Below are 51,158 nucleotides of genomic sequence, written 5' to 3'. Positions count from 1 at the left end.
GGAGCCTCCATCGGGACACCTCCCGGCACCACGGTTGTTGACGTCAATGACTGTTCGTCAACGGTTGCTCGTCAACGGCTTTCGCGGACACCTCGTTCGAAGTGGCGGCCGCGCCTGGGTCGGTGACACGTCGGGGCGCCACGGAACCCTCCGCGGGCTTGGACCTCGCCAGCCACAGGCCGGTGAACACGGCGGTGGCCAAGGTGATGGCGCCGGCCGCGACGAAGGCGCTGTTCAGGCCGCTCTCGAAGGAGGCGCCGCCGGATTGCCGGGTGCGGACGATGGCTCCGAGTACCGCCACACCGAGCACCGCGCCGATCTGCCGGGTGGTGCTGCTGATGCCCGAGGCGAGGCCGCCTTCCTGCAGGCTGACCGCTTGGATGGCGGCTCCCGTCAGTGGGGACATGGTCAGGGCGAAGCCGACGCCGACGACTGCCAGCCGCCACCACACGTTCCCGTAGCCGGTGTCGGCGTGCACGATGCCGAGCGCCATCAGCCCCAGGCCGGCGAGGGCGAGGCCGGCGGTGACCACGATGCGGAAGCCGTACCGGGCGGCGAGGCGGCCCGCGTACGGGCTGACGATCACCATGCCGAGGGATACCGGCAGGGTCTGCAGGCCGGCGCGCAGGATCGAGCTGCCCTGGACGTACACGAAGAACTGGGAGAAGAAGAACGACGAGCCCATGAGCGCGAACCCCACCACGACCATGGCGGTGTTGGACACGGTGAACAGCCGCTGCCGGAACAATCGCAGGGGCAGCATCGGAGCGAGACGACGCGCTTCGACGGCGACGAAGGCGGCGAGGAGGCTCACCGCGGCAAGGAGGCTGCCCAGGATCACCGGCGACGTCCAGCCGCGGGCACCACCCTCGATCAGTCCAAAGGTCAGCGCCCCCACTCCCAGGACGGACAGCACCGTCCCGGGGATGTCGATTGCGGGGGCGTTCGGATTGCGGGCCTCTTCAAGGCTGCGCAGACCGACCAGCAGCAGGACCAGACCGATGGGCAGATTGACCAGGAAGATGGCGGGCCAGCCGAAGGCCTCCGTCAGCACGCCGCCGGCCACGGGGCCTGCGGCCAGACCGATTCCGCTGAGTCCGGCCCACAGCCCGATCGCCTTGACCCGTTCTTGCGGCACGGGATAGGCGGCGACGAGCAGGGCCAGCGAGGCGGGGCTCAGGGCCGCGGCCCCGATGCCCTGCAGCACCCGGCCCGCGACCAGCCAGCCGACCGAGGGCGCGAGGCTGCACAGCACCGACGCGACGGTGAACACCGCCACACCGGTCAGGTACACCCGCTTGCGGCCGAACCGGTCGGCGAAGATGCCGCCGGACAGCAGCAGCATGGCGACCAGCAGTACGTACGCGTCGACGATCCATTGCAGGCCGGTCAAATCAGCGTGCAGTCGGTGCTGCATGTCGGGCAGCGCCGCTCCGACGATCGTGTTGTCGAGCAGGACCATGAACTGGCCGAGGCAGGTCACCGTGAGCAGAACGGCCCGGTTCGATCGACTGCCTACGACCGCATGCGATGCAGCGATGGGGATTCCTCTCAACGTTGGTTGCGCCCGGCCGGGTTGGCACGGGGGCGGTACACCTGAGCTCGCTAACGCAGTCCGTGACTGCGTTAGGGGACTATAAGGAGGCTTGCCTCACAAACGCAAGTGCGGACTGCGTTAAGGTGGGCGCATGAACGAGCGAGAGCGAGTACGGCGGCCCGGCGGGCGCAGCGCCCGCGTAGGCGCCGAGGTGCACCAGGCCGTCACCGACCTGATCAGCGAGCGCGGTTACGGCAACTTCACCGTCGGCGATGTCGCAGCGCGCGCGGGTGTGGCCGACAGCAGCATCTACCGCCGGTGGGGCAGCCTGGAATCCCTGCTCACCGACGTGGCGCTCGCCCGCCTCAACGCACGGTCACCGATGCCCGACACCGGGAGCCTGGCCGGCGACCTGCGCGCATACGCGGCCCAAGTGGCCCGCGAGATCACCGGACCTGACGGACCGGCGCTGGTACGCCTGGCCGTCGCCCTGTCGAGCAACGGCCAGCAGGGCCTGCAGGCGGGTGCCCACCTACGCGACGAACGCACGCGGCAACTGCAGTCCATGCTCGATCGCGCCCGCGACCGTGGCGAGGAGGCTCCTGACGCGTTCGGCGTCCTTGACCACATCCTGGCGCCGATGTACATCCGCGTCCTGTTCGGCATGGTCCCGCTCACCCCGGATTACGTCGACGGGCTGGTCGACCGACTGCTGTGACCTCGACCCTGCACCCTGCGATACCCACCGGGTCCATCCCGGGCGCCAGAAGCCAGTTGAGGTGGTGCCGTTGGGTGAGGCAGGGTCTGGGGTCATGGAGTACTTCTGTTACCACCGAGACCGGCTGGGCTCCCTCGCACTGCGCGAGGAGTTGCTGGAGGAGCACTGGTCCTACATGGACCGGTACACGAAAGAACTGATCGCTCGCGGCCCGACCTTCGCCGATGACGGTGAAACGCCCACCGGCAGCGTGCATATCGTCGATCTGCCCGATCCCGCCGCCGCCCGCGCGTTCGCCTTCGACGAGCCCAACTACCAGGCCGGTGCGTACCGGGACGTGCTGCTGCGCCGGTGGCGCAACATACTGGGCCGCACCATGTGGGACTTTCCCGGCGGCCTCAGCGGTGACGACCGGTACCTGGTGATCGGCCTGGGCGAGGGCCCGGCCGCCGACCTAGCCCTGCCGCCCGACCAGGACGAGCTGATCGCGTACGGGCCGCTGCTGTCCGACGACGGCGACACCTGGCTGGGCACGGCGGCGCTCCTCAGGGCCCCGGACCCGGACACGGCACGCGCCGTGCTGACTCCGGACCGCTATGCCCATATCGAAGTCCACGCCTATGAGTGCGGCGGGCGACGATGAACCACGCCGGCACCGGGCCCATGCCAACTCCAGGACAGGAGCAGTGACGGTGGCGCTGCGGGCGGTTCCCCTGGTGGGCGGGCCGGTGGAGTTACGAGGTGCGCTGGACCTGGAGACCACACCGGCCGGAGTGATGCCGCGCCGGTTGCCCGCGTGGACCAAGGAGCAGTACCAGGACCCGTCGGTCTACGGGGCGACCCTGATGCCGTCGGGGGTCCGGCTGGTGTTCCGCACCGACGCACGCACCCTGGAGCTTGAGGTACTCACCTCCACCGGCCAGCTCGACACCGACCCCCACCCCCGCCCCACCGGAATGCTGGAGTTGATGGTGGACGGTGCCCTGGCCGAGCGTCGACACGCGCCGGTGGGCAACGTCATGCGGATGGCGGGCCCCCGGGCCGCACAACGACTCATCCCGGGCAAGCCCGGAACCGTACGGTTTGCCGGGCTGCCGGCCGGCATGAAGGACATCGAGCTGTGGCTTCCCCAGCAAACCCCTACGGAGCTGGTGGCGCTGCGCGCTGACGGCGACGTACTGGCGCCGCGGGCGGACGGGCGGCAGCGCTGGGTGCACTATGGCAGCTCCATCAGCCACTGCATCGAAGCTGACGGCCCGACCGGGACCTGGCCGGTGGTGGCGGCCATGCTCGGCGGGGTGGAGGTGATCAACCTCAGCCAGGCGGGCAACGCACTGCTGGACCCCTATGTCGCCCGGACGATCCGCGACACGGACGCCGACCTGATCAGCCTCAAGGTGGGCATCAACATCGTGAGCCTGTCCGCCTTCCGGCTGCGGTCGTTCGGTCCGGCGGTCCACGGTTTTCTGGACACGATCCGGGACGGTCACCCGCACGCCCCGCTGCTGTTGATCTCTCCGGTGAGCTGTCCGGCCCTCGAGCAGATTCCCGGCCCCACCGTGATCGGTCCGGACGGAAGGATCGCTGCCCTGGGCGATGCGGCCGATGTGCCCGGTGGCGCCTTGTCGCTGTCCGTGGTCCGCGCCGAGTTGGCCCGGATCGTCGCGGCACGACAAGCCTCTGACCCTCATCTGCACTATCTCGACGGACAAGAGCTGCTCGGCCCGCACGAGACAGAGGACCTGCCCGACGGCCTGCACCCCACCGCCACCGCGTACCGCCGCATGGGCAAGCGCTTCGCCGCCCACGCCTTCGCGGCCGACGGCCCCTTCCGCCAACGTCAGTCACCTCAGCCGTAGTCGGCGCCCGAGGGAACTCCGATGCGACGACGAAGTGTTGACTAAATGCTCGTCTTCGTCCTCGTCTTCGTCGGCATCGTCGCAGCCGTGGCCCCCACCGACGATCACCTGTCACCTGTCATGCGAGCGGGCTCCCGGGTTGTTGCCCTGGAAACGCTGGCCCATGGCGATCTCATCGCCCACCATCGCCCAGACGGTCTCCTCGTCCTGGAAGGGCAGTGGGTCGATGCTGCTCGTCTCCGCGCGGATGCGGTCGACCTCGCCGTCCAGGCGCTCGTAGTCGGCTTCCTCCTCGTCCTGATCGTCGCTGAAGGTGAACTCCTCGAGCAGGCGCTGGAGCCGGAGGGTGACCTGGAGCAGGGAAGAGACATCCGTGTGGAGTTCGACCACGGTCTCCTCGTCGGCATCGAAGGCGTGCACCTTGCCGGAGAGGGGGTCGAGGGCGAGGTGGGCGTTGAGCAGCCAGCCGATGACGGGCCAGTCGCCCGCGCCCTGTGCAGCGCCCTCGAAATCCTCGAAGTCCTCGAGGGAGACAACATCCTGAACGAGGGGCAGCAAACCGTCGGCCTCTGCGGGCTGACGCAACAACAGCGTTCCGACAGGTGCGCCGACGGTCTGCAGGAGGCGGGCCCCCTCGGTGTCCACAGCGGAGTGCGGGAAGGCGGCGGCAGGCACGGTCGCGATCCGCTCCTCGCCGAACAGGTCGACGAGCTTGCTGCGGGTGACATCGAAAAGCATGTAGGCAACTCCGAACTAGGCGGCGGCGCAAGCGCCACGCGACCCTAGCGGAACTGCGCGGGCGCCGGACTCGCCTGGTCCGGGAGTCCGCGGGTTCGGAGGCGAAAGGTGCGGCGGTAAGTGTCCGGGGGCACCCCGAGGCTCCGGTTGAAATGGCGGCGCAGGGTCGTGGCCGTACCCATGCCGGTGGCGAGCGCGACGGTATCGATGCTGTCGTCGGTCTTCTCCAGCAGCTCCTGAGCATGGCGGATCCGCTGGGCCAGCAGCCACTGCAAGGGGGTGGTACCGGTCACCGCCCGGAAGTGACGGCCCAGATGGCGCGAGCTCATGTGCGCCTGACGGGCGAGGTCCTCCACGGTCAACGGCTGGTCGAGCCGTTCGATGATCCAGGGAAGCAGGGCGCCGAGAGGGTGGTCGTCCTGGGCGGGAACCGGCGTACTGACGAACTGGGCCTGGCCGCCGGATCGGTGGGGCGGCACGACCAGGCGACGGGCCACCGTGTTGGCGACCGCGGAACCATGGTCGAGGCGGACGAGGTGCAGGCACAGGTCCAGCGCGGCGGCCTTGCCGGCGGAGGTGAGGATGCTGGTGTTGTCCACGTAGAGGACGTCCGGATCGACCTCGACCTCGGGGTAGCGGGCGGCGAGTGCGTCGGTGTGCGCCCAGTGGGTGGTGGCGCGCCTGCCGTCCAGCAGGCCCGCTGCGGCCAGCACGAACGCGCCGGTGCACAGGGATGCGATACGGGCACCCGCGCGGTGGGCTGCACGCAACGCGTCGATGAGGGCCGCGGGCGGCTTCATGTCGATGTCGGCCCAGCCCGGGACGATCACAGTGTCGGCGCCCTCGAGCCGGTCCAGTCCCCCGTCGGGCTCCAGACGGAACGCGCCAAAGGACACGCTCTTCGGTCCGCAGACGGAAAGGTCGTACCAGGGGATGGCGACCGCGTCCGGGGCGGACCCGAACACCTCGTGAGCCACGGCCAGTTCGAAGTGCAGCATGCCGTGCGTGACGGCCAGGGCGACAGAGGGCATGTCCGAAAGTGTACGGGGCGTGTCGTTGCGGACACTGACGATTGCTGCTCCAACTGGCCATGATGATCACGACAGTTCGGCTCACGCAGCACTCAGGGAGACGTCATGACAGCACAGCAGCAGACCGTCACGGTGTACGGCGCGTACGGGCACACCGGCCGGTTCGTGGTGAGGCATCTGTGCGAGCGAGGATTCATACCGGTCCTGTCCGGGCGCGATCCCGGCAAGTTGCGGGCGCTGACGGAAGAACACCCGGCGCTCGACGTTCGTCCGGCGTCCGTCGACGACCCGGCCTCGCTGGACCGTGCGCTGGACGGCGCGGCCGCAGTCATCAACTGTGCCGGGCCCTTCGCCACGACGGCGGCTCCCCTGATCGAGGCGTCCTTGCGCGCCGGGATCCCCTACGTGGACGTGGCGGCCGAGATCGAGGCCAACGCCGACACCTTCGCGCTCTTCGGGGACCGGGCCCGCGACGCCGGCGCGGTGATCGTCCCCGCCATGGCCTTCTACGGCGGCCTCGGTGACCTGCTGGCCACTATGGCGATGGGCAAGTGGACCGAGGCCGACGAGGTTCATGTCGCCTACGGACTGAACAACTGGCACCCGACGGAAGGGACCCGTGCCGCGGGCCGGGTCTCCGCCGAACGGCGCGAGGGCCGCCGCGTCCGCTTCACGCAGGGCCGGCTGGACTACCACAACGACGAACTGCCCACCCTCAAGTGGTCCTTCCCCGACCCCCTGGGCCCGCGCACCGTGATCGGCGAGTTCACCATGGCCGACGTCGTCACCATCCCCAGCCACCTGGACGTTCCCGAGGTGCGCTCCTACATGAGCACCGAAGCGGCCGGCGGCCTGGCGGACCCCGACACACCGGCCCCTGCCCCGGTCGATGAACACGGGCGGTCCGCGCAGACCTTCCTCGTCGACGTCGTTGTTCGCTTCCGCGGCACGGAACGGCGCGCGACGGCCGCCGGCCGGGACATCTACGCGGTCACCGCACCGCTCGCGGTGGAAGCGGTCGACCGCATCCTCACCGGCCGCACCAAGGCGGTCGGTGTCGTCTCCGCCGGCGAAGTCTTCGACGCGCCGGATTTCCTGCACGCTCTGAGCTCGTACCTGACGGTGGACGTTCGGTCGTAGCGAGTACGGGACCGGGCCGACTCCGACGCCCACGGCGACGAGCCAGGCCGGACATCATGAAGTGCCTTCCTACGCTGCAAGCACCCTTCTCACACACGACCCACACACGTGTTGACCGGATTCCGGAGCCGCAGTTACGGTCCCCGCTGCGATCTTGCCAATTCGACTGAGTGGAGCGGTTTTCCGTGTCATCCATCGGCGTGTATGCGTCGTCCCTCCCTGGCGGCAGCGCGGGTTTTCCGGCGATAGCCGCCCCAAGTTGGCTGCGGGACAACGCCGACTTCTTCATCGGCATTCCGCTGCGTATCGTGCTCATCATTCTGGGGGCGGTGATCGTCCGGAAACTGGCCAAGAAAGCCATCACCCGCGTCGTGCAGCGCATTCTTCAGCCGCCCGAGCAGGCGAACGAACCTCGCCGCACCAGCCGCGGCCCGGCCGTGCTGCACCGTGACCGCAGCCGGGCCAACGAACGCCGCGAGCAGCGTGCTCGTACCATCGGCTCGGTGCTCAGCAGCATCGTCACGGTCGTGGTCGGCGTCATGGCCACGGCCATGCTCCTGGACCAGGTCGGCATCGCCCTTGGCCCGCTGCTGGCCAGTGCCGGCGTGGTGGGCCTGGCCATCGGTTTCGGTGCGCAGAGCCTGGTCGCGGACTACTTGTCCGGCATGCTGATCATGCTGGAGGACCAGTACGGCGTCGGCGATTCAGTGGACCTGGGCGAGGCGATCGGCGAGGTGGAACACGTCGGCCTGCGCCTCACCCAGGTCCGCGATCTCAACGGCGGTCTGTGGCACATCCGCAACGGCGAAATCCTGCGCGTACGCAACGACAGCCAGGAGTGGGCCCGCGCCGTCCTGGACGTCACGGTGGCGTACGAGTCCCCTCTCGACACCGTCTACAGCGCCCTGGAGCGGACCGGTCACGCCATGCGCCAAGAGCCGCAATTCTCCTCGGTCTTGCTGGAGGACCCCTCGGTCTGGGGAGTGCAGTCCCTGGAGCCGGACGGAGTGGTGGTCCGTGTGGCCGTCCGGACCCTCCCCCTCCAGCAGTGGACCGTGACGCGCGAGTTGCGCCGACGCGTCAAGGAAGCCCTGGACGAGGCGGGCATCGAGATCCCCCACCCCCAGCGCACCGTATGGATGCGTACGGACAATGACGTCACGGACGGCGTCGGCCGCAGGGCATCGGCAGCAAACTGACGCTCATCCGCTGAAACGTCGATGAGGGGTCCGTCGCGGGAACCTCGCTCCCCGCGCGCCTCAGCGGCAACCCGCCACCCTCATGCCGGTCCGGGTGCGTGCATCGCGTCTCGTCGGGCACCCGGTCGGTATGGGAATCAGTAACGTGGAAAGCGTCCTGGAGAAGTGGACCGCCCCGCTGTGGGACCGTGTGCTGCCCGGCCAACGGGAGCAGCCGGAAGTCCTGGCCGAACTTCGCCAGACATGCGACGACAACACGGTCATCGTCGATCGACAACGGGTCCTGGCACCCAACACCTACACACTTGAGCTGCCGCCGGCTTCTCACCGGCGACTGGCCACATACAAGGCGCAAGTGCAGCGCCAGCTCGGCGCTCAGGTATGCCGGCACGCGGCTGAACAGGGTTACACATTTCCCGGTCCCGTCTCGGTGCACATTCATGCCGCCGCAGAGGACACTGTCGACCAATTCCGTGTGTACAGCGGGGTTGATCCCAGCTGAGTCGATTCCAGCTGAGGCGACCGATTCCGTAGCGACGTAAGCAACGCAAGCGACGTAGCGGACCACGTGCGGGATCTTGAGACCACGAGCAGCCCATGGCAGGCTCGTGGCGCATGATCGATGAATTCGCGAAAGATGTCCTGCACGGGAGACTGCGGCGGGACCGCGAAGCGCTGCTGTGGAAACTCGACGGCTTGTCCGAATACGACGCCCGTCGACCTTTGACAGCGACCGGTACCAACCTCCTCGGCCTGGTCAAACACGTGGCCGGCGTCGAGACCAGGTACTTCGGCGAGGTCTTCGACCGCCCCTCCCCTGAAGCGCTGCCCCGGTGGCAGGACCACTCCAACGGCAGCGATCTGTGGGCGACCGAGGACGAGACCCGCGATCAGATCATCGAGTTCTACCGGCGCACGTGGGAACACTCGGACGCGACGATCAACGAGCTTCCCCTCGATGCCCCCGGCCACGTGCCGTGGTGGCCGGAGCCTTGTCCCAACACGAATCTGTTCGCCGTCATGGTCCATGTCCTCGGCGAATCCATCCGGCACGCCGGGCACGCCGATATCCTGCGCGAAAGCCTCGACGGCCGGACCGGGGTGCGCGCCGAGAACGAGACCCGGATCGACGAGGAAGCCCGTGCGGCCTACTGCGCGAAGATCGAGCAGGCCGCCAGATCGGCCGCACCGATCAAGGCTTGATGTCTCTGACCCGGGACCGAGAACGACATGGGCCCAAGAACGGGCCCAGCTGCCGCAGTGGGTACCGGGCTCGACGCAAATTTATTTCGGAGCCGGTGGTCCGCAGATGTCGAGAACGTGCCGGCGGCTCCGTCCCAGGGACATCAGCGGCCACCACCGGCCGCGCGAGGATGAAGGAGAAGCCAGCATGGCGATTCAGCGGATGGACAACGTCGGCATCGTCGTCGAGGACATGGACGCCGCCATCGCGTTCTTCGTGGAACTGGGTATGGAGCTGGAGGGCAGGGCCGAGGTCCAGGGCCCGGTGGCCGACCAGTGCACCGGACTCGACGGCGTCCACTGCGACATCGCGATGGTCCGGACCCCCGACGGCCACAGCCGCCTCGAACTGGCGAAGTACCGCACCCCCGCCGCCAGCAGCACCGGTCCGGGCAGGAAGCCGCACAACATCTTGGGCACGCACCGCGTCATGTTCGCCGTCGACGACCTCGAGGACACCGTTGCCCGCCTGCGCCCGCACGGCGCTGAACTCGTCGGGGAAATCGCCCGCTTCGAGGACAGCTATCTGCTCTGCTACGTCTACGGGCCGGAAGGCGTCATCGTCGGACTGGCGCAGCAACTGCGCTGAGCCGAAGGAACTGTCAGGGCTTCGCGGGGGCATGGCCACAAGGTTGGGGCGGTTGGGGCGTGGCTAGGGTAAGCGGGCCCGCCCACTGTCCCGTCTCACGGAGGCTCGCGCCCCCATGGATCCGCTGATCCGCCGTCACCTGACCGCGCTGCAGCTGTGTTTCGCGATACCCGGCCTGGCGCTCGCCACCTGGGTGACCCGGACCCCTGACGTCCGGGACCGGCTCGGCGCTTCGACCGCCGAGATGGGCCTGGTTCTCTTCGGCATGTCGATCGGCTCGATGCTCGGCATCTCGGCGGCCGGCGCCCTGGTGGCGCGGTTCTCGACCCGCCCCGTCATCGTCGCGTGCATGACCCTCGTCCTGGCCAGTGTGGGGGTGATGGCGCTGGGCGCGGCGGTGTCCTCAGCCCCGGTGGTGGCTCTTGGCCTGCTGCTCTTCGGCACCGGTATGGGGCTCTCGGAGGTTGCCAGCAACGTCGATGGCTCCGGCGTGGAGCAGGAACTCGGCCGGCCTGCGTTGCCGGCCATGCATGGTTGCTACAGCCTCGGCACCGTGGTGGGGGCGGCCCTTGGGGTGGCCGGCGCGTCGGTCGGCTTCCCGGTGCCGTGGCATCTGGCGGGGGTGCTGGTCTTGACGATCGTGCTGTTCACCTTCGCCCTGCCCAGATTGCGCCCCGGCATCGGTCGCCGCCCCCGCGCCGCCGACCAGGAATCTGCCGGGGCATCGGCCACCGCCGACGACCGCGCGCCCGGCACCCCCGGCACCTCCGGCACCAGCGAAGGGATGCGCGAACCGCGGCTGTATCTCGATCCGCGGCTGCTGCTGATCGGCGGCGTGGTGCTCGGCATGACACTGGCCGAGGGCGCCGCCACCGACTGGCTGCCGCTGCTGATGGTCGACGGTCACGCCATGCCCGCGGGACTCGGGTCGCTGGTGTACGCGGGCTTCGCCGCCGCCATGGCGGTCGGCCGCTTCGCCGGCGGCCCCGTGGTCGCCCGCTTCGGCCGGCCGGCGGTGCTGGGCGGCGGTGCGCTGCTCACGGCCGTCGGGATCTCCCTGGTGTCCTTCGTGGATTCCCCGGTGGCGGCCGGCTGCGCCGTGCTCCTGTGGGGGCTGGGTACCTCCCTCGGCTTCCCGCTGGCCCTCTCCGCGGCCGGCGAGTCCGGCCCGGACACCGCGGGCCGCGTCGCCCTGACCTCGCGGATCGGGTATCTGGCTCTGCTGGCGGGACCGCCGGCTCTTGGCTTCCTCGGCGAACACCACGGGCTGCGCGCCGCGATGGTCCCGGTCTTGTTGCTCATGCTCGTTGCCGCCGCGCTCTCACCTGCCACCGCATCCCGGCCCCGCCGCACCGCGACGACGGGTGCCCTCACGGCCGACGTCCGCCATGCTCTGCCCGCGCCCCATCCGGACACCGCAGGCAGGCCGGACGCAACCCAGAGCCAGCGATAGCCGACCTTCGTGATGACTTTTCGCGCCTCCACCCGTCACACATTTGTCGGGACACAACGAGAGGGAAGGATGACGTGATGAGTGCGGAGACGCGGCTGAAGGAGCTGGGTGTGAGCAGTCTGAGCGAGGTCGACGAGCCTGCGTTCTCGGGGCTGGCGGAGCGGCACAGGCGGGAGCTGCACGTGCACTGCTACCGGATGCTGGGGTCGTTCGAGGACGCCGAGGATGCCGTACAGGAGACGTTCCTCCGTGCCTGGCGGCGGCGGGAGACCTTCGAGGGACGGTCGACGTTCAGGGCCTGGCTGTACCGGATCGCCACCAATGCCTGCCTGGACCTGCTCGCCAAGCGACGTCCCGAGCCGGCGACCGGCGGCGAGGTGCAGTGGCTGCAGCCCTACCCGGACCGGCTCCTCGATGAAGTGCCCGCCGGCGATGCGGACGAGCCGGAGACCGTCGCGGTCGCCCGGGAGACGATCGAGCTGGCGTATCTGGTCGCCGTCCAGCACCTTTCGCCGCGACCGCGCGCCGTGCTGATCCTGCGGGACGTGCTCGGCTGGCCGGCGAAGGAGGTCGCCGAGGCCCTCGGGGATTCGGTCAACTCCGTGAACAGCGCGTTGCAGCGGGCCCGTGCCGGGATGCGGGAGCACCTGCCCACCGAGCGGCAGGACTGGACCGTCGGCGAACAGGACGCCGGGACGCGCGAGTTGGTGCGCCGGTATACGGATGCGAGTGTGGCCACGGACGTCGGTCGGCTCACCACGATGCTGCGGGACGACGTGCGGTGCTCGATGCCGCCCACGCCGGGTCTGCACGTCGGCCGTGACGCGGTGGTGAACGACTGGATCGAGGACGGCTTCGAGGGCATGAAGGGCCTGCGCGGAATCCTCACCTCGGTGAACCGACAGCCCGCCGTCGCCTTCTACCTCTGGCAGAAGGCGGAGGGCGCCTACCTGCCGCTGACGATCGATGTCCTGCGAGTCACCGGTGGGGAAATCACCGAGATCGTCACGTTCCACGACGACCAGTTCCCGCGGCTCGGGCTGCCGGAGCGCCTGCCCGGGGACGCCACCGACTAGGACAATGGCAAGCAGTCCGTAGCCGTCGAGGCGAATACCCGATCCGGCACGCATTGTTCCTGGATGATCCGGTACACATTGCCTCTGGACCACCTCGTGGGTGAACGAGAAAAAGGGGAAGACGTGAGCGAGAGCCAACACCTGTCGGACATATCAGGCAGGCTGAACACGGGGGTCGCGCACAACGCACGCGTATGGAATTACTGGATCGGCGGGAAAGACAACTACGAGATCGACCAACACGTGGGCGACCAGGTCGCCACGATGTTTCCGGTGATCCGAGACGTGGCCCGCGCCGACCGTCAGTTCCTCGGCCGTACGGTCCGTTTCCTGACCGCCGACTGTGACGTACGGCAGTTCCTGGACCTGGGAACGGGCCTGCCGACCTCCGACAACACCCACGAGATCGCCCAACGGATCGCACCCGAATCCCGGACCGTGTACGTCGACAACGATCCCACCGTGCTGATCCACGCCCGCAGCCTGCTGACCGGTACTCCGGAGGGAGCCACCGACTACATCGACGCCGATGTCCGCAGCCCGGACGGCGTCATGGCGAGCGCATCGGCAATCCTCGACCTCGACCAACCCGTCGCGGTCATGATGCTGGGGATTCTCAACTTCGTCCTCGACACGGGTGAGGCACGGGACATCGTGCGCCAGATCATGGCCTCGGTCCCCTCCGGCAGCTATCTCGCCCTGACACACCCCACCACCGACAGCGACCTGGGTGGCGAAGGCAACGTCGAGGCCATGAAGTTCTGGAACGAGAACGCCACCCCGCCGATCACCGCCCGCAGCCGCGCAGAAATCAGCTCCTTCTTCGACGGCCTGAACCTTGTCTCCCCCGGACTGGTGTCGTGCGCGCAGTGGCGCGCCGGGGCAAACTCGGGTTCCGTGCTGCCGCAGTTCGGCGCGCTTGCACGCAAACCCTGACTCACGCCGCTTTCAGCACCGGCCGCCCCGCTCGAGCACACAGCAGGTGCCCGCCCCCTAAGAGATAGGGGGCGGGCACCTTTCTACTGAGCTCTTCTACTAGAAGTAATGCTTGCGCCCGCCTACCGCGCGTCCCGTCGCGCCGAGGATCCACAGGGCTGCGCCGACAACAACCAGGATGCCGCCAACTGTCGTCAGCAGCGAAATACCAGCCAGCACGCCGATGATAAGCAATATGACGCCAAGGACAATCATGAGCATTCCTATCTTCAAGTCTCGTCGGTTTTGCGCGGGCCCTCAGTCCGGCCCGCGGCACCTGTCTCCCGCCCTCCGCATAGCCTTGGGCGGACAAGAATCCTGCCGCCCGCGAACTATGCGGTTGCTGAGCCACTGTCGTGCTAGCTCCGAGTGCCCAACTCTCGACAGCTAATGCGCGCGGACCAACACTGCGTTTTTCCCTCGTCGTGAGGCCCGTCCGGCCGGCGCGCTCGGTGACGGAGGGAGACACTGGGCGGATGTGAAGTTCCGCCTACCCTGTTGCCGTGTCTTCCTCCCGCCTTCATCGCGTTGCCGTCCTCGTACTGGAGGGCGCCAAGCCACTCGACGTCGGGATTCCCGCGCAGGTGTTCACGACGCGGGCGAGCATGCCGTACGAGGTGCGCGTGTGCGGTGCGGCGCCGGGTCCGGTGACCGGAGGCGACGGGCTGTCGTACCACGTCGCCGATGGCCTCGGCGCTCTCGCCTGGGCCGATATCGTCTTTGTGCCGGGTTACCGGTTCCCGGATCGCGAGGATCCGCCGCAGGCCGTTGCCGACGCGCTGCGGGGCGCCCATGACCGGGGTGCTCGGCTGGCCGCCATCTCCACGGGTGCCTTCGCCCTCGCCTCCACCGGGCTGCTCGACGGCCGGCGCGCCACGACGCACTGGCACTACACCCGGGCGCTCGCGGCGAAGCATCCTCTCGTCCAGGTCGACGAGAACGTCCTGTTCGTCGACGAGGGAAGCGTGCTGACGTCCGCCGGTGCCGCCTCCGGCATCGACCTGTGCCTTCACATCCTGCGCGGCGATCTCGGGGTGGCCGCCTCCAACCACGCGGCGCGGCGTCTGGTCGCCGCCCCCTACCGCAGCGGAGGCCAGGCACAGTACGTGCCGCGCAGCGTGCCGGAGGTGCTCGGTGAGCGGTTCGCCGTGACCCGGGAGTGGGCGCTGCGCAGGCTCGCCGAGCCCCTCTCGCTCGATCTGCTCGCCGAGCATGCGGCGGTGTCGGCCCGCACCTTCTCGCGGCGCTTCGTCGAGGACACCGGATACACGCCCATGCAGTGGGTGATGCGTGCCCGCATCGACATGGCCCGTGAGCTCCTCGAACGTTCACAGCGGAGCGTCGAGCAGATCGCCAACGACGTGGGTCTCGGCACCGGTGCGAATCTGCGCCTGCACTTCCAGCGCATCCTCGGAACCACGCCGAGCGAGTACCGGCGCACGTTCGCCCAGGGCGAGTAGTCAGCCGCCCCACGAGGAGTTTCCCGCTTGTGGCACTCGTTTGGCGCGATCCTTTTGAACCATGGCGCTCACGCCAGGGCCGCGTCCGGCGCCGGCGCGCGAGGCTGGTGGCGATTGGAAGGGACACCACTCATGACTCGTATCGCCATCAACGGATTCGGCCGCATCGGACGCAACGTGCTGCGCTCCTTGCTCGAACGTGACAGCAGCCTCGAGGTCGTCGCCATCAACGACCTGACCGAGCCCGCCACCCTCGCGCGACTCCTCGCCTTCGACACCACGGCCGGCCGACTCGGTCGCCCGGTGACCGTGGACGGCGACACCCTCGTCGTCGACAGCCGTCGCATCAAGGTCCTCGCGGAGCGCGAACCCGCGCAGCTGCCGTGGGCCGAACTCGGGGTCGACATCGTGCTGGAGGCGACCGGTCGGTTCACGTCGGCCAAGGCCGCCCGTGCCCACCTCGACGCGGGTGCGAAGAAGGTACTCGTCGGCGCGCCGTCGGACGGCGCGGATGTCACGCTCGCCTTCGGCGTCAACACCGACGCCTACGATGCCGAGCTGCACACGATCATCTCGAACGCCTCCTGCACGACCAATGCGCTCGCGCCGTTGGCCTCGGTGCTCGATGAACTCGCTGGAATCGAGCACGGGTTCATGACGACGGTGCATGCCTACACGCAGGAACAGAATCTGCAGGACGGTCCGCACCGCGACGCCCGCCGCGCCCGCGCCGCCGCCGTGAACATCGTGCCCACGACGACGGGCGCCGCCAAGGCGATCGGCCTCGTACTGCCGAATCTGGCGGGGAAGTTGTCGGGCGACTCGATCCGCGTGCCGGTTCCGGTGGGATCGATCGTCGAGCTCAACACGACCGTGGCCCGCGACGTGACGCGCGAGGACGTGCTCGCGGCGTACCGTGCCGCGGCGGAGGGGCCGCTCGCCGGTGTCCTGGAGTACTCGGACGACCCCCTGGTGTCGGCCGACATCACAGGTAACCCGGCCTCGTCCATCTTCGACGCGGACCTCACCCGTGTCGACGGCCGCCACATCAAGGTAGTGGCCTGGTACGACAACGAGTGGGGCTTCTCCAACCGCGTGATCGACACGCTTGAACTCCTCGCCGCCTAGCGCGCCTTGACAGGTGGGTCGCTGTCGGCCGCGCGACCAACGGCGGCTCGCAGCGCTTCCACCTGCTGTGTGAGACCCGTGGCGTGCGCAGGAGAATGCTTGCCTTGAGTAGCCGACGGCATCGAGGTCACGCCGAGTGGGACGTCGATGCCACCGGCCCTTCACTGCCGCAGCGCGCCCGTGTGTCCCGCCACGCCGGCCGCCGCGGTCGAGGCGGGACCGGCCGTAGGGGAGCCAGTGCGGCCGGAACTGCCCGCCACAAGTCTCTCGCCGCCACACCACGTGGCCAATGCATTGCCCGCCCGTCCCGTGCATTTCTGCACGCCGTTGCGGGTTCTGACGGCACTGCGACGCCCACCCCGTCGTGCAGCACTCCCTTCGGCCCCGCAGTCGAGGGGTGCTCCACCGCAGTAGCACGCGAGCGCGAGCACAAGGCCGACAGCCAAGCGGCTTCATGGTGAAGAATCTGCGCTACGTCCGATTAACTACCGTTACACCACTTACGTGAGCCTTTGACGTGAGGTGCGTAACTTCGTAGATGCGGCCGGCCCTCTCCAGCCAAAGCCCACCACCCCGATCGGAAAGGACCCGCCCCCTGTGTCCGCGCGCCTGCGAGCCCTGGTCATCGTTCTCGCCGCCCTGACCGCCACCGCGCTGCCGACGATCGCGGCGTTCGCCGCGCCGCCACACGTGCCGCCCTCGGTGCCGCACACCACGCCGCGCGAAGAGATCCAGCCCGCCACGAACATCGTCGGCCAAATCGCCCGCCGCACCGCCGAGCGTTCCACCGGCAAACCCCAGGGACTCCTCCCCGAACACGCCACCTGCCGCGTCGCCCTCAAACGCCCGCTGGGCTGACAAGACGCGCCTCCACAACTTCAGTCGACGCGCCGGGAAACCGGCCTCACAGCATGCGGCGCAGCAGACGGTCCCGGTTGATCAGTTGATGCTTGAGCACCAACCCGACATGCAGCGCCAGTGCTACGAAGAAGACGACGTGCGAGGCGATGTGGGCGACGAGCAGGTCGTCTCCTGAGAGCAGCAGGGCAATACCGGTGAGCGGGATGGCGAACGTGGTCGCGTACAAGGCGGTCTCGGTGCCGTGTGCCAGGCGTCGCTCCACCGGGGACAAGGCCGGCGCCCATGGCGGGAGCGGCGTGGCAAGCCGCCAGACGAGCCGGGCCACGGCGAGGAGCAGCACCGTGGCTCCCAGCACGACATGCACGGTGAGCATCGCGTCATCCCCGAAGGGGTCGTACCCGTCCTCCCCTCCCCCGCCACGGCCTCGTCCCCTGCCCGAGTCACCGCCCCGTCCGCGCCCTCGTCCTCGGCCGTGGCCGCTGTCGTCGACGTCAAGCAGGTACCCCACCGCGAATTGCGCGGCCAGCGCCACGAATACCGCCCAGTGCAGCACCTTCGTGACCATCCCATAGCCGTGCGCACCGTTACGCAGGTGAAATCCCATGGCTCCAAAGTGCCCCGGGACCCCCTTCTCCATCCCGCGGCCCGCTCCCGGGGGGGGGCGGTCAGCAGGTGCCGCACTCCCGGGCAAGGGTCCCCCGCCCCGACCACGGAGGCTGAAAAAGGCCGTCAATACGGCCGAAATGCGGCCATGGCGTGGTCCGTTGCAGGGCACACGGGACAGCAGTGGCTCCGGCTGCCGGAGCGCGGATGTGTAAGCGGATGTGCAAGGAGACAATGGTGCTGCTTCCTACGCCTGCCGATCTTCGTCGGGCCCTGGCGCGATACGCCGACGCTGTCATCAACGACGAGCGTCACCCCACCCCCGACACGGCCCGGGAGCGCGAGAACCACGCATACACGCTGTGCGTCATGACGGGCACCACCGACATTCGCTCGGCCATGCGCACCGCTGACGCCCTGCTGGACAGCGACGCGGCCGTACAGACCCCTCCGCCGGGCCGGCCGAAGGCTGCGCACACAACCGCTGCGGCCGCCACTGCCGTCCACACCGCCACAGCAAGCGTCGCGTCGACGCACGCCTCGACCGCACCGAAGCAGACCGACGTCACCGAAGCAGCCTGAGAGGCCCGCGCCGCCGCGGACGCCGGTCTCCGGCAGGGGCAACTCCACGCAATCGGCGGCCTCTTAGTCGCCGGCGAGCCATCGTCGATTTCTGTCGACGCAGGGGAACTTGCCCCTCACATCGACAAGTGTCAACATAGATGCATGTCGAAGTCAGAGGTCGTGGAACTGCCGGTGCTGGACGCCGAGGCCGTGGTGCCGTGCTGCCCGCCGATCACCGCCGGGGAGTTGTCCCAGACGGACGCGGAGAAGATGGCCGTGATGTTCAAGGCGCTGGCGGATCCGGTACGACTGCGGCTGTTCTCCAAGGTCGCCTCACACGCGGGCGGCGAGGCCTGCGTGTGCGACATCTCCGATGTCGGCGTGTCCCAGCCGACCGTCTCCCACCACCTGAAGAAGCTCAAGGATGCGGGCCTGCTGACCTCCGAGCGTCGCGGAACGTGGGTGTACTACCAGGTCGCCCCGGCCGTCGTCGCCGCCATGTCGGCCATGCTCGACCTGCGCACCTGACGCTCACCTGGCCCGCAGCCGCCCTGAGCAACCGGAACCAGACGGGCAGCAGTTGACCGCGGCCGCCATCGAGGCACTGCGCACAGCGGCGCGGCAGCGGGTCACATCACGCACCTCCCGGCGGTCTAGGACAGGCCGAGCGGCCGCAGGAAGCGGCGCTCGTAGCGCCTGATGCAGCGGGTGTCACGAGCGAGCTGGAACGCTTCCTGGCATTCCGGGTCGGACATGCTGTCCGTGCGGTACTGCTCGTACGCGGCCAGACTGGGGAAGGAGAAGAGGGCATAGGCGATGTCACTGTCGCCCTCACTCGGCAAGAAGTAGCCGTGGTGCGTCCCGCCGAAACGGTGGACGAGCCGGACCCAGCGGCGACCGTACTCCTCGAAGTCCTCGAGCTTGTCGGCGTCGATCTCGTACTTCAGATGAATGGTGATCATGCCTGCATGATGCCGTGTGCCGTTCGGACTTCGGCGCGTTTACGGAACCTGAGGTCTACCGAGTCCTCCTACCGGCACTCCCCGTGGGACACGTGGACGAGCCGACCGGCAGCTTCCTCTACGTGGGCGCACTGGCGGCAACCTCCGCCAGGTTCTCCGTCAAAGCGACGCGGGCGGTGATGCGCTTGCCGACCACCTCACGCCGCACCGACAAGTCATGGGCGATGGCCTGCACGATCTCCAGGCCGTGCTGACCGATGCGTCCGGCATCCACGCCGCGCACCACGGGGAGAACCGGCTCGGAGTCCCACACCGTCACCGCCACCAGGCCTCCGGTGATGCGCAGCCGCACCAGCACCGGGCCCGGCGCATATTTCAGTGCGTTGGTGACCAGCTCGCTGACCACCAGGCGAGCGAGATCCATGCAACGTTCCGCCACCGGCACCCCGTGCTCGCGCCGCACCATGGTCAAGAAGTCGGCGGCCAGGTCACGGGCGCGGGCGATGCACGAGCCGTCCCCTTCCAGAGCCACCATGGTCTCCAGAGCGTCCTCAGACGAGTGAGAACCCTCGTCACCCTCAGGACTTGATCCCATTACGCCACTTCACTCCCCCACGTGTAAACCTCCAGCGCCCCTACCCCCTGATACGCACCTGACACCTCAGCGCGAGAATGAGCTGCATCACTGATCGCACCTGCTCCGGCCAGTGCTCCAGCGGCAGCGATCATGTGCCAGTATCGCCGACATGACTGAGACGGAGATGACCGGCACCGAAGACCCGCAACCCTCGGGCGGGTTGTCGGTCGTGGCCACAGCCACCGACGGAATCCGCGTGCTGTCCCTGTCCGGAGAGATCGACCACCACAGCGGCGCCATACTGCAGCAGGCCCTGAACGAGGTTGACGCGGAGACCCCCCGCGTCGTCGTCGACCTGCGCCGGGTCACGTTCATGGATTCCAGCGGCATCAACATCCTCCTCGCCGCCCACCACACCCTCACCGAAGCCGGCGGATGGCTCCGCCTGGCCGCACCGAACGCCGCCGTGAAGCGCACGCTGAGCATCGTCGGCGTCGAAACGGTCATCGACTGCCACGACACCCTCCGCCAGGCCCTTACGTAGCCAGGCCCTCGCAGCGAACGGGCACGCGAGACGCGCAGGGAGGCGCCCCTGCTGCGACTGACCGTGCGGACCGTCAGCCAGGCTGGAAGAACGCGAGCATTTTCTGGGCGGCGTCCGGCGATGTCAGCAGGTCGTGCATCTCCGCGGACATCCGGGCGGCAGCGCTGGTGCGTTCGAACATCTCGTGTTCGTACCTCGTGAGAGCCGCAGGAACGTCGTCCGGGTGCGCGGCCAGCGCGAGACCGAGCAGAGCGCCGTCGAGCAGCGCCATGTTGGCTCCCTCCCCCACCGGCGGCATCAGGTGTGCGGCATCGCCGACCAGCGTGACGTCTGGCCTCGGCGGCCAGGTCAGGCCGACGGGAAGCGTGGTGATCGGCCGCGCTACGACGGCGTCGTCGCAGGCTGCGATCAGCTCGGTGAACCGCGGGTTCCAGCCGGAGAGCAGGTCGATCAGCCGTGCCCGGGCGGCAGCCGGGTCGTCCAACGGGATCCCGTTGGTGGCAATCCAGTCCTCGGCGGTGTTGTAGAAGCTGAGGCCGATCCGGACACGGCCGTCGCCGTTGCGCTGCGCCGCCAGGGACAGCCCCTTGCCGAGCACCCAGTAGTTGCCACGCCCGACCATCGCTGCGAGGTCGGGGTGCGTGCGATCGATGTCAGGGATGCCGACCTCGATGATGTTCTGTCCGATGTGCGTCGGACTGGCATCGGTGAGCAGGGCGCGGACCCGGGACTGCGCTCCGTCCGCGCCGACCAACAGGTCGAAGGGGACGGAGTCGGCGTCGGCGAAGTGCAGCAGGCCGCTCTCGGCGGTCTTGAACGTGTGCCCCCAGCGCACGCTGTTGTCGGGAAGGGAATCCAGCAGCAGGTTGCGCAGATCGGCGCGGTCGACCTCGGGGCGGTCGAGCGGGGCGTCGTCGGGTGTGTCCTCCTGGAGCAGCAGGGTGCCGTCCGGCTCGAGAAGGCGCATGTCCTGTCCCGCGCCGCGGGCGATCGCGAAGAACTGGTCGATCAGACCGGCCTCGCGCAACGCCCGCTGGCCGGAGTGGATGTCGAGCATGCCGCCCTGACCACGTGCGTCGCGTGACGACTCACGTTCGTACACGACAGCGTCGATGCCGTTCACGTGCAGCACTCGGGCGAGAGCCAGGCCGCCGAGACCGGCTCCAACGATGGCTATATGCATGGTCGCCTCACTTCGATACACCGTATTGGTCGATACACCGTATCGCTCGATGCCATGTACTGTCAGCGGCATGTTGGTATGGGAGAGGCCCGAGCCGCCGGGTCGACCGACGCCGGCCCCGCTGAGCCGAGAACAGATCGTGCGAGCGGCGATGCGACTGGCCGACGCGGACGGCCTGGAGTCCGTGTCGCTGCGCAAGGTCGCCACCGCGCTGGGAGTCGGGCCGATGCGGCTGTACGGCTACATCGCCGGCAAGGACGAGTTGCTCGACCTGATGGTCGACGCGGTTCACGCCGAGATCCGGCCGGTCGGACACGACTGGCGGGAGGTGCTGCGCTCTCTCGCCGAGACCACCCGCCAGGCCGCGCACGAGCACGAATGGCTCGCCGATCTGCTCGGCGGACGACCCCAGCTCGGTCCGCACGCGCTGGCCAGGGGCGAGGCCGTGGTCGCGGCGCTGGACGGCTTCGACCTGGACGCCGTCATGCCGGTGGTCAGCGCGGTCGACGCGTACGTGATCGGCGCGGTGCGGCGGGAGATCGCCGAGCGGCGCGCCGAGCGAGCCACCGGGATGGACGAGAAGCGGTGGCAGGCCTCACTCGGCCCCTACCTGGAGCGGACGTTCGCCTCCGGCCAATTCCCCGCGCTGGCCACGGTGGTACGCGATGCCGCCCACCTTGACGCCGACCGCACCTTCCAGATCGGCCTCACCTTCGTTCTTGACGGAATCGAAGCGCACATCGCCAAGTGAGGCGCGACCGTACGCCCTGAGCCTCAAGCTCGGGACGGAGACGCGAGTGCGTCTTTGCCCCGAGCTCTCACAGGTGCTCATCCGCTCGTCCCGGCCCGCGTTCGTCCGGCTGCAGGTTCACACAGCAAGCTCGCTCTGCTCGCCTGTGGCCCGCTGGTGTTCCTCGCGGTGGGCGAGCACTTCGGTCATGTGTGTTTCCGCCCAGTCCTTGAGACCGAGCATGACCCGGTTCAGGGACAGACCGAGGTCAGTGATCTCGTAAGTGACGGTGACGGGCACGGTGGGCGTGACGGTCCGGGTGACCATGCCGTCGACTTCCAAGGAGCGCAGGGTCTGCGTGAGCATCTTCTGGCTTGCGCCCGCGAGTCGGCGGGACAGTTCGGAATAGCGCATCGGCCGGGGGCCGTCTCCGTGGTCGACCCCGGGACGGTGCGGGCCGTCGCTGCCGAGCGCAGCGAGGATCAGCGCGACCCACTTGTCGGAGATCCGTTCGAGCAGTTGGCGGCTTGGGCAGCCCGCCATGAACGCGTTGTAGCTCGTCTTCTCCTCGGCCCGCTGCTGAGCCGCCGTCCGCGTCGACATGGATCGCTCCTTCCTCTCCCGATGGGGGCTTACGCACTTTCAAGTGCCTGCTTCCGCGACGAGGTTAACGAAACCAGCATGGAGCCCGGAAGCAATCACCCCACCTCGAAGGAACAAGGCCATGAGTGCTGCTACTTTCCGCACCGCCGTCGTCCGCGTCCCGAACGGCCCCGACTCGATCGAGATCATCGACGTGCCCGTCGTCCAGCCCGGCCCCGGCCAGGTCCGCGTCGCCATCGCCGCGGCAACGGTCAACCCCACTGACCTCGGCGTCGCGGCGGGCTTCTTCCACACGATCGGGCTGGTGCAGCAGCCCGAACACACCGGCCTGGGCTGGGAGTTCGCCGGTGTCGTGGACGCGGCCGGGCCGGGCGTCGACCTGGCTCCCGGCACCCGGGTGGCCGGCCTGGTGGCCGGTTTCGACCGCGACTACGGCACCTATGCCGAGCAGATCGTTGTCGCGGCTGCCGACGTCGCCCCGGTCCCCGACGGCCTTGACCTGCTGGCCGCGGCCACGGTCCCCCTCAACGGACTGGCCGCCGCGCAGATCGTCGACCTGCTCGGCGACGCACCTGCCGGGGCCGCCCGGCTCCTGGTGACCGGCGCCGCGGGGGCGGTCGGAGCGAACGTCACCGTACTCGCCCGGGACCGCGGCTGGCAGGTGACCGGACTCGCGCGCACCGGCGACGAGAAGTTCGTCCGCGACCTCGGCGCCGACTTCACCACGCACGCGGAGCCGGCATGGGACGCGGTCGTCGACGCCGCGGAACTCAATGACCAGGCTCTCGGGCTGGTCCGCGACGGCGGCGCCTATGTCGGTCTGCGGCCCGGCCTCGGCCCCTCCAGCGAGCGCGGCATCGCGGTCGCCTCCCTGCTCACCACCTCCGACCACGGCCGCATCGCCGACCTCCTCACCCGCGCCGCCACGGGCGAACTGCCCACCCGGGTGCACGCGGTCGTCCCCCTGGACCAGGCCGCCGACGCCCACCGGGCCACCGCCGAGGGCGGCTTCCGCGGCCGCTACATCATCTGCCCCTGACCTGGCCGGCGCCGAGCGCGCCGTCGAGCCGCCGCACCGGCGCCCGCTTGCTGCGACATGGTGCTGGTGTTGAACGAAGGGGGCCAAGCCGCAACCGCGTACGGTGTCCACGGGCTGACCGCGGCCGCGGTCGCCGTGACCGGGGGGCTGTTGCTGCGCGAGCGGCCGGTAGCCACCTGAGGTTCTCACCACAGTGGATCTCGACCTGGGCGGCCGCCTCGGCCTCTGCCTCCGCGCAGGCGCAGGCGCAGGCGCCGGTCAGAGTCTGAGTGCCGACCATCGCCGCACCGTGATCCGTCGGGGCCGGCCAGGCGCCTGACCGACGTTCGTTGACTTCGGGGGCTACTTCATTTCGATCTCGACGAAGGCCAGGGGCGCGTCGCCGGCGTTGACGACCTCGTGTTCGCCGCCGGCCGGGCGTGCGTAGGACTGGCCCGCTTGCAGTCGCGAGGAGGTGACGGCGCCGTCGGGAGTGATCACGTTGGTGCGACCATCGGTGACGGGCACCACGACGTAGTCGTACTCATGCACATGGCGACCCGTGCTTTCCTGGGGCTCGAAATCCCAGCGGGTGACCCGTACCTGCTCGTCTTCGTGCTGCAGGGTGGCACGGGCGGTGGTCGTCATGGCTCAGCTCCTCGTCGTCGGTTGCCACACCTGTACGGCGACTGGCGTGCGGCATCTCCATCCGCAGGCTAGCTGCCGCGACCTGCGCGGACGCCGTCCTCGTGGTGGCGAGCAACAAGTTACCGCGCGCCCAGTCGCATCACGATGAGGCTGCGTAGCAGTGGACGGTCACGGTCTGGTGCGGGCTCCACCGCTGCTCCACCGTGGCCAGGCGTTCCCAGCCAAGGCGCTCGTAGAGAGCCGCCGCAGCGATGTCGGAAGCCACGACGTCGAGCACCGGATGAAGACCCCTTCGTCGCGCCTCCTCCATGGCTTGGCCGAGCAGCAGTGCGCCGATCCCGTGCCCCCTCGCCTGCGGGGCGACGAACAGCCGGCTGACCACAGCGGTCGCGTCCCTCCGCGTCCCGGTTCGCTCGTTCCACAATCCGGGGGCCACATCGCCTTCGCCACTGCGGGACAAGCTGACATGGCCGACGAGACGGCCGTCGAGGTCGGCGACCCAAGCCCCCAGCAAAGAAGCGTTCGACAGCCAATCGCCGGGCTGCTCGGGCCAGTTCACCGGGTAGCCGTCATGATGGTGGACTTGCTCGAGGACCTCCGCGCACGCCTCGATGTCCCCATCGGTTCTCCGGCGGACCCGGCGGACCCGGCGGCCCGGCTTCTCGTCAGCGGGTCTGAAGTTCGTTTTGTTCACTCCGGTATCGGAACACAGGCCACAGACGCACTCCCACCCAATTTCGATCCGTCATCTCTCCGCGAGAGCCTTCGCGGGTTCAGGGGCAATCCGGGTGGCCAGGGCGGTGGCCGTGCGGGCGAAGGGAGTGGTCATGATCCCGGCGACGCTGGTGCGGCCCGAGACGTAGGCGTCCAGGCGCCGCCACGCCGGGGGCAGCCAGGTCAGCGCCGTGTGGACAAGCCCGGGGCTGCGGGTGAAGAGGCCCATCAGCGTGCTGCTGGCCCTCATTTCGGCGCCCAGCACGTCATTGATCTGTCGTGCGTAATCGTCGGCGGCACTGGCCGCCTCCTGCCCTGCCGCGGCAACCAGGCGGGTCGCCGCCTGGCCCGCGAGGTTTCCTGAACGCAGGGCGTAGGAGATGCCCTCGCGCGACCAGTGGTCGACAAGGGCCGCGGCGTCACCGGCGACCAGTACCCGCCCGCGGGCCAGCGGGGAGTCGGGGCGGCGGCAGCGGGTGAGGTGTCCGGTGTCGTGCAGGGGGCGGGGGCCCACCAGGCCGTGCCGGGTGAGGAAGTCCTCCTTGTAGGAGCGCAGGGCGGCGGGGTTGCCGCGGGCGGCCACCACGCCCGCGGTGCAGACGTCTCCCTTGGGGAAGACCCATCCGAACGAACCCGGCAGGGGGCCCCACTCCATCAGGGCGCGGCCTCGCCACCGCTCCGCCGTTCCCTGGTCGACCGGCACCTCGACCTCCAGGGCAAGGTCGACCTGGGCGCACTCCACCCCCACGTACCGGGCGACCCTGCTGGCGCTGCCGTCTGCGCCCACGACCACCCGGGCGTGGAAAGTGTCGCCGCGGTTGGTCTTGACCGTCACGGTGGCGTCGTCCTGTTGCTCCAGGGTCGTCAGCGCGGTGCCGTCCTGGACCTTGGCGCCTGCCGCGGCGGCCGCCTCGGTCAGAGCGGCGTCCAGTTCGCTGCGGTAGACCATGGCGCAGGTCGGGGAGGCGCAGGTGAGGGTGCGCTCCTTGGTGCCGTTGAGGGAGAAGGTGAACTGGCCCGCGGTGTCATAGATGTTCAGGGGGAGGCCGGGGGGCAGCGCCGCGAGGGAGGCGCCGATGAGGCCGCCGCCGCAGGTCTTGTACCGCGGGATGGTCGCGCGCTCCAGCAGCAGCGTCTCACAGCCGTGCTCGGCGGCGACGCGGGCGGCGGTCGCGCCCGCAGGCCCCGCGCCGACGACGATCACGTCCCAACTGCCGGGCGCGGGGGTGGGAGTAGGGATGGAAGGGGAAGGGGGCATGCGGGTCACCTAGCGGTCGGAGCGCGGCGGGGGGTGGGTGTGTGACGTCAGCGCGCGACGTCGGACGGGGAGGCCGATACGGTGACCGGTGGGCCCGTCTCGCCGCGGGTCTCGTCCTCGTTCTGGTGCTGCTCGGGGTGCAGTCGGGCCAGCAGGTAGCGAGTGAGAGCGAAGGCTGTCGGGTGGGTCCACATCACTGTGGTGGGGATGTCCAGGGCCAGTTCACGCTGGAGGCGGTTGCGCAGCGCGATGGCCATGAGTGAGTCCAGGCCGAGCGACACCAGGGACGTGTTGGCGTCCAGCCGGTCGGCGCCCAGGCGCAGCACCGCGGCGATGTGGCCGACGACCTCGGGTTGCAGCATCTGCTGACGCTGCTGAGGATTGTCCGTCTCCCGCAGGGCTTGCAGGAGAGCGCTGCGCGTGCCGGTGGGGTCCGCGCCCGCCACCGGCTCGGCCATCTCCGCGAAGAAGGCGGTACGTCCGGTCGCCGGGTAGGACTCCAGCCAGCGGCCCAGGTCGATGGGGGTGTAGGCGGTGCGTTCGCGGTCGTGGGCGAGGATGCGCTCCAGCGCTGCGATGCCCTCCGCGGGCTCGATCATGGCGTAGCCGCGGTCCTCCATGACGGCGCCTCGCCCGACCTGCGCCCAGGGCCCCCAGTTGACGCAGGTGGCCGGCAGGCCCTGCTTGCGGCGCCAGGAAGTGAACTCGTCCAGCCAGGCGTTGGCAGCCGCGTAGGCACCCTGCCCGGGGTTGCCCAGGAGAGAGGCGGCGGAGGAGAAGCTGACCCACCAGTCCAAGTCCTCTCCGTCCACGGCTTGGTGGAGGCACCATGCCCCCGTCGCCTTGGGGTGCCAGACCTTCTCCAGCAGGGACGCGGAGAGGTTGGCGACGGTGGCGTCCTCCACGACCGCCGCGGCGTGGAGGATGCCGCGCAGGGGGTGGCCGGAGTCCTGGGCGGTTCGTACGAGGGTGTCGGCGACGCCCGGCTCGGCCAGGTCTCCCCGTACGACCTCGAAGCGGGTGCCGAATTCCTCGGTGAGGGCGGCGAGCGCGGTATCGGTGGCCGCGGTGGGGGCGCTGCGGGAGGTGAGCACGACGGCGGCGGCGCCACGTTCGGCCAGCCACCGGGCGACCAGCAGGCCCAGTCCGCCGAGTCCGCCGGTGATGAGGTAGCTGGCGTCGGGCCTGACGACAGGGACGTCTTCGGGGCGCGTGGGCAGGGTGTCGGTGCCCGTGGCAGGCCAGGTGAGGACGAGTTTGCCGGTGTGCCGGGCGGCGGCCATGGTGTGGAAGGCCGAGGACGCCTCCGCGACGGGGTATGCGGTGACGGGCAGCGGCGGCAGGGTCCCTTCGGCGAGCATGCCGGCGAGTTCGCGGTAGCCCACGGCGAGCAGCTGCGGGTCCTGCTGCATCATCATCAGCACGTCGACGCCGGTGAAGGTGACGTTGCGGCGGAAGGGCAGCAGACCCAGGCGGGTGTTGGCGTAGATGTCGCGCTTGCCGAGTTCGATGAAGCGGCCCCGGTGCGCAAGCAGGTCGAGACCGGCGGACTGCGCCGGGCCCGTGAGGGAGTTGAGCACGACGTCGACGCCTCGGCCCCCGGTGAGCTCACGCACCTGGTCGGCGAAGTCCAGGGTGCGGGAGTCCATGACGTGCTCGACGCCAAGGCCGCGCAGGTAAGCCCTTTTGGCCTCGCTTCCCGCGGTGACGAAAGCCTCCGCTCCGCAGGCGCGGGCGAGATTCAGCGCGGCGAGACCGGTGCCGCCGCTCGCCGAGTGGATGAGCACCTTCTCCCCCTTCCGCAACCGTGCCAGGTGTCGCAGCGCGTACCAGGCGGTCAGGTAGGCGCACGGCAGAGCGGCGGCATCCGGTGTGCTCATCTCCTCCGGCACCGGCAGGAGGCATCCGGCGGGGACGATCGCGAAGGACGACATGACCCCCGCCTGGGCCCCGTCCACGAACATGGCGGCCACACGGTCGCCCACCCGCACCTCGTGAACCCCTTCCCCGAGGCCGGTGACGATGCCCGCACCGTCGAACGCGCTGACGTCCACCGCCTCCTCACCGGCGCTGAATTGCTGGTAGACACCCATCGCCTGGAGCACGTTGATGAAGTTGACGCTGGTGGCCTCGATGCGGATCTCGACCTCGCCCGGGCCGGGACGGCGGCGGGTCTGGGCGACGAACTCGAAGGAGTCCAGGTCGCCGGGGCGCGTCAGGTGCAGGGCCACCCGATCGCGTGCGCGGTCGACGGTGGTGTGCCGGCGCTCGTGTTCGTCCAGCGGGGCGGTGCGCAGGCGCGCCAGGTGTCGGGTGCCGTGCCGGTAGGCGACCTCGTCCTGCTCGTCGGGGCAGGACAGCAGTTCCGCGGCCACTTCCATGACGGGGGTGCCGGTGTCGATGTCCAGGACGCTGGGGCGCAGTTCGGGGTGCTCATAGCTCAGGACCCTGGTGAGTCCGCGCAGACCGGCCTGGCCCAGCTCCGGCAGATCCTGTGGCATGACCTGCTGTGCGGTGGTGGTGACGGTCCACAGGCGCGGCGCCTCGGTGGCCGTGGGCTGCGCCAGAGTGCGGGCCAGTTCGACGAGGCGGGCGACCTGGCGTCGCGCCAGAAGGTCGGGGGACGCGTCGTCGGGTCCGGTGTCGGCGGCCGGCAGGTACACCACTGCCTGAGCTGTCTGTTCGGCGGATTCGCCGGGCACCAGCTGGGCGGTGTCCGCCGGCGACGTGTCGCCGTCGTCGAGTGTCTGGATGGCTACGACGGCGCCCTGCTGCCGCAGAGCCGCACCGAGGGCGGTCGCATACGACTCGCGTCCGGTTTCCGCAAGGAGCGTCCAGGTGCCGGGCGCCGCGCTCGCCGCGGCCCGCTCACTCACCTCCCAGCTCGTGCGCAGCAGACGGTGGGCGAAGCGTTCCTCGGCGCTCTCGGCAGGCACGTGCCGGAACTCCACACCGGTGGCGTCCGCCACCACGGCCCCGTCGTCGGCCCACAGCCGGAAGTCCGCCACGTACCGTGCCTCTTCCACCAGTTGCAGCGTGACCTGGCAGTATCCGCTGAGCGGCGCTGTCCCGCCGTACAGGCGAAGTGTCTCGATGCCGCTGGGCAGGATCCCTCCGGCGGGTACGGCGCCGGAGCGCAGGACGGCGCCCGCGACGGCTTGCAGACACGTGTCCAGGGCCACGGGGTGCCAGTGCAGAGCCTGGGCCCCCGCCCGGCCCTCGTCGGGCACCCCGATCCGGGCGAGGAGGCGTGCGCCCGCACGGTCGACCGGGGTGCCGTCCGCGTACAAGGCCTGCAGGCCGAGGAACGGCGGGCCGTGGTGCACTCCGCGCTCTTCGCGCATCTGCCGGTAGACGTCCGCCGGGTCCAACGCCTGCGGGAACTCCGCGAGCAACTGCTGCGGGTCGCAGCCTTGCGGGGCAGGTGTGTCTTCGGGCGCGCGGTGCAGAGTTGCCCGGGCGTGCTGGACGCGGGTTCCGTCGGCAGCGGTGCTGACCACCCGCCAGTGTGCCGTGTCCGGACCGGCCTCTTCCGCGGTGGCGGTGATGGAGGTGCCGTCGGCCGTCGGCAGCAGCAGCCGCTGCAAGTCGATGCCGGTGACGCGCAGGCGCTGTGGCCCGGCGGCGTACAGGTCGGTGGCGGCGGCGAGAGCCATCTCGCACAGGGCGGCGCCGGGTACCACGGCCACGTCATTGACACGGTGCGCGTCAAGCCAGGGCAGCGTGCCGGGGGTGATGCGTGTCTGCCACAGGTGGCGTCCCTCACCGTCGGGGTCCGCGGTGTGCGGCCCGGTGAGCGGATGCGAGGCCGGGGCGCAGTGGGCTCCGGCCGACTGCCGCAGCGGGGAAGGGTCGACGATGTAGCGGGTGCGTTCCCAGGTGATCGGCGGTACGTCGGCCAGCGCACCGTCGCCGTAGCGGTCGGCCAGGTCCAGCGGGTGTCCCGCGCAGTGCAGTGCCGCCACGTTGGTGTGGAAGGCCAGCATGTCGTCGGTGTCGCGCAGCAGGGAGGGCACGACGGCGGTGTCGGTGTGTCCGTGGGCGTTGAGAGTGGCCTGCACGGGGCTGGCCAGAACGGGGTGCGGGCCGATCTCCACGAACAGCCGGTGTCCGTCCTCGGCGGCTGCCTGGACCGCGTCGGCGAAGCGCACCACTGCGCGGAGGTTGTCCGACCAGTAGGAGGCGTCGAACGCGGCGCGCTCGCGCGGGTCGTCGGTGACGGTGCTGTAGAAGGCGGCTCCCGGCGTGCTGCCGGTGACCTCGGCGAGCGCTTCGGCGAGGTCGGGCAGGATGGGGTCCATGTGGGAGGTGTGCGAGGCGACGTCCACCTCGACGACCCGGATGCCCACACCGCGGGCGTCCCACTCCTCGGCGAGGCTGCGAATACGGTCGGCGTCCCCGCCGATCACCGTGTTCTCCGGAGAGGCGACGACCGCGACACTCACCCCGCGCACCTCCCCTTCCGCCAGCAGCCGTTCGACGTCGGTGCGGCTCAGTGCGACCGAGGCCATCAGTCCTTGCCCGGCGGCGCGCAGGATCAGGCGGGAGCGACGGCAGATGACGCGTACGCCGTTCCGCACGCTCAGCGCGCCCGAGGCCACGGCGGCGGCGACCTCTCCCATGGAGTGGCCGATCACCGCTGCCGGTTCGACTCCGCGGGAGCGCCACATCGCCGCCAGACCCAACTGGATGGCGAAGATCACCGGCTGCACCCGGTCGAACCCGGTCACCACCTCGGGCCGGCCCAACGTCTCCCGCAGCGAGAAGCCGGACTCCTCCGCCACGAGCGGTTCGAGTTCGTCGATGACCCGGGTGAACTCCGGTTCGTGGTCCAGGAGTTGCTGGCACATGCCGGCCCACTGCGAGCCGTGCCCCGAGAAGACCCACACCACGCCACGCCCGGCGTCCGGCACCGCCCTGCCGGTCGCCGTTCCCGTAGCGGGCGCTGTTCCCGCGGCAAGCTCGGTCAGCCGGGCCACCAGCTCCGGCCGGTCGGCGGCGACCACCGCGCCGCGTTCACGGGAGGGCGAGCGACGCGTGGCCAGCGTGTGGGCCACGTCGCCGAGCGCGACCTGTGCCCCCTCGCCGCTCAGCCACTTCGCCAGACGACCGGCCACGGACCGCAGGGCCACGGGCGTGCCGGCGGACAGCGGAAACAGGAGCGGCGCATTGTCGTCGTGAGCCGATCCGGAGGCGCCGGGCGCCGTGGGGCGGGACGTACGCCGAGGCCCGGAAGCGGCAGGAGGCTGCTCCAGTACGACATGGGCGTTGGTTCCGCTGATACCGAAGGAGGAGACCGCAGCCAGCCGGGTGCCTTCCCGTACCGGCCAATCCGTCGTGTCGGTGGGCACGAAGAGCCGAGTGCCGCTGGGGTCGATCTGCGGGTTCCAGCCGTTGAAGTGCAGGCTGGCCGGGACCATGCCGTGCCGCAGGGAAGCGATGGCCTTCAGCAGGCCCGCCACCCCCGAGACCGGCTCGGTGTGACCGATGTTCGTCTTCACCGATCCCAGGGCGCACTTGTCGCGGCCCTTGCCGTAGACCGCGGCCACCGCGGAGAACTCGATGGGATCGCCCACCGCCGTGCCCGGCCCGTGCGCCTCCACCATCCCGACATCACCGGCATCGACGCCCGCGCGCTCCAAGGCCAGGCGGTAGAGATCGATCTGAGCGGGTTCGGAGGGCGCGCTGAGCCGGGTGCCCCGGCCGTTCTGGTTGACCGCGGTGCCACGCACCACCGCCAGTACCCGGTCCCCCGCCCGTACCGCGTCCGACAGGCGCTTGAGTACGACCACACCGCAGCCCTCTCCGCGGACATAGCCGTCGGCGCCCGCGCCGAAGGCGTGGCAGCGGCCGGTGGGCGAGAACACACCCCACAGGGCCGGGGCGATGACGCCCTCCGGGCCCAGGGTCAACATCGCGGCGCCGGCCAGGGCGACGTCCGATTCGCCGGCCCGCAGGCTCTGGCATGCGGTGTGTACGGCGACCAAGCCAGAGGCGCAGGCACTCTCCATGACGACCTGCGGGCCTTTGAGGTCCAGCATGAACCCGACCCGGCCGGGGCCGATGCTGTCGAATCCGGTGTACATGGCGTAGGCGTTGACCTCTTCCAACGGCCGCTGCACACGCAGCATGTAGTCCTTCTGGTAGATGCCGAAGAACATGCCCGTCGGGGTGCCCGACAGCCGCTGGGCCGGGATTCCGCTGTGCTCGATGGCTTCCCACGCGACCTCGGACAGCAACCGGTGCTCCGGGTCCACCCAGGGCGCTTCCTGCGCGTTGATCCCGAAGAACTCGGGCTCGTAGGCGTAGACGTCATCGTCCAGGAAGCAGCCGTACCGCAGCCGGGCCGCCACCTCGGCGGGCAGGCCCGCCAACTCCGCCTGCTCCCAGCGCTCGGCGGGCACCTCGCGCGCCGTTTCCCGGCGCGCCATCAGCAACCGCCACAGCGAGGAAAGAGAACGAGCCTCACCCGGGAACCGGCAAGCAGCTCCGACGATCGCAATCGGCTCGTCCTGGCCCGTTGCGGTCGACTGGAGGCCGGGTTGTGCATGCATGGGAAATCCGTCCTTCATCGCCAAAAACTGGGGAAGCGGTCGACCACTGGCACGCTGTCCACCACGAAGACAGGTCGATGCTTCGTGACAGCCCAAGTCGGCGGCCCGCACCCTCATAGGTAGGGCGTACGGGCCTGTGGCGACAGTGCATTGGGGCGTGTCAACGCCTCTGAGCAGCAGATTCAGCCGCTTGGGCGGCTTCTTAAAGGATCATTGCGTCAGGGCGTCCGGGGCTTGTCACGCGATGGGGTCATCACCCGTGAAAGGCCGACGGCCGGGGGCAGTTCGTGCCGGAAACTCGACAACTCCGGGTCGGTGCAAGCGGGCCGCGAGCCTGCTTCCGCTCTCTTGGAGGGGCGGCTCTCTTAGAGGGGCGGCAGCTCCCACGCGCGAGGAGGGGCCTCTGCCTTGGGCCCCTCCTCGTCGGTTCGGTTGATTCGGTTGGTCTTGACTGCCGTCTCTGCGGCGGAAGCCGCGTCAGAGATCGCTGTCGATGCCGGTGACAGCCGGCGGACCGAGCGGAGCATCCGCGACGTTGATGCCCGCTTCCTCCAAAGCCGTGGTGACAAGCCTCGAAGCCTCCAGCTCCGCCTCGTAGCGGTCCGCGGCCTTCACTTCGAGACGGACCGAGAACCGACCGCCCTCATTCAGCGTGAGCAGATCGAGGCCCTCCTCCTCACTCACCTCTGTGTGACGAGAAGCCAGCCCTCGCTTCAGCGCCGTGCGGGCCGCCTCATCGATGTCGGTGAGGAAGGTGCCGGGGACAGTGATCACGAAGGTGGACATGGCGGCTCCGTAAGTTGTTGGGCGGCCCGTAAGGGCCGGGTGAGGCTGATGACAGGCACCTGGCCTCCGTGGCCGGGCTGGTTACCGTGCCACGCGACTCCGGGCGCCGCATCGGCAACACGCTCCGGCCCGGGCCGTAATCGCCCTGACCTTCACGCAGGCGGCTTGAATTCGTCAGTGGGGCTCCTCGCTTGGGCGGCGCTCGTGTGCCCCACCTATTTCCCTTCCCCCGGGTGACTAACCCAGCGCCACACAGTCCCGGCCCACACCTTCAGAGGAGCGGAACCTGCACCACCATGTCCCGCATGTCCGGAACTGGGAGCCTCGCCCCCGGTGTCACGAGCGGTTCGATACGCGGCGTGACAAGAGTCGCACCTCTGTGTGCGGGCGGTGAGGGATCCATGGGCATGCGGCCCGTGAACTCGGGCTTTACCGCTCGGTAACCGTCACATCGAGCGGATTTCGCGCCTCCGGTCCAGAGATCCACTGCGTGCTAGCGTCCCGGATCGCCGGGGGGCCGACACAGCAAAGTGAGAGGAATCCCGTGGGTCACATGCACCACATGGCAGGAGGCTGGGCCACTCCGGTCCTGTCGTACGCCATGGCCGTCGTCGGTGCCGCGCTGGGTCTGCGCTGCACCGTGCGCGCTCTGGCAGCCGGGGGGCGGTCCAAACGGAACTGGCTGATCAGTGCCTCCGTCGCGATCGGTGCCGGCATCTGGACCATGCACTTCATCGCGATGCTCGGCTACACCGTCGAAGGCACCGCGATCCGCTACGACATCCCGCTGACGCTGCTCAGCCTGCTGGTCGCCATCGCCGTCGTCGGCGCGGGCGTCTTCACCGCCGGCTATGGGAAGTCCCGGCCGCGTTCCATCGCACTGGGCGGCATCGGTACGGGACTTGGCGTCGCCGCGATGCACTACATCGGCATGGCGGCCGCTCAACTCAACGGCTCCCTCTCGTACGACCCCGCGCTCGTCGCGGCCTCCGTGCTCATCGCGATCGCCGCCGCCTCCGCCGCGCTGTGGGCCGCGCTGTCCGTGCGGGGGCCTGCCGTCGCAGCCGTCGCCTCGCTCGTGATGGGCCTGGCGGTGAGCAGCATGCACTACACCGGCATGGCCGCCGTCACCGTGGACGTACACGCCGGCACCACGCCCCTGCAGGGAGCGAGCGCCACCGCCTTCATCCTGCCGCTCGCCGTGGTGCTCGGCTCCTTCCTCTTCTTGACCTGCGCGTTCGTCGCGCTGTCCCCCACGGCGCGTGAGCGCGCCCAGAGCGAGGCCGCGGCCCGCCCGCTGCACGAGGTCGAACTCCCCGTCGCCTGACCGCAGCCGGGCCGCCTCGGCCCGCGCCCGCCTCTTCCCCCACCGCGGCACGCCGTCACCTCACGCCCGACGGCGCCGCGCACTCCCCGGGCCGACGCACCGCGCGCGCCCCCACACTCCTGCACCGCCAAGGAGCCCCTTCGTCATGCCCGCACGCCCTCTGGTGCCCGAACGCTGGCGCCCCAAATCGATCCGCGCCAAGGTCGTCACCCTGCTGACCGTGCCGGTCCTCTCGCTGATGGCGCTGTGGGGACACGCGGCCGTCACCACCGCGTCCCAGGTCTCGGCCGCCGAGCAGCTGCGCCAGGTCAACGCGACCCTGGTGCGGCCGGTCGCCCACTACACCTCCGCGGTGCAGGACGAGCGGGCCGCGGCCCTCAAGTACCAGGCCACGCCCGGCAACGCCGCCCGCGACGCGTTCGACGCAGCGCAGACCCGCACGGACAAGACCATCACGGCGCTGCGCGCGGGCGTCCACTCCAGCAGCACCGACCTCGCCGCCCTCGACACCGCGTTGCCGGCCGAGTGCGCTCCTTGCTCACGAGTGCCGACTCACTCGACGAGCGGCGACAGAGCACCCGCGGCGCCTCCGCCGTCCTTTCCGACTACGGCACGGCCGTCGACCGGGCCTTCGCCGTCCGCTCCAAGCTCGCGGGCGCTGACCAGCCCGACCGCGCCTCCACCACCCGCACGGTGCTCGAACTGGCCCGTTCACGCGAGGCGTTGAGCCGCCAGGACGCCGTGCTCGGCGCAGCGCGGGCGAGCGGGACCATGTCCGCGGCCCACTACCGTGCGTTCGTCGGCGACGTCGCCGAGCAGCGTGCCTTCGCGGACGCGGCGCTGTCCGACCTGCGGGCCGAGGACGCCACCGCCTATCGCGAAGTGCTCGACTCCCCCGCCGCCTCCGAGCTGGCCGCCGCCCAGGACGACATCGCCGCCGCCGGCCCTTCCGCCGCGGCCACCGCGGTGACCGAAGCGCACTGGCGCGCGATCGCCGGTCCTACCCTGGCCGGGCTCGCCACCGCCGAGCAGGGCGCGATCGACACGGGCGTCGACGCCGAGCCGTACTCCCTGTCGAACCTGGGCAGTTCGGGCCTCGCCGTGCTCCTTGGCCTGTTCGGTGTGCTCCTCGCGCTCGTGCTCTCCGTACGCATCGGACGCGGCCTGGTCGCCGACCTGACCGGCCTGCGCAACTCCGCGCTGGAACTCGCCGCCCACCGGCTCCCGGCCGCCATCCGCCGCATCCACGGCGGCGACACCCTCGACCTGGAGAAGGAAGCACCGCTCTCCCGCGACCCGGTCCGGGACGAAGTCGGCCAGGTCGGCGCGGCACTGACCACGGTGCAGCGCGCCGCCCTGCGCGCCGTCGCGGGCCGCGCCGCCGTGCTGACGGGAATCTCCGGCGTGTACGTCAGCCTCGCCCGGCGCAGCCAACTGCTGCTGCACCGGCAGCTGGAACTCCTGGACACCATGGAGCGCCGCACCGACGACCCCACGGACCTGGAGGACCTCTTCCGCCTGGACCACCTGACGACGCGGATGCGCCGCCACGCCGAGTCCCTGCTGATCCTCTCCGGCTCCGCGCCCGGCCGTGCCTGGCGCACCCCGGTCCCGTTGATCGACGCCGTGCGCGCGGGCATCGCGGAGACCGAGGACATCGAGCGGGTCCACCTCGACGACATCCCCGACCTGCGTCTGGCGGGCACGGCGGTCGCCGACCTCGTCCACCTCGTCGCCGAGCTCACCGAGAACGCCGCCGCGTACTCGCCGCCGCACACCCCCGTGCTGGTGCGCGCCGAGGAGGTGGGTGCGGGCTGCGTCCTGGAGATCGAGGACCGCGGCCTCGGCATGGGCGACGAGGCACTCGCCGCCGCCAACGAGAAGATCCAGGCCGCGGACGTCGACCTGCTCGACTCGCGCCAGCTGGGCCTGTTCGTGGTCAACCGTCTCGCCCAACGCCAGCACATCGAGGTGACGCTGCGCCGCTCGGTCTACGGCGGCATCACCGCCCTCATCTTCCTCCCACAGCACCTCCTGGAGGCCCCGCACCCGGGCCTGCGTCCCCTTCCCCAGCCACCGCGGGCGGAGGAACCCGGCCCCGTACCCGCCCTGACCCGCATCCCCGCCCAGCGCGAACGCAACCAACCGCCGTCCGCCGCACCCACACCGAATTCCGCACCGTCGCACGGCGCCCCGGCACCCCGCCAACTGCCCGCCCGCGCCCGGCATGCCGCACCCCAGCAGCCCGAAACCCCACCCGCCCTCACCACCCGGCGCACCCAGGCGCCGGACGATGAGGACCAACTGCCACGCCGGGTACGCCAGGCCAGCCTCGCGCCCGAACTGCGACAGGACCAGGACGCGAGCCAGGACCCCGCCCCAGGCCCGCGCCTGCGCTCACCGGAAGCCGCCCGCGCCACGATGGCGTCGCTGCGCTCCGGCCGGCGCCGCGCCTCGGCCACCCGCGACGACCCGACCGGCCCCGCCGCCCCCGGCCACGAGTCCCACCACCACACGAACGACGAAGGGTCCCAAGACCGATGACGCCGACCTACTCCGTCACCACCGTGGGCCAGCAGCACGACGATTACGGCACGGGCGGCATCGACTGGCTTCTGGACGACCTCGTCGACCGCGTCGCCGAGGTGCGGCACGCGGTGATGCTCTCCACCGACGGCTTGTGCGTCGGGGCCTCGCAGGCGATGGGCCGCGACGAGTCCGAGCGCTTCGCCGCCATCGCCTCCGGCTTCCACTCCCTCGCCAAGGGGGCGGGCCGGCACTTCGAGGCGGGCGGCGTCGTCCAGACCATGGTCGAGCTGCAGGGCGGCTTCCTCTTCGTGGTCGCCGCCGGAGACGGCTCCTGCATCGCCGTGTTCACCGACGGCCACGCCGACATCGGCCTGGTCGCCTACGAGATGGCCCTGCTGGTCGACCGGGTGCGCGAACACCTCGCCGTGCCCCTGCGGTCGGACGACACCCCGACGCCGGACGGCGAGGCCTCATGACGGACCGGCCCCCCAACCGCCGCCCGGGCGGATCGGGCGAGCGCTCCGCCGAGGCCTGGACCGACCGCTACGACGCCGAGGCCGGACCCCTGGTGCGCCTCTACGCCATGACCGCCGGGCGCGCCCGCACGGACAACGGCGCCGAGCGCGTCGACCTGATGGCGATCGTCCGGCCCACCGCCGGCACCCCGCGCGGTCCGCTCCCGCCCGAGCAGCGCGCGCTGTTGGCCCTGAGCGCCCACGGCCCGACTCCCGTCGCGGACCTCGCCTCGGACTCGGGGCTGCCCCTGGGTGTCGTGCGGGTCCTGCTCGGCGACCTCACGGCGCAGGGCCTGATCCACATCACCCCGCCCGAGTCCACCGCCACCGCCACCTCCGGGACAGAACATCCTCCCGCCCACCTCCTGCGAGAAGTGATCAATGGTCTCCGCGCACTCTGACCGCACGCGGCAATCGGCGCCCGCCGACTTCACCGCGCTCAAGCTCCTGATCGCCGGCGGCTTCGGCGTCGGCAAGACCACCCTGGTGGAGTCGGTCAGTGAGATCCGCCCGCTGCGCACCGAGGAACCCCTGACCGAGGCCTCGCGCCCGGTGGACAGTCTCCAGGGGGTGGCGACCAAGTCCACGACCACGGTCGCCATGGACTTCGGCCGCATCACCCTGCGCGACGACCTCGCCCTGTACCTGTTCGGCACGCCCGGCCAGGACCGTTTCTGGTTCGTGTGGGACGAGTTGGCCACGGGCTGTCTCGGTGCGGTCGTCCTCGCCGACACGCGCCGGCTCGCGGACTGCTTTCCCGCCGTGGACTACTTCGAGAGCCGCGGCATCCCGTTCATCGTCGCGGTGAACTGTTACGACGGGATCCGCAGCCACTCCCCCGAGGCGGTGGCCCGCGCGCTCGACCTGAACCCGGACACACCCGTGCTGCTCTGCGACGTACGCGAGAGGGAGTCCGGCAAGGAAGTCCTGATCTCCCTGGTCGAGCACGTCCTGAGCCGGGAGTTGGTCACCCGCTGACTCCGGAACCCGTTGTCGCTAGTAGCGGTGACCGGGCCAGTACGGATCGGTCCAGCGGTCCTCGTCGGTGAGGCCGAGCAACCGTATCCGGTGCCGCAGATCCTCCGATGCGCCCGACTCCCGGAGCCGCGTCGCCCCATGGCCGAGGAGCCAGGTGACGAGGTCGGCGCGCAGCTTCTCCTCGTCATGCTCGTACCAGCCGACGTACCACGGCAGGCTGTCCCCCAAGAGGTCGTACTCCCACTGGGCGGCCGCCTCGGCCAGACGCCGGTCGCTGAGGTCCTCGGTGTGCTCCGCCCAGGCTGCGAGCCACGGTGCAACGGTCCCGGACGCCTCGGCACACATCGCGAAGACCTGATACGCGGGGACGGCCGCATCCGGATCGGTGAGACTCGCCGCCCACCAGGCATGCAGGAACTCGCGTACCGGACCGGCGTGATCATCTGGCCACTGCTGCCACCGTCCGCGGGCGAAGGAGTACCCCGCCTCCTCCAGACCGAACAGCGGTTCCACGCGACCGGCCACCAGAGCCGTGGCGAACTGCGGCAGGACGCGGCGCAGCACAGCCCCGTGGTCGGTCCAGTCGATCGCCTGCCAGGCCCTGCGCAGAAGGTCCGGATCCAGTTCCACATCCGGCGTCTTGAGAAGGGCGAGCTCCTCGGGGCTGCCCCAGTGGCATTCGCAGTTGTGCTCATCCGGGCGTGCGGTCATGCCGCGGAAGGAGACCGAGAGGTTCTCCAGGGCGGCGCTCAGGCGGCGGGGTGCGGAACGGTCGTCGAGATGCAAGATGTACTCGGCCTTCGAGGACTCCGTACGGCTACAGCCGGCCGAAGATCGCTACATTACCCGGTGGGCCGGGTCATGTGGGCCCGATCGTCGCCACGTAGTAGAGGTTCACCGGGTCCCCCTCCACCGTCCGCGTCTGGATGTCGGTGAAGCCGGCTTCGGCGAGCATGCGGCGGGCGGTCTGCTCGCCCCACATCGTGCCCAGGCCCGCTCCCCCGGCGCCCAGCGACGTGGTCATGCAGTAGAAGACCGAGAAGCCGAAGAGGGCGGGCGCGAGGGGGTGGTCGAGGTTCTCCTCCAGTTTGCTGGACGCGGCGATGTCGCCCATCAGGAAGGTGCCTCCCTCTCGCAGGCTGGCGGCGACGGCGTTCAGGGTCTCCTGCGGCCGGGCCAGGTCGTGGATGACGTCGAAAGCGGTCACCAGGTCGTAGCGTCCCGTGATCTGCGTCGAGTCGCCGACCGTGAAGTGGACGTTGTCCAGGGAGCGGCGCGCGCTCTCGTCGCGGGCCGCTTCGATGCCATCCCCGGACTGGTCGAGGCCGTGCAGGAGGCTGCGCGGGAACGCCTGGGCCAGGACGAGGGGCGCGTGCCCCTGGCCGGTGCCGACATCAAGGGCGTCGATGCCGTCGCGCAGCCGCTCGGTCAGGCCGGGCACCAGCGGGATGATCCTCTCGACGAGGGCCGCGTCGTACACCCGGCCCGTCTCCAGCGCCTGCAGTTCCTGGAAGCGGGGATACGCCGCGTACGGAACTCCTCCGCCGTGCCGGAATGCCTCGACGACCTGCTGTTCCACCTCGCCCATCAGCGCGATGTAGGGCGTCATCCCGGCGAGGTTGTCGGGGCCCGCAGCTTCGGTCAAGGAGGCGGCGTGTTCCGGCGGCAGCAGGTACAGCGCCCCTTCCGGGTCGTACTCGACGAAACCGCCCACGACCATGCCGCCCAGCCACTCGCGGACGTACCGTTCGTCCAGTTGCGCCGCCTTGGCGATGCCGTCGCTCGTTGACGGCGGCAGCGTGCTCATCGTGTCGAACAGGCCGGTCTGGTGGCCTGCGCTGACGAGGAGGGCCAGCACTCCTTTGTTGAGTACGTCGACCATGAGGCCGGCGAATTCCTCCTGCCGTGCGGGATCCAGTGTCATGGTCCCTCCTCAGAGCAACATCACACCCGCCCCCCTTCACAAGTTACGCCCCTTTCGGTGGCCGAGCCGGAGCGGGACGCAGCTGCCTGCACACGGTCATCGCACGGCGACCACCAGCTACTTTTCTCGCGACCAGCTGCGCTCACATCCGCGCGGCGCCCGACCTGATGGCTTCCCGGATTCGGGCATAGGTGCCGCAGCGGCAGATGTTGCGGATTCCGTCGAGGTCGGCCTCGCTGATCTCGCGGCCTTCCTCGGCGGCTCGCCGGACCAGTGCGACGGCGGCCATGATCTGGCCCGGCTGGCAGTAGCCGCACTGGGCCACGTCGTGGTCGAGCCATGCTTCCTGCATGGGGTGCAGGTCCTTGCCCACCGTGGCCGGCAGTCCTTCGATCGTGGTGACCTCGTCGGTGGGTCGCAGGTTGCCCACCGGGATCGCGCAGGGGTTGACGGCCCTGCCGTTGAGGTGGCTGGTGCATGCCTTGCAGACGTTGATGCCGCAGCCGTACTTGGGGCCGGTGACACCGAGGACGTCGCGCAGCACCCACAACAGTCGTTCCTCGTCGGCGATGTCGACGGTGACCTGCTCGCCGTTGAGGCGGAAGGTGTGCTGGGGCACGTGGGCTCCTTACATCGGTGGCGACGGGAGTTGGCGGAAGGCGGCACGTCAGAAGGCGTGGTCCAGGCCGTCGGTCGGGGACGGAGGAATGGGCGGGGTCGTCGGCTTGGGTTCGAAGGAAAGGGTGGCGTGGTTGATGGGGAAGGTGGTGGGCATGGCGCCGGTGGCACGGCCGTATGCGCAGGCGACCGCGGCCATGGCCGCCGAGACGCCCAACTCGCCTGCTCCGCCCGGCTTTTCACTGGTGTCCGGCATGATGATGATCTTCAGTTCGGGTGGCGTGTTCCACTGCCGTGTGTAGAAGTAGTTGTCCCAGCTGGCCTCCAGGAAGTGGCCGTCACGCAGGTGCAGGCTGGAGGTGAGGGCCAGGGCGATGCCGTCCATGGCGCAGCCCATCATCTGCGCCTCGAGTCCGCGGGGGTTGACCGTGAGTCCGGCGTCCACGGCGAGTACGGCCTTGGTGACGCGTGGTCCGGTGACACCGTCGCGGACGGGGCGGTTGACGGTCTCGGGGCGGCAGTCGATCTCCACCAGGACGGCGCTGGTGGCGTGGTACTCGGAGTGGAACGCGATGCCCTGCGCCATGCCGTCCGGCATCGACCGGCCCCACTGCCCGGCCTCGGCGACCTTCTCCAGTACCGCCTTGGCCCGTTCGTCCTTGAGGAAGGCACGCCGGAAGCGGTAGGGGTCCTTGCCCATCCTCGAGGCCAGTTCGTCGATGAGGAGCTCACGGGCGCAGGTGGCGTCGGGCGAATAGACGTTGCGCATGCTGCCCGTGTTGAAGCTCTTGTCGGTCTCGTTCAGGAGCCGGCTGTGGACACCGAAGTTGTACGGCATGGACTGGGAGAGCTGGAAGAAGGTCTCGGAGAAGCCGAGGTCGGCCACGGGCAGCTTCGCCGCCATGGCGGTGAGGATCTCCCCGAAGCCGTGGCTGAGATCGGTGGCCACGCTGGTGTGGCGTTGCCGGTAGCTGAGGACGGTGTCGCCCAGGTAGGCGATGCGTACGCGGGAGGTGGCCATGGGGTGGGTGCGGCCCTGGCGGGAGTCGTCGGCGCGGTGCCACATGAGTTTGACGGGCTTGCCGATCTTCCGGGAGATCTCGACGGCTTCCAGCGCGGCGTCGAAGAAGAGTTTGCGCCCGAACGATCCACCCCCCTCGGTGACGTGCACGGTGACGGCACCGAGCGGCAGCCCGAGTCTGGCGGCGATCATCTCCTTGGCCACGATCGGCGATTTCAGGCTCGACCAGATCTCGGCCCGGTCGGAACGCACGTCGGCGATGGCGCAGTTGGTCTCCAGGGCGCTGTTGCTGCGGAAGTGGAAGGTGAAGCTGCCTTCCACGTAGGGGGTCAACGGCGGCAGGCCGAGCGGCACTTCGGCGGCTGCCAGCTTCTTGAGCACCGAGGCATCGGACTTGCCCTCCGCGGTGCCCGCCTTCCACGACACCTTCAGCGCGCGCACGGCATCGATGCACTGCCCGAAGGTCCGGGCGCGCACGGCCACCCCGGTCGAGATCACCGCGACGTCGGTGACGCCCGGCATGGCGCGGACCTCAGCGGTGTTGGCCACCGACCCGACCTTGCCGTTGATGGTCGGGGGACGGCACACCATGGTCGGGGCGGCGTCCGGGACGCTGAGGTCCATCGCGAACTTCTTGCGCCCGGTGACCGCGTCCAGGGCGTCGATACGGCGCTGGGGTGTGCCGATGACGGTGAACTGCTCCGCCGGCTTGAGCTCGGCGGTGACCTGCTGCGTCCGTACGCCCGCGGCCTTCTCGGCGAGGGCTCCGATGGCGATGCTCTTGCCCGCGGGTCCGGTGACGACTCCCGCTTCGATGGTGAGGTCGCGGGCAGGAGTGCCGAGTTCGGCCGCCGCGGCCCGCAGCAGCCGTCCGCGCGCGATGGCGGCGGCCACCCGGACCGGCGTGTAGGTCGAGATGGTGGTGTTGGACGCGCCGGTGAGCTGGTTGAAGACGAGCTCCGGTCGCGCGTCGGCCAAGGTGACCCGCACCTGTGCGAGCGGTACGTCCATCTCCTCGGCGATCAGCATCGCCGTAGAGGTGGTGATGCCCTGCCCCACCTCGGCCCGGGGCAGGGCGAAGGACACCGTGCCGTCGCCGTTGACCCGGACCGTGATCAGGCCGGAGGTCGGCAGGGCAGCCGCCGTCATCACGTCGTTGAGGTCCACCAGTTCGGTGACCTCGGGCGAGGGAATGCCGTCTTCGCGGACCTGCGCCGTTGCTTCGTCCGCCGGTATGAGCTCAGCGGCGGTCACCAGTGTCGGCGCCGCCAGCACGAAACCCAGGAAACGGCGCCTGTCCAGGCCGGAGAGGTCGCGCTGCTCGGCGGTCTCATCGTGGTTCATGGGTGCGGCTCGACTCCGGTGGTCGTGGGCTGGCGGGGACTGCCCGAGGCGGTGGCGCGGGGTGCCACCGCCTCAGGCGTGGCCGACAGGTGGGCGCGGCCGCGCCCGGCTGTCACAGGCCTTCAGGACGGGCGGTTCATGTCCGGGATGTCGATGGAGATGGGCAGGCGGGCTTCGGCGAGGAACAGCAGGACGAACTTGCGGATGGCCTCCTCCAGCGTCCACATGATCCCGGGGATGCCGGGAAGGGGGATCAGCTTTTCGCGGAAGGCCACGAGGAGCGGCCAGGCGCCGGCGACCAGGGGTGTCAGGACAGGCTCCTTGGACAGGCCGATCATGTCGCCGACCCGGTCGCCGAGTGTGTAGCGGGAGAACGCGCTGATCAGCGGACGCGTCAGGCCGGCGTCGAGTTCGGCCACGATGTCGAGCAGTACCTTGGTCAGCGCCTTCCCTTCCGTCGTGGCGGCCAGGATCGGGTCGAGGACTTGCTTGGACTGGGCGTCGGCCGCCTGCCAGGTGGCCGGGATGTACTCCTCTCGGACGCCGAGCATGTTCGCGGTCACCTGCCACACGTGCAGATAGGCGTCGGCGTCGCCGTCGGAGACCCGGACACCCCATTCTTTCAGCTTGCGCATGACAAGTGTGGCCAGACTGTGCCAGGTGACCAGAATGTCCGCCTGGCTGATGGGGATCTTCTGGCCGTCGCTGTTCTGCACCCAGGCCGGGGACTGCGGCAGCAGATGCCGTACCGCCGCGTGCACCATCCGGGTCTTCACCGCGGTCACGATCATCGAGCCCTGCGGCTGGTAGGCGTCCAAGTCCCCGATGTCGTAACCGAGCCGCGCCGTCTTGGCGATGCGGTCCTTCATGTCCGCACCGCCCTTGGAGTAGTAGACGGCCCGCGCCTCCCGGGGAATGGCGGTGCTCATCAGACCGCTGCCGAGGCCGTACAGCGCCCCTACGTAGATCCCCTTGGTCTTGCTGAACTGGGCGCCGCGGTCGAGTTCGGCCCGGTCGGCCCAGGAGGGCAGCTTGCGGGCGTGCTCCATGAACTCCCGCAGATCACGCGGCAGTCCGTCGGGCAGCGGCTGATCGTTGCGGGTCCACTGCCGTAACGCCTCGTTGACCTTGGCCACTTCGCCGCGGTCGAGTACGGCGGCCAGGACCGGGTCGGCCTCCTCGTCCCACAGCCACTGCGGGTCGATCCCCGCGCCCTTGCCCGCGATCGACGATGCGGGAGACCACGACCACAGGGAGCGCGCCCCGGCCGGCGTGGCCATGCCCAGCGCCCCGAAAGCCCCCAGGGTTCCGCCCGTCATCAACACCTTGCGTCTGCTCAGTTCGTCCATCGCTGCGCACTCCTCCTTCAGCTGGTGCCCGGCCGGTTGGTGTCGGGGATCTCGATGTGGGTGCCCTTGCCCTTGGTGAGGTAGAACAGGATGTACTGGCGGGCCGCTTCGTCGAGCGTCCAGGCCAGTGGTGGCACCAGCGGCAAGGGGATGAGTTTCTCGCGGAAGGCCACCAGCTTCGGCCAGATGCTTTCCAGGACGCCGTCCCAGAACGGCTCCTTCGGGATGCCGTCCATGTCGGCGACCCGGTCGCCGACCAGGTACCGGCCGAGCGCGTTGCACAGGGGCCGGTCGATGCCGCCGGGGCTGGTCTGCTCGGCGAGCTGACCCAGCAGGATGTCGGTCAGTTCGACACCTTCCCTGGTGGAGGTCAGGATCGGGTCGAGGACCTGTTTGGACTGGGAGTTGGCCGCCTCCCAGCTGACCGGGATGTACTCGTCGCGGACACCGAGCATGTGCACGGTCACCTGCCACACATGCAGGTAGGCGCCGGCGTCGGCGGAGCTGACCGGGACCTTCCACTCAAGGAGCTTCTGCATGGCGTAGGTGGCCAGGCTGTGCCAGGTGACCAGGATGTCGGCCTGGCTGATGGGGATTTTCTGGCCGCCGCTGTTGCGCACCCAGGCCGGGGATTTCGGCAGCAGATGGCGCACCGCCGCGTGCACCATGCGGGTCTTGACGGCGTGCACGATGACGTCGCCGTCGGGCCGGTAGGCGTTCAGGTCCCCGATGGCGAAACCGAGCAGGCTCGTCTTGGCGACGCGGTCCTCCATGTCGGCGCCGCCCTTGGAGTAGTAGACCGAACGTGCCTCCCTCGGGATGGCGGTGCTCAGCATGCCGCCGCCCACTCCGTTGAGCAGGTTGAGGTAGAAGCCGCGGGACTTGTTGAAGGCGGCCGCCCGCTCCAGCTTGTCCCGGTCCGCCCATGAGGGCAGTTGCCGCGCTCGATCCACGAACTCCCGTACGTCCTGCGGGAGTCCGGCCGGGGGCGCCTGGCCGTTGCGGGTCCAGGTGCGCAGCAGTTCATTGACCTTGGGCACGTCGCCGCGGTCGATCACGGAGGCGAGCAGCTTGTCGGCCTCCTCGTCCCACACCCACTCGGGGTCAACTCCCGCGCCCGTGCCCGCTATCGAATTGCTCGGGGCCCACGTCCACAGCGCCCTCGCACTGGCCGGTGAAGCCGCCCCCAGCGCCCCGACGGCCCCGAGGGCGCCACCCGCCGTCAACATCTTGCGTCTACTGAGTCCATCCATCGCTCTGAACTCCTCCGTGAGTTCGGCAGCTCCGTGGTTCCGCGGTTCGCTTGGTACGATGAAACGTCTTGAGCATCTCTGTATCAACAGGGGAGCACAGCCGAGGCTTGAACACCAGAGGCTTCACGCAATCAGGGGGGCGGTCGTGCAACCTGTCCTGCCGGACCTCACCGGGCCTGCTTCCGGCTCCCCCTCTGTGCTGGAACTGGCGTTCACCGAGGGGGCCTACGGAGCCGATCCGGACGACGAAGTGTTCACGCGGCTGCTCGACTCCGCGTACGAGCAGTTCTGCCGCATGCGAATGCGCGCGGTGGCCCGGCAGTTCCTCGTGCCCATGCTCGAACCACCGCGCTCCGCCCGCTCCTAGGGTTCGCCTGCGCCATCCGCGACCGATGCCCGCAGCATGCTCAAGCGCCGCGTAGCGTCAGGGCGGTGGAGACAACACAACGGCCCGCCGCACGGGTCATCTGCCTGGACGCTGCTCATCGTCTGCTGCTTCTGCGCTGGCGCGACCCATTCGACGGGACATGGCTCTGGGAGCCGCCCGGTGGCGGCATCGAGCCTGGCGAGACACCGCTGATGGCGGCACGACGTGAACTGGCCGAGGAAACCGGACTCGACCCGACGGCCGTCCTGGATCAGTCGGTGCTCGTGGACCGTGATGTGCAATGGAACGGTAAGCGGTACACCGGCACCGAGCACTTCTTCGCCGCTCGGTTCACCGAGGCCCGGCCATCGCTGGTGCGCACCGGCCTGCTCCCCGACGAGCAGGCCGACCTGGACACCCACATCTGGATCGCGTGGCCGGATCTGGGCTCGCTGCCCGACCCCGTGGAGCCGCCGCAACTCCCGTCTTTGCTGGAGTCGTTGGCTCCAGACGGCCCCTGGTGCGCGCGTAGGTGAGCAGATGAGGTGCGGTGGCCGCTAGCGGTGCGACGTGCGGGTGAGGCCAGCGTGTGAGGGGGGCGGCATCCGGCCACGGGGGCTTTGCGAAAACTCGTTGGCGGGCCACGGCCACCCCTGCTAGTTTCCCGGAGGCCGTGCGAGAGAACGAGGAGGTGGTACCCGTGAACGCAGAATCGACATGGGTGCTCCCCTCCGGGGTCACGGTCGGGCGATAGGTCGTCCGGGAGCGCCGTTCACGAGCTCCCGAAAGGCACGACCATGCAGTTCACTTCCGAGCAACGCCTCGACGACGGCGTACTGGAACGCGAATTCACCCTCGGCGAGATCCCCGGCACCCTGTGGACTCCTCCCTCCGCGCCAGCCCCACTGGTCTTGATGGCCCACAACAACGGCCTCCCCAAGCGGGACGCCAGGCTGGTGGCCCGGGCCCGGCACACCGCGGCGCACGGCTACGCGGTGGCCACCATCGACGCCGTCGGGTGCGGCGACCGACCCCGCTGCGCCGCCGACGAGGAGGCCCGTGCCGACCTCCGCAGGGCGCTGCAGGCCGGCGAGCCGGTCGACGAGCTCTTCGAGTCCCTCATCGGGCCGCTGGTCGACAAAGCGGCCCCGGAATGGCAGACCACTTTGGACGCCCTCCTTTCGCTGCCCGAAGTCGACGGCCCGGTCGGGTACTCGGGGTGGACCGCCCTCGGCATCCGGCTGGCGGCGGCCGAGCCGCGCATCGCGGCCGCCGGCTTCTTCGCCGGGGGTTACGTGCCCCACGCCCAGCGCGAGCAGGCCCGGCAGGTCACCGTCCCGCTGCTGTTCCTCCTGCAGTGGGACGACGAAGGCAACCCCCGGCAGCGAGCCCTGGACCTCTTCAACGCCTTCGGCACCCAGCAGAAGACGCTGCACGCCAACCTGGGCGGGCATACCGGCACCCCGTGGTTCGAGGTGGAGGACGGAGGCCGGTTCTTCGACCGGCACCTGAAGTAGAGCCGGGCCACGAGACCGGCAGCAATCAGTAAGTGGTGCCAGCCGTGATGCCGCCGTCGAGGACAGGCTCAGGCCCTCCTCGATGGCGGTGACCGGCGGGCGGCGTGCGTCCTGCATGCCCCGCACAACTCCACGTGCTCGTCGGCGGAGATCACCCGAACGTTTCTGGGGTGAACTTCTTCCGCCACTCGGCTGGGTCGCCTGCTCAGCGCCCACCGCACGAGATCAGAGGCTGCTAACTCTGCCGGGGTGATCAAGAATTTCGGCCGCGGACTCGCGGCGCTCAGTCTGTCCCTGACCCCTCTTCTTGCGTCCGCACCGACGCAGGCTCAGGACGCTTCCACCGAAACCACGACGCTGGCCGATGCCGTGCACCGCATCCCGGTCGCCGACGAACGCCGCGACGGCTACGCACCCTCCGCGTTCGCGCACTGGAACGCAGGTCTGGTGGCGGACGACGGCTGCAACACTCGCGCCGAGGTACTGATCGCCGAGGCTCATGAGGCACCGTCCGTCTCCTCGGGCTGCAAGCTCAGCGACGGCGAATGGCTGTCCTACTTCGACGCCCAAGAAGTCGAGGACGCCAAGAAGCTCGACGTCCACCACATGGTTCCGCTCGCCGAGGCCTGGGCATCCGGTGCCTCCACCTGGAGCGAGGACCGCCGCGAGGCCTACGCCAACGACCTGGGCGCCCCCGGCTCCCTGGCCGCTGTCACCACCCGCACCCACCGCGCCAAGGCGGACAAGGACCCCTCACAGTGGCTGCCGCCGCTGCCCACCGCGCACTGCCGCTACCTTTCCGAGTGGGTCGCCACAAAGCTGCGCTGGGACCTTGCCGCGAACCCCGCCGAACTCGACGCCATCGCCGTCTTCGCCTCCGGCCAGTGCAAGGACACCGCGGTCACCTACACCCCTGCTCCGTAGCCACCGCACTGTCACTCGGCCGCACGGGAACCGCCGGACTCCCGCGCGGCCTTCGGCGTATAGTCGCGGGCTATGCCCACACGCCATGGTGAGCCCAAGGGGAACGCAGCGCCCGTGTCCGACTTCGACGCCCCGGCGTGGGGCCCGCTTCCCGCGCGTCCGGCCCCACTGCGGTGGCTGTTGCTGTTGCCCCTGACACTCCTGCTGTTGCCGCTGTGGTGGATGGCGTGGCTTTTCCTCGCGGCCCTTTTCTACTGCGCGGCCTCCGTGGCACAGCTGATCGTCTATCTGGTGCCGCGAGCCGAGAACGGTGCCGTCCGGGTGCTGGACGCCACCATGGGCCAGATACCGATCGTCCCGCTGTGGTGCGTGACCCCGGTGGGCCTCTTCCGAGAAGGCGACGCAGCGTACTACCGGGCACGCGTGGACCGGCGCATCGAGAAGCAGACCCGACGCGCGGAAGACGCCTCCAACCTCTCCGGGTACAGCCGCGATCTCGACCTGGGGGCCCACTACTTCCGCAGCGCGGGCGCCGGTTACGTCGTCCGCTTCGCCGAGGAACGCAACTGGAGCCTGCACCCTGTACTGCGCTCCCACCCGCGGCGCCGTCTGCGGCTGCGCCACAGCGGCCGCCCACGAACAGACGTCAGGACCTGACCCGCGTATGGACCTGTCCGGCGAGGCCGGAGCCCGACCGGTCACCGACCGGCCTACGCTGGAACCATGCGGCTGCTGCTGACCTCTGACACGCATGTGCCGACGCGGGCCAAGGCCCTGCCCGACGCACTCCTGGCGGGCATCGACGAGGCCGACGCGGTGATCCACGCCGGAGACTGGATCGATGAGGCCACGCTCGATCTGTTCGAGGCCAGGTCACGTCGGCTGATCGGCGTGTTCGGCAACAACGACGGCCCCCCGCTGCGTCGGCGTATCCCCGAGGTGGCCCGCGCGGAGCTGGGCGGCGTGCGGTTCGCTGTCGTGCACGAGACCGGGCCGGCGACCGGCCGTGAGCGCCGGTGCGCCGAACGGTTCCCGGACTCGGACGTGCTCGTGTTCGGTCACAGCCACATTCCCTGGGATTCCACGGCCCCCGGCGGCCTCCGCCTGCTCAACCCCGGTTCACCCACCGACCGCAGACGCCAGCCGTACTGCACGTTCCTCACTCTGACGGTCTCCGACGGCGCGTTGCACGACGTGACGCTGCATCGGCTTCCGCCGAGAAGTTGAGCCGAGCAGCTGGATACGTGCGCCGTGGGCGGTGTTCGCCGACACCTTGTGCGGCAGCGCCGGAGGCCGCTGAGGTGGGACGACACACCCGGAGCAGACGTGTGTCGTCAACACTTTCGTGGCCGCCGTGGGCACTCCCTGCCCGTCCGTCGGAACAGTCGCTACCCGACATTTCGGCCCCGCTCCGGCCACCGGTCTGACCTGGGGATGAGCAGCCCGCGCCGGACGCGGGACGGCCTCAGACGGGTTTCGGACGGGCCCCGGACGGGGCTCGCCGACCCTCGTGGCAGGCTTCATCCACGTTTTGCGTACCCTTGCCCGGCGACTCCTGGCCCCGGACCGCCAGGTGAGGGTGTGCGACCCATTACCCTTTGCAGTGTCCACGGCGTCAAATGGCGGGCGCCGAACTTTGGAGGAAATACTTCATGCTGATCGCTCAGCGTCCCTCGTTGACCGAAGAGGTCGTCGACGAATTCCGCTCCCGGTTCGTGATCGAGCCGCTGGAGCCGGGCTTC

Annotated in this window: 50 protein-coding genes; 30 read left to right on the top strand and 20 right to left on the bottom strand. The window is 69.7% G+C overall.

Going from position 1 to position 51,158, the window contains the following annotated elements:
• Positions 1 to 43: 43 nt before the first annotated feature.
• Positions 44 to 1,540, bottom strand: coding sequence for an MFS transporter (locus tag ACWGIH_RS39380; protein ID WP_453448305.1), 1,497 nt, complete (start codon positions 1,538 to 1,540; stop codon positions 44 to 46).
• 148 nt (positions 1,541 to 1,688) lie between these two features.
• On the opposite strand from ACWGIH_RS39380, the gene ACWGIH_RS39375 reads away from it, so the two are divergent.
• The 3 genes from ACWGIH_RS39375 to ACWGIH_RS39365 all read left to right on the top strand — a co-directional run bounded on the left by ACWGIH_RS39375 (position 1,689) and on the right by ACWGIH_RS39365 (position 4,114).
• Positions 1,689 to 2,255 (top strand): TetR/AcrR family transcriptional regulator, encoded by a 567-nt coding sequence (locus ACWGIH_RS39375; RefSeq protein ID WP_453448255.1) that lies wholly within the window; start codon positions 1,689 to 1,691, stop codon positions 2,253 to 2,255.
• A 94-nt stretch (positions 2,256 to 2,349) separates the two neighbouring features.
• Positions 2,350 to 2,898, top strand: coding sequence for a YciI family protein (locus ACWGIH_RS39370; RefSeq protein ID WP_453448256.1), 549 nt, complete (start codon positions 2,350 to 2,352; stop codon positions 2,896 to 2,898).
• A gap of 55 nt (positions 2,899 to 2,953) precedes the next feature.
• Positions 2,954 to 4,114, top strand: a complete 1,161-nt coding sequence (locus ACWGIH_RS39365; RefSeq protein ID WP_453448306.1) for a GDSL-type esterase/lipase family protein — start codon at positions 2,954 to 2,956, stop codon at positions 4,112 to 4,114.
• A 111-nt stretch (positions 4,115 to 4,225) separates the two neighbouring features.
• Here the strand turns inward: ACWGIH_RS39365 and ACWGIH_RS39360 are convergent, their stop codons facing one another.
• Positions 4,226 to 4,852, bottom strand: coding sequence for an SUKH-4 family immunity protein (locus ACWGIH_RS39360; RefSeq protein WP_453448257.1), 627 nt, complete (start codon positions 4,850 to 4,852; stop codon positions 4,226 to 4,228).
• 44 nt (positions 4,853 to 4,896) lie between these two features.
• Positions 4,897 to 5,883 carry a helix-turn-helix domain-containing protein gene (locus ACWGIH_RS39355; RefSeq protein ID WP_453448258.1) on the bottom strand — a complete coding sequence of 329 codons (987 nt, stop codon included), beginning with the start codon at positions 5,881 to 5,883 and terminating at the stop codon, positions 4,897 to 4,899.
• Between the two features lie 105 nt (positions 5,884 to 5,988).
• On the opposite strand from ACWGIH_RS39355, the gene ACWGIH_RS39350 reads away from it, so the two are divergent.
• From ACWGIH_RS39350 to ACWGIH_RS39315, 8 genes are all read left to right on the top strand, one after another.
• Positions 5,989 to 7,023, top strand: a complete 1,035-nt coding sequence (locus ACWGIH_RS39350) for a saccharopine dehydrogenase family protein (protein ID WP_453448259.1) — start codon at positions 5,989 to 5,991, stop codon at positions 7,021 to 7,023.
• A 185-nt stretch (positions 7,024 to 7,208) separates the two neighbouring features.
• Complete coding sequence (locus ACWGIH_RS39345) at positions 7,209 to 8,222, top strand: mechanosensitive ion channel family protein (protein WP_453448260.1); 1,014 nt, start codon at positions 7,209 to 7,211, stop codon at positions 8,220 to 8,222.
• A gap of 145 nt (positions 8,223 to 8,367) precedes the next feature.
• Entirely contained in the window at positions 8,368 to 8,724 is a 357-nt protein-coding gene (locus ACWGIH_RS39340) for a DUF3662 domain-containing protein (protein ID WP_453448261.1), read from the top strand.
• 113 nt (positions 8,725 to 8,837) lie between these two features.
• Positions 8,838 to 9,425, top strand: coding sequence for a DinB family protein (locus ACWGIH_RS39335; protein ID WP_453448262.1), 588 nt, complete (start codon positions 8,838 to 8,840; stop codon positions 9,423 to 9,425).
• 187 nt (positions 9,426 to 9,612) lie between these two features.
• On the top strand, positions 9,613 to 10,053 hold the full coding sequence (locus ACWGIH_RS39330) for a VOC family protein (RefSeq protein ID WP_453448263.1): 441 nt from the start codon (positions 9,613 to 9,615) through the stop codon (positions 10,051 to 10,053).
• Between the two features lie 115 nt (positions 10,054 to 10,168).
• Positions 10,169 to 11,506 (top strand): MFS transporter, encoded by a 1,338-nt coding sequence (locus ACWGIH_RS39325; protein ID WP_453448264.1) that lies wholly within the window; start codon positions 10,169 to 10,171, stop codon positions 11,504 to 11,506.
• 77 nt (positions 11,507 to 11,583) lie between these two features.
• Positions 11,584 to 12,582 carry an RNA polymerase subunit sigma-70 gene (locus tag ACWGIH_RS39320; protein ID WP_453448265.1) on the top strand — a complete coding sequence of 333 codons (999 nt, stop codon included), beginning with the start codon at positions 11,584 to 11,586 and terminating at the stop codon, positions 12,580 to 12,582.
• Positions 12,583 to 12,705: 123 nt separating this feature from the next.
• Complete coding sequence (locus tag ACWGIH_RS39315; protein WP_453448266.1) at positions 12,706 to 13,518, top strand: SAM-dependent methyltransferase; 813 nt, start codon at positions 12,706 to 12,708, stop codon at positions 13,516 to 13,518.
• A gap of 99 nt (positions 13,519 to 13,617) precedes the next feature.
• Here ACWGIH_RS39315 and ACWGIH_RS39310 read toward each other — a convergent pair whose 3' ends face one another.
• Entirely contained in the window at positions 13,618 to 13,773 is a 156-nt protein-coding gene (locus ACWGIH_RS39310) for a DUF6131 family protein (RefSeq protein ID WP_453448267.1), read from the bottom strand.
• 287 nt (positions 13,774 to 14,060) lie between these two features.
• On the opposite strand from ACWGIH_RS39310, the gene ACWGIH_RS39305 reads away from it, so the two are divergent.
• The 3 genes from ACWGIH_RS39305 (at position 14,061) to ACWGIH_RS39295 (ending at position 17,003) form a co-directional block, all read left to right on the top strand.
• Positions 14,061 to 15,017 (top strand): GlxA family transcriptional regulator, encoded by a 957-nt coding sequence (locus tag ACWGIH_RS39305; protein WP_453448268.1) that lies wholly within the window; start codon positions 14,061 to 14,063, stop codon positions 15,015 to 15,017.
• Between the two features lie 132 nt (positions 15,018 to 15,149).
• Complete coding sequence (gap, locus tag ACWGIH_RS39300; protein ID WP_453448269.1) at positions 15,150 to 16,145, top strand: type I glyceraldehyde-3-phosphate dehydrogenase; 996 nt, start codon at positions 15,150 to 15,152, stop codon at positions 16,143 to 16,145.
• A 597-nt stretch (positions 16,146 to 16,742) separates the two neighbouring features.
• Positions 16,743 to 17,003 (top strand): hypothetical protein, encoded by a 261-nt coding sequence (locus ACWGIH_RS39295; RefSeq protein ID WP_453448270.1) that lies wholly within the window; start codon positions 16,743 to 16,745, stop codon positions 17,001 to 17,003.
• Positions 17,004 to 17,049: 46 nt separating this feature from the next.
• Here the strand turns inward: ACWGIH_RS39295 and ACWGIH_RS39290 are convergent, their stop codons facing one another.
• The gene (locus ACWGIH_RS39290) at positions 17,050 to 17,610 is read right to left on the bottom strand and encodes a cytochrome b (protein ID WP_453448271.1); all 561 of its coding nucleotides are present in this window, start codon (positions 17,608 to 17,610) and stop codon (positions 17,050 to 17,052) included.
• 233 nt (positions 17,611 to 17,843) lie between these two features.
• Here ACWGIH_RS39290 and ACWGIH_RS39285 point away from each other — a divergent pair, with 233 nt between their 5' ends.
• Both ACWGIH_RS39285 and ACWGIH_RS39280 read left to right on the top strand, forming a co-directional pair.
• Positions 17,844 to 18,191, top strand: a complete 348-nt coding sequence (locus ACWGIH_RS39285; protein ID WP_453448272.1) for a DUF5133 domain-containing protein — start codon at positions 17,844 to 17,846, stop codon at positions 18,189 to 18,191.
• A 144-nt stretch (positions 18,192 to 18,335) separates the two neighbouring features.
• The gene (locus ACWGIH_RS39280; protein WP_453448273.1) at positions 18,336 to 18,701 is read left to right on the top strand and encodes a metalloregulator ArsR/SmtB family transcription factor; all 366 of its coding nucleotides are present in this window, start codon (positions 18,336 to 18,338) and stop codon (positions 18,699 to 18,701) included.
• Positions 18,702 to 18,826: 125 nt separating this feature from the next.
• Here ACWGIH_RS39280 and ACWGIH_RS39275 read toward each other — a convergent pair whose 3' ends face one another.
• Positions 18,827 to 19,135, bottom strand: coding sequence for an NIPSNAP family protein (locus tag ACWGIH_RS39275; RefSeq protein WP_453448274.1), 309 nt, complete (start codon positions 19,133 to 19,135; stop codon positions 18,827 to 18,829).
• Positions 19,136 to 19,253: 118 nt separating this feature from the next.
• Positions 19,254 to 19,670, bottom strand: coding sequence for an ATP-binding protein (locus tag ACWGIH_RS39270; protein WP_453448275.1), 417 nt, complete (start codon positions 19,668 to 19,670; stop codon positions 19,254 to 19,256).
• A gap of 211 nt (positions 19,671 to 19,881) precedes the next feature.
• Here ACWGIH_RS39270 and ACWGIH_RS39265 point away from each other — a divergent pair, with 211 nt between their 5' ends.
• Positions 19,882 to 20,256 carry an STAS domain-containing protein gene (locus tag ACWGIH_RS39265; protein ID WP_453448276.1) on the top strand — a complete coding sequence of 125 codons (375 nt, stop codon included), beginning with the start codon at positions 19,882 to 19,884 and terminating at the stop codon, positions 20,254 to 20,256.
• Between the two features lie 73 nt (positions 20,257 to 20,329).
• Here the strand turns inward: ACWGIH_RS39265 and ACWGIH_RS39260 are convergent, their stop codons facing one another.
• A complete protein-coding gene (locus tag ACWGIH_RS39260; protein ID WP_453448277.1) occupies positions 20,330 to 21,439 on the bottom strand; it encodes an FAD-dependent oxidoreductase in 1,110 nt (369 codons plus the stop codon).
• Between the two features lie 70 nt (positions 21,440 to 21,509).
• On the opposite strand from ACWGIH_RS39260, the gene ACWGIH_RS39255 reads away from it, so the two are divergent.
• A complete protein-coding gene (locus ACWGIH_RS39255) occupies positions 21,510 to 22,190 on the top strand; it encodes a TetR/AcrR family transcriptional regulator (protein WP_453448278.1) in 681 nt (226 codons plus the stop codon).
• Positions 22,191 to 22,307: 117 nt separating this feature from the next.
• Here ACWGIH_RS39255 and ACWGIH_RS39250 read toward each other — a convergent pair whose 3' ends face one another.
• Positions 22,308 to 22,772, bottom strand: coding sequence for a winged helix-turn-helix transcriptional regulator (locus tag ACWGIH_RS39250; protein ID WP_453448279.1), 465 nt, complete (start codon positions 22,770 to 22,772; stop codon positions 22,308 to 22,310).
• A gap of 121 nt (positions 22,773 to 22,893) precedes the next feature.
• Between ACWGIH_RS39250 and ACWGIH_RS39245 the strand changes: the two genes are divergently transcribed.
• The gene (locus ACWGIH_RS39245; protein ID WP_453448280.1) at positions 22,894 to 23,811 is read left to right on the top strand and encodes an NADP-dependent oxidoreductase; all 918 of its coding nucleotides are present in this window, start codon (positions 22,894 to 22,896) and stop codon (positions 23,809 to 23,811) included.
• Between the two features lie 342 nt (positions 23,812 to 24,153).
• On the opposite strand, the gene ACWGIH_RS39240 is transcribed toward ACWGIH_RS39245, so the two are convergent.
• From ACWGIH_RS39240 to ACWGIH_RS39220, 5 genes are all read right to left on the bottom strand, one after another.
• Entirely contained in the window at positions 24,154 to 24,438 is a 285-nt protein-coding gene (locus tag ACWGIH_RS39240; RefSeq protein ID WP_453448281.1) for a cupin domain-containing protein, read from the bottom strand.
• A gap of 139 nt (positions 24,439 to 24,577) precedes the next feature.
• Positions 24,578 to 25,051, bottom strand: coding sequence for a GNAT family N-acetyltransferase (locus tag ACWGIH_RS39235; protein ID WP_453448307.1), 474 nt, complete (start codon positions 25,049 to 25,051; stop codon positions 24,578 to 24,580).
• A 132-nt stretch (positions 25,052 to 25,183) separates the two neighbouring features.
• On the bottom strand, positions 25,184 to 26,410 hold the full coding sequence (locus ACWGIH_RS39230; protein ID WP_453448282.1) for a geranylgeranyl reductase family protein: 1,227 nt from the start codon (positions 26,408 to 26,410) through the stop codon (positions 25,184 to 25,186).
• A gap of 47 nt (positions 26,411 to 26,457) precedes the next feature.
• Entirely contained in the window at positions 26,458 to 32,964 is a 6,507-nt protein-coding gene (locus tag ACWGIH_RS39225) for an SDR family NAD(P)-dependent oxidoreductase (protein ID WP_453448283.1), read from the bottom strand.
• A 477-nt stretch (positions 32,965 to 33,441) separates the two neighbouring features.
• Positions 33,442 to 33,750 (bottom strand): hypothetical protein, encoded by a 309-nt coding sequence (locus ACWGIH_RS39220; RefSeq protein WP_453448284.1) that lies wholly within the window; start codon positions 33,748 to 33,750, stop codon positions 33,442 to 33,444.
• 544 nt (positions 33,751 to 34,294) lie between these two features.
• Here ACWGIH_RS39220 and ACWGIH_RS39215 point away from each other — a divergent pair.
• The 5 genes from ACWGIH_RS39215 to ACWGIH_RS39195 all read left to right on the top strand — a co-directional run bounded on the left by ACWGIH_RS39215 (position 34,295) and on the right by ACWGIH_RS39195 (position 39,099).
• The gene (locus tag ACWGIH_RS39215; RefSeq protein ID WP_453448285.1) at positions 34,295 to 35,077 is read left to right on the top strand and encodes an MHYT domain-containing protein; all 783 of its coding nucleotides are present in this window, start codon (positions 34,295 to 34,297) and stop codon (positions 35,075 to 35,077) included.
• Positions 35,078 to 35,611: 534 nt separating this feature from the next.
• On the top strand, positions 35,612 to 37,621 hold the full coding sequence (locus tag ACWGIH_RS39210) for a nitrate- and nitrite sensing domain-containing protein (RefSeq protein WP_453448286.1): 2,010 nt from the start codon (positions 35,612 to 35,614) through the stop codon (positions 37,619 to 37,621).
• Positions 37,618 to 38,082, top strand: coding sequence for a roadblock/LC7 domain-containing protein (locus ACWGIH_RS39205; RefSeq protein ID WP_453448287.1), 465 nt, complete (start codon positions 37,618 to 37,620; stop codon positions 38,080 to 38,082). Before ACWGIH_RS39210 ends, ACWGIH_RS39205 begins: the two co-directional genes overlap by 4 nt.
• Positions 38,079 to 38,522, top strand: coding sequence for a DUF742 domain-containing protein (locus ACWGIH_RS39200; RefSeq protein WP_453448288.1), 444 nt, complete (start codon positions 38,079 to 38,081; stop codon positions 38,520 to 38,522). The genes ACWGIH_RS39205 and ACWGIH_RS39200 overlap by 4 nt, the downstream gene beginning before the upstream one ends.
• Complete coding sequence (locus ACWGIH_RS39195; RefSeq protein ID WP_453448289.1) at positions 38,503 to 39,099, top strand: GTP-binding protein; 597 nt, start codon at positions 38,503 to 38,505, stop codon at positions 39,097 to 39,099. The genes ACWGIH_RS39200 and ACWGIH_RS39195 overlap by 20 nt, the downstream gene beginning before the upstream one ends.
• Positions 39,100 to 39,117: 18 nt before the next feature.
• Here ACWGIH_RS39195 and ACWGIH_RS39190 read toward each other — a convergent pair whose 3' ends face one another.
• The 6 genes from ACWGIH_RS39190 to ACWGIH_RS39165 all read right to left on the bottom strand — a co-directional run bounded on the left by ACWGIH_RS39190 (position 39,118) and on the right by ACWGIH_RS39165 (position 46,608).
• The gene (locus ACWGIH_RS39190; RefSeq protein ID WP_453448290.1) at positions 39,118 to 39,885 is read right to left on the bottom strand and encodes a hypothetical protein; all 768 of its coding nucleotides are present in this window, start codon (positions 39,883 to 39,885) and stop codon (positions 39,118 to 39,120) included.
• Between the two features lie 73 nt (positions 39,886 to 39,958).
• Entirely contained in the window at positions 39,959 to 41,023 is a 1,065-nt protein-coding gene (locus ACWGIH_RS39185; RefSeq protein WP_453448291.1) for a class I SAM-dependent methyltransferase, read from the bottom strand.
• 142 nt (positions 41,024 to 41,165) lie between these two features.
• On the bottom strand, positions 41,166 to 41,642 hold the full coding sequence (locus ACWGIH_RS39180) for a (2Fe-2S)-binding protein (protein ID WP_453448292.1): 477 nt from the start codon (positions 41,640 to 41,642) through the stop codon (positions 41,166 to 41,168).
• Between the two features lie 48 nt (positions 41,643 to 41,690).
• Positions 41,691 to 44,006 (bottom strand): molybdopterin cofactor-binding domain-containing protein, encoded by a 2,316-nt coding sequence (locus ACWGIH_RS39175; RefSeq protein ID WP_453448293.1) that lies wholly within the window; start codon positions 44,004 to 44,006, stop codon positions 41,691 to 41,693.
• 122 nt (positions 44,007 to 44,128) lie between these two features.
• Positions 44,129 to 45,355, bottom strand: coding sequence for an oxygenase MpaB family protein (locus ACWGIH_RS39170; RefSeq protein WP_453448294.1), 1,227 nt, complete (start codon positions 45,353 to 45,355; stop codon positions 44,129 to 44,131).
• A 17-nt stretch (positions 45,356 to 45,372) separates the two neighbouring features.
• Positions 45,373 to 46,608, bottom strand: a complete 1,236-nt coding sequence (locus tag ACWGIH_RS39165; RefSeq protein WP_453448295.1) for an oxygenase MpaB family protein — start codon at positions 46,606 to 46,608, stop codon at positions 45,373 to 45,375.
• A gap of 145 nt (positions 46,609 to 46,753) precedes the next feature.
• Between ACWGIH_RS39165 and ACWGIH_RS39160 the strand changes: the two genes are divergently transcribed.
• From ACWGIH_RS39160 to ACWGIH_RS39135, 6 genes are all read left to right on the top strand, one after another.
• Entirely contained in the window at positions 46,754 to 46,975 is a 222-nt protein-coding gene (locus ACWGIH_RS39160) for a hypothetical protein (protein WP_453448296.1), read from the top strand.
• A gap of 65 nt (positions 46,976 to 47,040) precedes the next feature.
• Positions 47,041 to 47,511, top strand: coding sequence for an NUDIX hydrolase (locus ACWGIH_RS39155; protein ID WP_453448297.1), 471 nt, complete (start codon positions 47,041 to 47,043; stop codon positions 47,509 to 47,511).
• Between the two features lie 261 nt (positions 47,512 to 47,772).
• Positions 47,773 to 48,492, top strand: coding sequence for an alpha/beta hydrolase (locus tag ACWGIH_RS39150; protein WP_453448298.1), 720 nt, complete (start codon positions 47,773 to 47,775; stop codon positions 48,490 to 48,492).
• Between the two features lie 249 nt (positions 48,493 to 48,741).
• Positions 48,742 to 49,416 carry an HNH endonuclease family protein gene (locus ACWGIH_RS39145; RefSeq protein ID WP_453448299.1) on the top strand — a complete coding sequence of 225 codons (675 nt, stop codon included), beginning with the start codon at positions 48,742 to 48,744 and terminating at the stop codon, positions 49,414 to 49,416.
• Positions 49,417 to 49,488: 72 nt separating this feature from the next.
• Positions 49,489 to 50,073 (top strand): hypothetical protein, encoded by a 585-nt coding sequence (locus tag ACWGIH_RS39140; RefSeq protein WP_453448300.1) that lies wholly within the window; start codon positions 49,489 to 49,491, stop codon positions 50,071 to 50,073.
• Positions 50,074 to 50,139: 66 nt separating this feature from the next.
• Positions 50,140 to 50,643, top strand: a complete 504-nt coding sequence (locus ACWGIH_RS39135) for a metallophosphoesterase family protein (RefSeq protein ID WP_453448301.1) — start codon at positions 50,140 to 50,142, stop codon at positions 50,641 to 50,643.
• Positions 50,644 to 51,158: the final 515 nt, after the last annotated feature.

This window comes from Streptomyces sp. NPDC054872 (assembly GCF_053610705.1).
This window is presented reverse-complemented; position numbering and strand designations above follow the sequence as displayed.

Coding starts and splice junctions, on each gene's coding strand:
- ACWGIH_RS39375 (WP_453448255.1), top strand. CDS start 1,689: ATGAACGAGCGAGAGCGAGTACGGCGGCCCGGCGGGCGCAGCGCCCGC.
- ACWGIH_RS39370 (WP_453448256.1), top strand. CDS start 2,350: ATGGAGTACTTCTGTTACCACCGAGACCGGCTGGGCTCCCTCGCACTG.
- ACWGIH_RS39360 (WP_453448257.1), bottom strand. CDS start 4,852: ATGCTTTTCGATGTCACCCGCAGCAAGCTCGTCGACCTGTTCGGCGAG.
- ACWGIH_RS39355 (WP_453448258.1), bottom strand. CDS start 5,883: ATGCCCTCTGTCGCCCTGGCCGTCACGCACGGCATGCTGCACTTCGAA.
- ACWGIH_RS39350 (WP_453448259.1), top strand. CDS start 5,989: ATGACAGCACAGCAGCAGACCGTCACGGTGTACGGCGCGTACGGGCAC.
- ACWGIH_RS39335 (WP_453448262.1), top strand. CDS start 8,838: ATGATCGATGAATTCGCGAAAGATGTCCTGCACGGGAGACTGCGGCGG.
- ACWGIH_RS39330 (WP_453448263.1), top strand. CDS start 9,613: ATGGCGATTCAGCGGATGGACAACGTCGGCATCGTCGTCGAGGACATG.
- ACWGIH_RS39325 (WP_453448264.1), top strand. CDS start 10,169: ATGGATCCGCTGATCCGCCGTCACCTGACCGCGCTGCAGCTGTGTTTC.
- ACWGIH_RS39320 (WP_453448265.1), top strand. CDS start 11,584: ATGAGTGCGGAGACGCGGCTGAAGGAGCTGGGTGTGAGCAGTCTGAGC.
- ACWGIH_RS39310 (WP_453448267.1), bottom strand. CDS start 13,773: ATGATTGTCCTTGGCGTCATATTGCTTATCATCGGCGTGCTGGCTGGT.
- gap (WP_453448269.1), top strand. CDS start 15,150: ATGACTCGTATCGCCATCAACGGATTCGGCCGCATCGGACGCAACGTG.
- ACWGIH_RS39290 (WP_453448271.1), bottom strand. CDS start 17,610: ATGGGATTTCACCTGCGTAACGGTGCGCACGGCTATGGGATGGTCACG.
- ACWGIH_RS39285 (WP_453448272.1), top strand. CDS start 17,844: ATGGTGCTGCTTCCTACGCCTGCCGATCTTCGTCGGGCCCTGGCGCGA.
- ACWGIH_RS39280 (WP_453448273.1), top strand. CDS start 18,336: ATGTCGAAGTCAGAGGTCGTGGAACTGCCGGTGCTGGACGCCGAGGCC.
- ACWGIH_RS39275 (WP_453448274.1), bottom strand. CDS start 19,135: ATGATCACCATTCATCTGAAGTACGAGATCGACGCCGACAAGCTCGAG.
- ACWGIH_RS39270 (WP_453448275.1), bottom strand. CDS start 19,670: ATGGTGGCTCTGGAAGGGGACGGCTCGTGCATCGCCCGCGCCCGTGAC.
- ACWGIH_RS39265 (WP_453448276.1), top strand. CDS start 19,882: ATGACTGAGACGGAGATGACCGGCACCGAAGACCCGCAACCCTCGGGC.
- ACWGIH_RS39260 (WP_453448277.1), bottom strand. CDS start 21,439: ATGCATATAGCCATCGTTGGAGCCGGTCTCGGCGGCCTGGCTCTCGCC.
- ACWGIH_RS39255 (WP_453448278.1), top strand. CDS start 21,510: ATGTTGGTATGGGAGAGGCCCGAGCCGCCGGGTCGACCGACGCCGGCC.
- ACWGIH_RS39250 (WP_453448279.1), bottom strand. CDS start 22,772: ATGTCGACGCGGACGGCGGCTCAGCAGCGGGCCGAGGAGAAGACGAGC.
- ACWGIH_RS39245 (WP_453448280.1), top strand. CDS start 22,894: ATGAGTGCTGCTACTTTCCGCACCGCCGTCGTCCGCGTCCCGAACGGC.
- ACWGIH_RS39240 (WP_453448281.1), bottom strand. CDS start 24,438: ATGACGACCACCGCCCGTGCCACCCTGCAGCACGAAGACGAGCAGGTA.
- ACWGIH_RS39230 (WP_453448282.1), bottom strand. CDS start 26,410: ATGCCCCCTTCCCCTTCCATCCCTACTCCCACCCCCGCGCCCGGCAGT.
- ACWGIH_RS39225 (WP_453448283.1), bottom strand. CDS start 32,964: ATGCATGCACAACCCGGCCTCCAGTCGACCGCAACGGGCCAGGACGAG.
- ACWGIH_RS39220 (WP_453448284.1), bottom strand. CDS start 33,750: ATGTCCACCTTCGTGATCACTGTCCCCGGCACCTTCCTCACCGACATC.
- ACWGIH_RS39205 (WP_453448287.1), top strand. CDS start 37,618: ATGACGCCGACCTACTCCGTCACCACCGTGGGCCAGCAGCACGACGAT.
- ACWGIH_RS39200 (WP_453448288.1), top strand. CDS start 38,079: ATGACGGACCGGCCCCCCAACCGCCGCCCGGGCGGATCGGGCGAGCGC.
- ACWGIH_RS39195 (WP_453448289.1), top strand. CDS start 38,503: ATGGTCTCCGCGCACTCTGACCGCACGCGGCAATCGGCGCCCGCCGAC.
- ACWGIH_RS39185 (WP_453448291.1), bottom strand. CDS start 41,023: ATGACACTGGATCCCGCACGGCAGGAGGAATTCGCCGGCCTCATGGTC.
- ACWGIH_RS39175 (WP_453448293.1), bottom strand. CDS start 44,006: ATGAACCACGATGAGACCGCCGAGCAGCGCGACCTCTCCGGCCTGGAC.
- ACWGIH_RS39170 (WP_453448294.1), bottom strand. CDS start 45,355: ATGGACGAACTGAGCAGACGCAAGGTGTTGATGACGGGCGGAACCCTG.
- ACWGIH_RS39165 (WP_453448295.1), bottom strand. CDS start 46,608: ATGGATGGACTCAGTAGACGCAAGATGTTGACGGCGGGTGGCGCCCTC.
- ACWGIH_RS39150 (WP_453448298.1), top strand. CDS start 47,773: ATGCAGTTCACTTCCGAGCAACGCCTCGACGACGGCGTACTGGAACGC.
- ACWGIH_RS39140 (WP_453448300.1), top strand. CDS start 49,489: ATGCCCACACGCCATGGTGAGCCCAAGGGGAACGCAGCGCCCGTGTCC.
- ACWGIH_RS39135 (WP_453448301.1), top strand. CDS start 50,140: ATGCGGCTGCTGCTGACCTCTGACACGCATGTGCCGACGCGGGCCAAG.